We start from the raw sequence: 56897 nt of genomic DNA, 5'->3' as shown, positions 1-56897 counted from the left end.
ACCCTGCTGCTGTTCATGTCGCTGGGGATCAAGCTCGGCCTGCTGACGGTGATCGTCGCTCACATCGGCTTCTGCATTCCGTTCGCCTACCTGCCGATCCGCGCGCGGCTCAACGATCTGGACAAGAGCCTTCTGGAAGCGGCGAACGATCTGTACGCCAACCCCTGGCAGGTATTTCGCCGGGTGACGCTGCCGCTGCTGTGGCCGGCGGTGCTGTCCGGGTCGGTGCTGGCATTCGTGGTCAGCCTCGACGATTTCATCATGACCTTCTTCGTTGCCGGCCCCGGTTCCACGACCCTGCCGGTGTACATCTTCTCGGCCATCAAGGCCGGCGTGACACCCGAGATCAACGCGATCTCGACCCTGATGCTGGTGATTTCCATCGTGCTGGTCGTGCTGGCCTTCTGGCTGGGACAGCGCGGCAAACAACAATGAGCCCGGAGACTTGTTTGATGAGCAAAAAAGTGAAAAGCCCCCGTTTCGCCGCTGCACGTTTCGCCGTTGCCAGTCTGGCCTTGAGTTGCTTCACCGCGTTCAGCGCCCAGGCCGCCGAGCCCAAGGAGCTGTTCTTCTACAACTGGACCGACTACTACCCGGTCGACCTGCTGGCCAAGTTCGAAAAGGAGACCGGGATCAAGGTCACCATGGACGGCTACGACAGCAACGAGACCCTGCTGGCCAAGTTGCAGGCCGGGGGGGCGGCCTATGACGTGATCGTGCCGTCGCAGTCGATCATGCGCACCCTGATCAACCAGAACCTGCTGCTGGAAATCGACACGCCGACCCTGCCCAACTTCCAGTACGTGAAGCCTGCGTTCCGCGACCCGGCCTTCGACCCGGGCCGCAAGTTCTCGGCGCCGTACCTGTGGGGCACCACCGGCTTCTCCTATGACAGCGCCCGGGTGCCTGGCGGCAAGCTGGACGATTCCTGGAAAGAGTTCTTCGAACCGCGCAAGGAACTGCAAGGCCAGCTCGCCGCCCTGGATACCTCCAGCAGCGTGATCAATGCCGCCAGCCATTACCTGAACGTCGACGAGTGCACGGAAAACCCGCAGGACGCCAAGCGCATCCTGGAGCTGCTGCAAAAACAGAAACCCTTCCTGAAGATGTACAGCTCGGACAACACCGTCGACCGCATGGCCTCCGGTGAAGTGATCATGATGCAGAACTGGAACGGTTCCACGGCGCGGGCGACCTTGCAGAAAAACACCATCAAGTATGTGTATCCGAAGGAAGGCCTGGCGATGTTCCAGGACAACTTCGCCGTCCCGAAAAGCGCCCCGCACCCAGGCAACGCCAAGGTCTTCATCGACTGGATGATGAAGCCGGAAAACGCCGCCGCCGTGTCCAACGCCATCGCCTACGCCAACGGCGTGCAGAGCGACAAGCTGATCGATGCCAAATGGCAGGTGATGGACGCCATCAACATGCCCGACGAATTCGCCTCGCGCCTGCGCCCCGAGAAAGAGTGCAGCAACAAGGCGCGGGAACTGCAGGATCGGATCTGGGCGAAGCTCAAGGGCTAAGTAGTCGGCTATAGACCGAGTCGAGGCCTTCGCGAGCAAGCCCGCTCCCACAGGGATTGGTGCTGATCACAAAACTTGTGAACTCCCCGCCCCCCTGTGTGCGGGATTGCTCGCGAAGAGGCCCGCCCAGGCGCTACAAAATTCAAAGACCTGAATGAGGTATGTATGACCCACCCCCGCTGGCTACGCAACGTGCGCCCCTACGGCGCCCCCGCCGAAGACCTGCTGATTGAAAAAGGCCGCTTCACCCAACGTCGTCCGGCCTCGAGCAGCGACCTGCTGCCCACCGACATCGACGGCCAGAACCAGCTGCTCACCGGCAGTCTGGTGGAAAGCCACGTTCACCTGGACAAGACCCTGTGGGGCCAACCCTGGCGCCCGAACAGCGCCGGCCCGACCCTCAAGGACTACATCGCCAACGAGCGGCGCATCCTGCGCCAGGTCACCACGCCGATTGCCGACCGCGCCGGCGCCCTGCTGGAAAACTGCATCGCCCGCGGCTCGCTGACCATGCGCTGCCATGTCGACATCGACCCCGAGTTCGGCCTGCGCCACGTCGAGGCCATGCAACAACTGCAGGAACGCTACCGCGACCTGATCGACCTGCAACTGGTGGTGTTCCCGCAAACCGGCCTGATCAGCCGCCCCGGCACCGCCGAACTGATGCGCCAGGCCATGGCCATGGGCGTGGAGAACGTCGGCGGCCTCGACCCTTGCGGCATCGACAACGACCCCATCGCGCAACTGGACTTCGTCTTCGAACTGGCCAGCGAATTCGACCGCGGCGTGGACATCCACCTGCACGACAAGGGCGAGTTGGGCCTGTGGCAGATTAAGCTGATCGCCGACTACACCGAACGTTTCGGGCTGCAGAACCGCGTAATGATCAGCCACGCCTATTGCCTCGGCATGCTGCCGTGGAGCCAGGTCAAACCGGTGGCCGAGCGTCTGGCGGCGCTGGGCATTTCGCTGATGAGTTCGGCGCCGGCCGATACCGCCGTGCCGCCCTTCCTCGCCCTGCGCGAAACCGGGGTCAACGTCTGCCTGGGCTCCGACGGCATTCGCGATGCCTGGTCGCCCATGGGCAACGGCGACATGCTCGAACGAGCGATGCTGCTGGCCTTGCGTTTCGATCTGAACAAGGACGAGGAACTGGCGGCGGTGTTCGATGCAGCCTCGGTCAACGGCGCCAAGGCACTGGGTCGTGAAGGCCGCACCGTGGAGATCGGCCAGCCGGCGGACTTCCTGCTGATGCCGGTTCACACCCTGGGTGAAGCCGTGGTCGCGCGGCCTGTGCGCCAGGTGTATCGCGGCGGGCAACTGATCGCGTCCGGCGGCCGTTTGCTGGAAAGCCGTCTGTGAAGCGCATCGGCCTCAAGGCCAGTTGCGTGGTCGGCTACGACGGCACGCAACATGTGCTGTGGCGCGATGGCGAGGTGGTGTTCGAAGGCTCGCGGATCGTCTTCGTCGGCCGCGATTATGCGGGGCCGGTGGATCAATGGATCGACCATGGCAACGCGCTGATCGGCCCCGGCTTCATCGATCTGGATGCCCTGGGCGATCTCGATTCCACGGTGCTGACCCTGGACAACGGCGACGAGCGCCAGATGGGCCGGATGTGGTCCGCCGAGTACCTGGCCCGCGGGCCCCGTGAGAGCTACAACTTCGATGAAGAAGTGTTCAAATACCGCTACGCCTTCACGCAACTGATCCGCAACGGTATCACCACGGCGATGCCGATCACCTCGATGTACTACCGCGAGTGGGCGGAAAACTACGACGAATTTTCCGCGGTGGCGGGCATCGCTTCCGAGCTGGGGCTGCGGACCTACCTCGGCCCCTGCTACATGAGCGGCATGAGTTACTGGCAGGCCGACGGCACCCTCGCCCATCACTGGGATGAAGATCGGGGCCTGGCGGGGCTCGAGGCGGCCGAGCGGTTTTTCAAGGATTTCGATGGCGCCAGCGGCGGCCTGATTCGCGGCGCGCTGCTGCCCGACCGGATCCAGACCTGCACCCCGACGCTGCTGCAACGCACCGCCGCACTGAGCCGCGAACTCGACGCGCCGATGCGCCTGCATTGTTGCCAGGGTCTGGGTGAAGTGGCGATGGTCGAGCAGTTGCGCGGCGCCTCGCCCCTGGCCTGGTTGCAGCAACTGGAGCTGCTGACGCCGCGCAGCCTGCTGCCCCACGGCATCTACACCCGTGGCGAAGACGACTTGCAGCGAGTGGTGGACGGCGGCACCAGCCTGGTGCATTGCCCGGTGGTGTTCGCCCGCGATGGCGAGGCCCTGAATTCCTTCGGCCGTTATCGGGCCAAGGGCATCAATTTCGCCCTGGGCACCGACACCTGGCCGGCGGACTTGCTCGACAACATGCGCCAGGGCCTGAACATCGCCCGTTTGATGGAAGGCGGCAATTCGCTGACCAGCGCACTCGACCTGTACAACGCCGCCACCCTCGGCGGTGCCAGGGCACTGGGGCGTGACGACCTCGGCCGCCTGGCGCCCGGCTGCAAGGCCGACATCACCGTCTTCAGCCTGCGCGGCATGCACCTGGGGCCGTTGTTCGACCCCCTGAAAAACCTGGTGCTGGCCGGACGTGGCGACGACTGCATCGCCAGCTACATCGATGGCCGCTGCGTGATGCAGGACGGTCAGGTCAACGGCATCGACTACGCCAGCCTGCAGCGCCAGGCACAACAGCAATTCGAAACCCTGATGCGCAGTCACAGCGACCGGGCCTTCGGCCGACCGGACTGGAAAACCCTGTTCCAGCCGGCCATCCCGTTCGCCGACGACTACAGCGCACAGGCGCCCTTGAGCGCCATCGATCCACTTCTTTAGAGACTTCTGCCATGCAAAGCTTCGACTTCAGTCAACTGAAACCGCGGGAAAAATACAAAATCCTGATCGGCAGCGTGGTGCCCCGGCCGATTGCCCTGGTCACCACCGTCGATGGCGAAGGCCGGGTCAACGCTGCGCCCTTCAGCTTTTTCAACGCGCTGTCGGCAGACCCGCCCATTCTCGCCCTGGGCGTGGAGAACTACGGCGACCACAGCCCCAAGGACACCACGCGCAACATCCAGCTCAACCAGGAATTCACCGTCAACATTGTCAGCGATGCGCTGGTGGAGGCCATGAACGTCTGCGCCGTACCCTTCGCCCCCGGTTTCGACGAACTGACCGCCGCCGGCCTCACCGCCATCGCCGGCACCACGGTCAGATGCCCACGCATCGGCGAAGCCCCGGTGGCGCTGGAATGCCGACGGATGATGGCGCTGAACATCGGCCAGTCCCGGGAGATCATTTTCGGTGAAGTGCTGATGGCCCACGTGCGGGACGAACTGATCGACCCGCAAACCCTGTACATCGATCAACTGGGCCTGGACGCGATCGGCCGCATGGGCGGCCATGGCTATGCGCGTACGCGCGACTACTTCGACCTGCCGACCCGCTCATTACAAGCATGGACGGATGCGCCCGGAGGTGGTGAGCGGTTCTGGCCCAAATGACCTGCACCCATGACCTGTAGGAGCGAGGCTTGCTCGCTCCTACAGGGATTTCATCCAGCCAAGGGGCTTGTAGGAGCGAGGCTTGCCCGCGAAGGCGGTGTGCCAGGCAATTGAATGTTCCGGCTTCTTCGGGCAAGCCTTGCGCCTACAGGGCGTCCGGTCCGGGGTGATGATCAGTGGAAGTCACGACTACGCACGGTAATGCCGTCCAGCAGTGAACTCAGGTCACTCAAGCGTCCGGCGATCAGGTGGCGGACTTCGCCTTCCTTTTCCCAGCGCCCGTCGACCTTGAGCAGTTGCGAGCCCACCAGCACCCGGCGCTGGCGGTCGGCGAGGTCGCGCCAGACCACTACGTTGACGTTGCCGAACTCGTCTTCCAGGGTGACGAAGGTTACGCCGCTGGCGGTGCCCGGTCGTTGTCGGCCGGTCACCAGTCCGGCGATGCTCACCGGGCGACCGTGTTCGACCTCCAGCAATTCCCTGGAACTGCGGCAACGCCGGGCCTTCAATTCACCGCGCAACAAGGCCAGCGGATGCGGGCCGAGGGTGGTGCCGACGCTGGCGTAATCGGCGCGCAGGTCCTCGCCGACCGTGGGCTTTGGCAGCACGATGGCTTCCTCTTCGTGCCGGGGCAGGCCGGCGAACAGACCGAGTTGTTTCTCCACCCCCGCCACTTCCCAGCGCGCCCGATGGCGATCACCGGCCATGCCGCGCAACGCCCCGGCATCGGCCAGCAGCTCCCGGGCACGGGCATCCAGTTGCGCCCGCTCGCCAAGGTCGGCGATGTCGGCAAACGCGCCCTTGCCTCGCGCGGTCTCGATACGCCGCGCATCCTCTTCGCGAAAGCCCTTGATCATGCGCAGGCCCATGCGGATCGCCGGTTGCGCACCGGCCACCGGTTCCAGGCTGCAATCCCAGTCACTGGCGCGCACGTCCACCGGACGAATCTGCAAACGATGGCGGCGCGCGTCCTGCAGGATCTGGTCCGGGCTGTAGAAGCCCATCGGCCAGCTGTTGATCAGCGCACAGGCGAACGCCGCCGGCTCATGGCACTTGAGCCAGCAGCTGGCGTAGGTCAGCAAGGCGAAACTGGCGGCGTGGGACTCGGGAAAACCGTAGCTGCCGAAGCCTTTGATCTGCTCGAAGATCTGCGCGGCGAACTCGGCGCTGTAGCCGTTTTTCTTCATGCCGGCAGCCAGGCGTTCCTTGTGAGGTTCAAGCCCGCCGTGGCGTTTCCAGGCCGCCATGGAGCGCCGCAACTGATCCGCCTCGCCGGGGCTGTAGTCGGCGGCGACAATGGCGATCTGCATTACCTGCTCCTGGAACAGCGGCACGCCAAGGGTCCTTTCCAGCACCACCTTGAGCTCCGGTGACGGATAGGTCTCGGGCTCCTCCTTGTTCCGCCGTCGCAGGTACGGATGCACCATCCCGCCCTGAATCGGCCCCGGCCGCACGATGGCCACCTCGATCACCAGATCGTAGAAGGTCCTGGGCCTGAGGCGCGGCAGCATCGACATCTGCGCCCGGGACTCGATCTGGAATACGCCGATGGTGTCGGCGCGACTGATCATGTCGTAGGTCGGCCGGTCTTCGGACGGAATCGTCGCCAGGCTCAGATCCAGATTGCGGTGCCGACGCAGCAGGTCGAAACAGCGGCGGATCGCGCTGAGCATGCCCAACGCGAGGATATCGACCTTGAGCAGGCCGACCGCGTCGAGGTCGTCCTTGTCCCATTGAATGATCGTACGGTCGGCCATGGCGGCGTTTTCCACCGGCACCAGGGTGTCCAGCGGCTGTTCGGAAATCACGAAGCCGCCGGGGTGCTGCGACAGGTGCCGGGGAAAGCCGATCAGTTGCCCGGTCAGGCTCAGGACCCGGCGCAACACCGGGCTTTCGGGGTCGAAACCGCCCTCGAGCAGGCGCTCCACGGGCGGGGTTTCATCGCTCCAGTGACCGCAGCAGTCGGCCAGCGCGTTGATCTGGTCCGGCGGCAGGCCCAGGGCCTTGGCCACATCGCGCACGGCACCGGCGGCGTGATAAGTGCTGACCACCGCGGTCAAGGCCGCGCGGCCCCGGCCATAACGACGGAAAACGTATTGCAGGACTTCTTCACGCCGTTCGTGCTCGAAATCCACATCGATGTCCGGCGGCTCGTTGCGCTCCTTGGACATGAAGCGCTCGAACAGCAGCGTGGTTTTGTCCGGGTCGATCTCGGTAATGCCCAGGGCGTAGCAAACCGCCGAGTTGGCCGCCGAACCACGCCCCTGGCAGAGAATGTGCTGGTCACGGGCGAAGCGCACCACGTCATGCACGGTGAGGAAGTAGCTCTCGTAGCCAAGCTCGGCGATCAGTTCCAGTTCCTTGTCGATCTGCTCCAGCACCTTGGCGGACGCACCGTTTTTCCAGCGCCAGGCGATGCCTTCCTCGGTCAGTTTGCGCAGCCAGGCACTGGCGTTATATCCGTCGGGCACCAGCTCCTTAGGGTATTGATAACGCAACTGCTTCAGATCGAAGGTGCAGCGCCGGGCCACGTTCAGGGACTCCTCCAGCAGCGCCGGCGGATACAGCTCGCGCAAGACCTCGAGACTGCGCAAGTGGCGCTCGCCGTTGGGGTGCAGGCGCAGCCCGGCGTCGGCCACCGGCAGGTGATGGCGGATCGCGGTCATGGTGTCCTGCAAGGCGCGTCGACCACGGGCGTGCATGTGCACATCGCCGCTGGCCACGGCCGGGATGTCCAGCGCCCGGGCCAGCGCCAGCAAATCGTGCAGGCGCCGGGTGTCGTCCTGGCCGCAATGCAGTTGCACCGCCAGCCACAGGCGTCCGGCGAACACCTCTTTCAGCCAGCGCCCCTGCTCGACGTCATCCACCGCGTCCGGCACCCACAGCGCCAGCAACCCCGGTAACGACTCGCTGAAGTCGTCCTTGAGGATCTGGTACTGGCCTTTTTGCGTCCGCCGACGAGCCTGGGTGATCAGCCGACACAGGTTCTGGTAGCCCTCGAGGTTCTCCACCAGCAGCACCAGTTTTGGGCCGTTTTCGATGCGGATTTCGCTGCCGATGATCAGCGGCAACTCCACGGACTTTGCCGCCTGCCAGGCGCGGACGATGCCGGCCAGGGTGCATTCGTCGGTGATCGCCAGGGCCTGATAACCCTGCTTTTTTGCCCGTTGAAACAGCTCCAGGGCGCTGGAGGCACCGCGCTGGAAACTGAAGTTCGACAGGCAGTGCAGTTCGGCATAGTCGGCGCTCATGCGAACCAGCCCTGCAGCCACAACGGGCCGTCCTCGCCGACCGCGCGCCAGGCCCAGCCCTGCTGGCCGGTGCGGGTTTCGATCAGGTAGTAATCGCGGCGCACGTCGTCGCCATCCCACCAGCCGGTCTCGATCCGCTCCGGGCCCATCAGGATGCGCGTCGAGTGTTCGTGCAGCGCCTGCGGTTCGGTCAGCAGCCAGCCCGGGCGCTTTACGCTCGGCAGCGGCACACATGGCTGACTGTCGACACGGGCCTGCCAGGCGCATTCGGGGCGGTGATCGGCCTGAAAGCGCAGGCCGTGCACCGCGTCATCCCCCAGCCGCGCGCGCAGGCGTTCACGCAGTTGCTCCCAGGGCAAAGACTGCTGCGGACGGTCATCGAACAGTTCCTGACGTTGGGGCACGAAGGCCGGCAGGTCTTCGGCGCGCAGGCGAAAGCCGCGCACCGGAGCCTCGACCTGGACTTGCTCCAGCCGCCCGCGGGCCAGTTCGAATAGCATCGCCGCATCGCGTTCGGCGCTGAGCAGGCCGACCTTGATCACGCTGTCGGGCAATCCGGCGTGCTCCAGGTGCAGGTCGAAGCGCTGCACCCCGCTGTCGCGGCCGCAGAGGAACGCCGACAGATCGCCGGTCAGTCGACGTAATGGAAACAGCAGGGCCTGATGGGATTGCACATCGAAGTTGAGCTCGATGCGCACATCGAAACGATCCGGCGGCAGGTAGAACGCCAACGCCAGCCGCCGAGTGCCGAGCAAGGTGTCCAGATGCTTGAGTACCTGGGCCTCGAAACGCCGGGCCAGACTCTGCCGCGGCAACGCCTGCATCTGGTTCAAGGTACGCAGCCCCATGCGCGACAGGGCCGTGGCGACATTGACCTCCAACCCGATGCGGTCGACGGGCAATTGCCCCAGGTGATACTGCAGGGCCTGATCGTCGGGGACCACCAGGCCGTCATAGGCGTTGGCCAGGACCCGCGCGGCCACCGGGTTGGGCGCGGCGACGATGCGATGGCGAAAGCCCAGCTCGCCGAGCTCGGTGCGCAGCCGGGTTTCGAATTGAGCCCAGTCGCCGAACAGGCCCAGGCTGGATTCGATCTCGAACACCACCGCACGGGGGTAATGCACGCTGACCTGGGAGCTGAAGCGATAGGCCCAGGCCGCCAGAAACTGCTGCCAGTGTTCGATCTCGGCGGCGTCGTATTCGGCGGTGGCGAAACCTTTGCTCAGTGCCTGGGCGGCGGTCATCGACTGGCCGGGACGCAACCCCAGCTCCCGTGCCGAGGCATTGACCGCCTGCAAGACACGACGCTGCGCCGGGCCGGTCAGCAGCGCCAGCGGTTCGTCGGGGTCGCTGCGCTGACGCAGGACCGCGTCCAGCGCCAATTGCGGGAACAGAATGCACACCCAGCGCATGGCAACCTCAATGCCCCACGGGGAAGGCAATCGGCGCCGAACGGGCCAACCCGCCCCGGCACTTGAGCACGCGCAACTGCGCGGGCCTGGCATCGATGGCGATGCGCAGGGCCGCGGGCGACGGGTTGATCGCTTCATGGATCGAGCGGTAGGCAAAAGCCAGGGTCGAGCCGGTTTCCGCCGCCACCTGCAAGCGCCGCAACGCCCGGTCATCGGCCTTGTGCGGCCAGCACAGCACCGCGCCGCAGCTGCCTGAACGCAGGCATTGCTCCGCCGCCCACAGGGCATCGCGCTCGCTGGCTTCTATGATCGACAACTGGCGCAGATCGACCCCGGCGCTCTGCCAGGCCTGGGGATACGGCACGAACGGCGGCGCCACCAGCACGATGCGCTCGCCCGCCGCCGACAGCCGCGCCAGCGTCGGCCACACCAGTTGCAGCTCGCCCACGCCCTGCCCGGCCAGGAGGATTTCGCTCAGTGCCGCTTCCGGCCAGCCTCCGGTCGGCAGCGCCGCATCCAGCGCGGCATGCCCGGTGGGCTGCGGACTGGCGCTCGGCGGCGCAGGCCGGCCCTTCCAGACCTGACCGCCATTGAACAGCGTGTCCAACGCAACGACGGCACCCATCAGCCTTGCCTCACCAGGCCACAGAACACCCCTTCGATCGCGAGGTCCTGACCGGGCACGACGACGATCGGCTCATAGGCCGGGTTGCGTGGCAACAGCCGAACCGTGTCGCCTGTCCGTTCGAAGCGCTTGATGGTCACTTCACCGTCCAGGCGCGCCACGACGATCTGGCCGTTGACCGCCTCGGGGCTGCGGTGCACGCCCACCAGATCGCCATCGAGAATGCCGTCCTCGATCATCGAGTCGCCGCGAACCCGCAGCATGTAGTCCGGCGTTCGGGAGAAAATCGCGGGGTCGAGCAGCAGGCGGCTATGAACCTCGGCGTCGGCGCCAATCGGCGCACCCGCTGCTACCCGCCCCAGCACCGGGATGTCCAGCAGTTCGGGGCGCGCAGGTTGACCGAGCAGACGGATGCCTCGGGCCTGATGCGGATTGACCTCGATGAAACCGGCTTCGGTCAGCGCCAGCACATGCTTGCGCGCCACGCTGCGGGAGGCAAAACCAAAAGCCTCACTGATTTCAGCGAGGCTCGGGGACTGACCATGCTCGGCGATTCGCTCGCGGATGAAGGTCAGGATGGCGGTACGGCGGGGAGTTAGAGTCGTCATGGAGTACATTTGTACTCTTTTGCGATTTCTCTGACAAGATTTTGTGGACGACCTGTAGGCGCGAGCTCGCGATGGAGATTCAGACAGCGCGGGGTGTCAGGCAGCCAGCGTTATCGTTGACGACCATCGCGAGCGTGCTCGCTCCTACAGGGTTTGTGGCTGTACGCAAATTCTGTGAACAACCCAAAAACCTGTGGGAGCGGGCTTGCCCGCGAAGGGGCCGGCACATTCAGCATTGATGCGGCCTGACACACCGCCTTCGCGGGCAAGCCTCGCTCCTACAGGGGGCGGGGGTCGTCGGTCAAGCCGCGGGAGGCGAGGAACCGGGCGATGTAGTCGATGAACGCCAGGACCTTGGCCGTCGCCCGGCGGTGGCTGGGGTACACCGCGAGGATGTGCGCGCCGAAGCTGTCGGGGTCGATGTCGTAGTCGGCCATCACTCGTACCAGTCGCCCGTCGGCGATGTAGGGGGCGGCGCTCCACAGGGGCGTGTGCAGCAGGCCGCGGCCGGCCAGGGCGTTGGCCAGCAGCAGGTCGTAGTTGTCGCTGCGCAGGCGCGGCGATGAGGGTTGCGGCAGGCTCAGGCGCTGGCCGTCGCGCTCGACCCACCAGAATTCGCGGCTGAGCAGCGGGTGGCGGTATAACAGCCATTGGTGCTCGTCGAGGGTTTGCGGGGTGACCGGCAGCGCCTTGCGCGCCAGGTATTCAGGACTGGCGCACAGGGCCAGGCGATTGCTGCCGACGATGCGGGCGATCAGCCCCGGCAGATCGTCATGGCCTTCACGCAGGGCCAGGTCATAGCCGCTTTCCACCAAATTCACGAACTCATCGCACAGGTCCACCTGCAGATCGATTTGCGGGTACTGCTCCAGAAAACCGCCGCAGACCTGATCGAGAAACGCCTGGCCGTAAGCCAGCGGCGCGGTGATCTTCAGGGTGCCGCGCAAGCCATGCTGCAACTGCTCGATCTCCTCGCCCGCCTCGTCCAGCCGTTGCAACACCTGGCGCGCGGTTTCCAGATAAAGCCGCCCGGACTCCGTCAGCGAGATCCGTCGGGTGCTGCGCTCGAACAGCCGGGCACCGAGTTCGGTTTCCAGGTGATTGACCGCCTTGGTCAGGGCCGACGGGGTCTTGCCCATCTGCTCGGCGGCACGGCTGAAACTGCCCAGTTGCGCCGTCACCACGAACATTTTCAACGCACCCAACTTGTCCATATTTTTTCCATTCCGGCAAAAACGTTTTTCGTGAGCGAAGCGTTCTGCTGCGCCCTGACAGTCACTAATCTGGCCATCAGACGCAATAACAAGGAAACATTCAATGAAAAGATTCATCCCGAATCTACTGATGGCCGCTGTGAGTTTTGCCTCGTTGGAAGCCATGGCCGCCACGGATCTGGTCCTGCTCAATGGCAAGATTTTCACCGCCGACCGCGCCAATCCCAAGGTGCAGGCCCTGGCGGTGCAGGACGGCAAGGTGCAGCAAGTCGGCAGCGATGCGCAGATCAAGGCCTTGATCACGCCCAATACCAAAGTGGTGGACCTGGGCGGCAAGGCCCTGATGCCCGGCCTGATCGACACCCATTCCCACTCGATTTTCGGCGGCCTGGAAATGGTCTCGGCGAACATGGAAGACGAAGTCGTCGATGTCGACGAACTGGAAAAACGCCTGCGCGGTTGGCGCGACGACGGCAAGGCCAAACATGGCGATGTGCTGAGCGTGGCCGGCATGAGTTCGGCCTACTGGTCCCAGGCCGAAGCCCTGGGCAAGAAGTTCAACAACGGCGAATGGGCCAAGGTGCCGGTGGTGTTCACCGGCAGCGACCACCACACCGCCTGGGCCAACAGCGTCATGCTCGAACGCGCCGGCATCGATGCCGCGTTGCTGAAGAACCTGCCGGATGCCGAGAAAGGCACCATCGGCCAACTCGCCGACGGCAGCCCCAACGGTTTCGTGGTGGATGCCGGCTGGGATCGCGTGGCGACGAAGATGCCGGTGCCGACCGCCGCCGACATGCTCACAGCGGCGCAATCTGCCCTTCGCTACAACAACAGCCTGGGCATCACGGCCTGGATGGACCCCGCTGCCAACGCCGCCCCCGGCGAGCCGGTGTACGCGCTCAAGCCCACGGAGAAAACCGTCGGCGTGCTGCCGGCCTACAAGGCGCTGGCCGAAACCGGCGGCATGAGCGCCCACGTTGCCGCGCTGCTGGTGGCCAATCCGAAAAGCGTGCCGGCCGATCTCGATGTGCTGGACAAGGTCCGCCAGCAATTTCAGGGTGTTCCCAACCTGACCCTGCCTGGCATCAAGATCTTCGCCGACGGCGTGATCGAATACCCGGCGCAGAGCGCGGCGATGATCGATCCTTACAGCAACTCGCATAAACAAGGCGAACTGCTGATCGATCCGCAGCACTTCGGCGAGCTGGTCAGCGCCATCGATCAACGCGGCTGGCTGGTGCACATTCATGCCATCGGCGACCGCGCGGTGCGCGAGTCCCTGAACGGGATCGCCCAGGCGCGCAAGGATCGCCAGAGCGGCGTGACGCACTCGGTCACTCACCTGCAGATGGTCAATCCGAAGGAGTTCGCCCGCTTCAAACCGCTGAACGTGATCGCCTCGATGCAGTTGCTGTGGGCCTCGGCGGACGACTACACCACGGACATGATCAAGCCTTACGTCAGTGCTGCGGCCTTCCGTTATCAGTACCCGGCGCATTCGCTGCTCAAACAGGGTGCGACCATCGCCGGCGCCAGCGACTGGCCGGTGTCTTCGCCCAACCCGTTCAACGCCATGGCCCAGGCCATGACCCGCACCGGCCCGATGGGCGTGCTCAACGCCGACGAGCGCCTGGACCGCGAAACCATGTTCTACGCCTACACCCTCAACGCCGCGCGCACCATTGGCCTTGAGAAGCAGATCGGCTCGCTGAGTCCCGGCAAGCAAGCCGACTTCATCGTGCTGGACCGCGATGTGTTCAGCGTCGACGACAAGGCCCTGCACGACACCCAAGTGCTGCAAACCTGGTTCGCCGGGCGCGAAATCTACACCGCCACTCCTTGACCACCGCAAACCTGTAGCAACTGGCGCAGCCTGCGTCCGGCTGCGAAGCCGTCGTTAAACCTGAGTACCGGATCTTTCTGGCACACCCCGCCGCCTGGAATTGCGACTGCTTCGCAGCCGGACGCAGGCTGCGCCAGCTGCTACAGGGATCGTGGTCGCCATTGAGCCTTGCCCCGAAAAACTGCCCATAACAATCACAATAGCGGGACGCAACCCATGAAAGCCTTGACCCTGTTCGCCCTCGGATCCCTGAGCGTGCTGCCGCTGTGCAGCCAGGCGATACCCTTGAATGACGACTTCGCCGTACTGGTGGACCTGACCCTGGCCAGCGATTACCGCACCCGCGGCATCTCGCAAACCCAGAACGACCCGGCGATCCAGGCCGGCACCACCCTGACCCACAGCAGCGGCCTGTACCTGGGGGCCTGGAGTTCCAATGTCGATTTTGGTGGTGGTTTGAAGACCCGCCAGGAAATCGATTACTACGGCGGCTGGCTGTGGGAGGCGACTGAAGAGGTCAGCCTGGATCTGGGATATCTGAAGTATTCCTACCCGAAGGAAAGCCAGTTCAATCAGAGTGAGGTCTACGGGATTCTCAGTGTCTACGGGGTGAAACTCGGGGCCTACTACTCCGACGATGCACCGGGCGTCGACAGCAAGCAGAACTCGCTTTACAGCTATGTGGGCTACGAAACCCAACTGCCCTACGACACCGGTTTGAAGCTGCGATACGGCAACATGGACTTCAAGGACCCGCACCTGTACTCGGCCTCCGGCCACGCCGAGGATTCGTACCGCGAATGGGAGGTCAAGCTGAGCCATGAACTGGCGGGTGTGATGCTAGGGTTGAGCTACATCGACACCGATTTGTCGAAGAGCCAGTGCGCCAGTAACTGGGGGTTCGATGATGTGTGCAGCGCCACGGTGGTGGCGAGCGTCAGCAAAGTCTTCTGATACACATGGACCCATTGTGGGAACGAGCAGGCTCGCTCCCACGGTGTTTTGTGTCGAACACGCGATCCGTTGACGACTCAAATCCTGTGGGAGCGAGGCTTGCCCGCGAAAGCGTTGGGTCAGTCACTATTGATGTCGATTGACCTGACGCCTTCGCGGGCAAGCCTCGCTCCTACAAGGGCATTGCCCATCTCTGTTTTACGGCTTCCACTGGCATCCGTTCGACCAACCCACCCGCCAACTCCGCCACCCGCTGCGCCGCCGGCACGACGCTGTGGATCTTGCCCACCCCCTGCCCCGCATACAGCGACAACTTTTCGGCCATGCGCGGTTTGTCGATGGCTCGGGCGCCGCCGCCGATCAGGCGCAGCAAATTCCATTTGTCCCGATTCGGGATCACCCGATGCGGCGTGCCGTAGGTCCAGCCGAACGAATAACCGGTGCGGTACTCGGTGTCATCGGTGGTCGCTTCGACGATCTTCTGTTTGTACAGCGGATGCGCGTTCGACTCTTCGGTGGCGATGAACGCCGTGCCCACCACCACCCCGGACGCGCCGAGGGACATCAGCGCCCGCACATCGTCGCCGTTGGTCACGCCGCCGGCCGCCAGCACCGGCCGGCCTTCGGAGATGGCGAGGATCGAGGTCAGCAGCGGCATGATGCCGATGGTGCCGCGATTGAGGTGTCCGCCGCTTTCACTGCCCTGGGCGATGATGATATCTGCGCCTTGGGCCAAGGCGATGTGCGCCAGCTCCACCGAGCCTGCCTGGACCATCACCAGCAGCCCGGCGTCCTTGGCCCGGGGAATCATGTCGGCGGAGTACTTTTCGGCGTAAAACAGCGACAGCAGTTTGGGCTTTTCCTTGAGGATCACCTGGAACTGCGCCTCGAACACATCCGGGCCACCGAACTGCGGCACCAGGTTCACGCCAAATGGCCGGTCGGTCAGCTCGCGGGTCTCCTGGATCCAGCGGCGCAAGGCCAGCGGCGGCAGGCGCAGACCGCCGATCACCCCCATGCCTCCGGCATTGGCCACGGCAGCCACCAGTTGCGGACCGGAAATGGCCGCCATGCCGCCGAGGAAAATCGGATACTTCACACCGCACAATCGGGTGATGGCGTTCCCGGCAAAATCGAATCTGTCCTGGTTCATGCTCACAGCTCCACGTGTTTGCCCAGCATGCGCTTGAGCGTGTTGTTCTTCAGGAGAAAGTGATTCTTGACCGCGCCGAAAATATGCAGCCCAAGCCCGGCAAGGAACGCCGAGGCGCCGATGTTGAACAGCACATCGACCACGTGCTTGAGCGTCGCATTGACCGGCAGCAGGCTCGGGATCCACCCGCCGCCGGGCAGCTCCACCACTTCGCCGCCCGCGCAGCGCGAAGCCCAGACCGCGACGGGCAGCAGCACCATGGCCAGCGCCAGCGACACCGCCACCGAGCGGCTGATGATCACTTCGATGGGGTTGGGCGTGCCCACGGGCAGCGGATGGTAAGCCGTGACCCGCGCCCAGAAGCGGTAGATCGAGACGAGAAACAGCACCAGGCCGACCAGGTTCTGCACCCTTACCAGCTCGCTTCGCAGTGCCTCGACGGAGGCCTGGCCGATCATCAGTTGCAGGCCGAAAATCGCCAGCAGGGAAAACGCCACGACCCAATGCAGGGCGATGGTGATGGGGGAAAATCTCAAGCCATTGTCTTTGAGTTGCATGGCTGACTCCTTTTGCAGCGAATGCCAATCAGGAAAAGGAACACGCGATCAGTGATTGACCGCCTGCGCGGCGCCAAGCCCGGTCTGGGCGCGAATCAACTGGTCGTCAAAGCGCTCGCGTTCCAGCCCCGCGGAGCGACTTCTGTCAGTGACCGAGCCCAGCCAGGTGAAGAGGAACGCCACGTTCATCGAAATGATCGCCGGGTAGTCGTAGGGGAAGATCGCCTCGGCATTGCCCAGCACCTTGACCCAGACCGCCGGCGACAGGATCACCAGGCCCACCGCGCTGATCAGGCCGGCGACGCCGCCGATCAAGGCGCCGCGGGTGGTCAGGCCCTTCCAGTACATCGAGAGCACCAGGATCGGGAAATTCACCGACGCGGCCACACCAAAGGTCAGCGCCACGAGGAACGCGATGTTCTGGTCCTTGAACAGGATCCCCAGCACCACCGCGACGATGCCGATGCCCACCGAAGCGATACGGGAAACGCGGCGCTCGTCCTTTGCATCGGCCTTGCCCTTGCGCACCACCATCACGTACAGGTCATGGGAAATCGCCGAGGTGCCGGCCATGGTCAACCCGGACACCACCGCCAGAATCGTCGCGAACGCCACGGCGGAAATGAAACCGAGCAACAGGTCACCGCCCACGGCTTTCGCCAGGTGCATCACCGGCATGTTGCCGCCGCCGATCAACTTGCCGGCCAGATTGCCGGATTCGTAGAAGGCCGGGTCCTGCCCGACGATCACGATGGCGGCCAGCCCCAGCACCGCGACGATCAGGTAGAAAAAGCCGATGAAGCCGGTGGCGACGAACACCGATTTGCGCGCTTGCCTGGCGTCGGGCACGGTGAAGAAACGCATGAGGATGTGCGGCAATCCGGCGGTGCCGAACACCAGGCCCAGGGACAGCGAGATCAGCGACAGCGGATCGGCCACCAGTTTGCTCGGCAGCAGAATCCGCTCGCCATCGTGGTGCGCGGCCACGGCTTTTTCGAACATCAGATCGAAAGAGAATCCGAACTTGCTCAGCGCCAGAAACGCCAGCAGGGTTCCGCCCAGCAACAGCAGCCCGGCCTTGATGATCTGCACCCAGGTGGTTGCGACCATGCCGCCGAACGTCACGTAGACCGCCATCAGCAAGCCCACGGCAATCACCGCGTAGTTGTACGGCAGGCCGAACAGCAACTGGATCAACTGCCCGGCGCCGACCATCTGCACCACCAGGTAAAAGCACACCACCGTCAGCGAGCCGAAGGCGGTCATGGTGCGGATACGGTTCTGGTCGAGGCGGAACGAAGCGATGTCCGAGAGGGTGATGCGCCCCAGGTTGCGAATGCGTTCGGCAAACAGGAACAGCAGCAGCGGCCAGGCGACGAAGAAGCTGATGGAGTACAGCACGCCGTCGAAACCGTTGAAGAAGATCATGCTGGTGACACCCAGCAGCGCCGCCGCCGACATGTAGTCGCCGGCCAGCGCCAGGCCGTTCTGAAAACCGGTGATACCGCCGCCGGCGTTGTAGAAATCGTCCATGGAACGGGTCTTCGAAGCCGCCCAATAGGTGATGCCGAGGGTGGTCACGACGAAGACCAGGAACATGCTGATCGCAGTGAAGTTGATCGGCTGCTTTTCGACGGTCTGCAGCACGTCGCCGGCCAAGGCACGCGCCGCGGAGGCACTCAGCGCAAGCGCAAGGATGAGGTTTCGCGGGAGGCGCTTCATACGATCACCCCCGCGCGGATTTGCGCGGTCAGGGTGTCGAACTCACCGTTGGCCCGCAGGATGTAGAGCCCGGTGAACAACCAGGCGCCGACGATGAACACCAGGCCCAGGGGCCAGCCGATGTTGATGATGCTGGTGGCGGAAAGCTTCGTCGCTAGCAGCTGGGGCGCGAAGGCGGCGACGAGGATGAACGTGAAGTACGGAACAAGGGTGGCTGCGGTAAGCCCGGCGACGAATCTTCGTTGCCGTGAAACCAGTTCCCTGTAACGCGGATGATTGCGAATTCTGGCCGATTCAGTTGCATGGTTCACGTTGACTCCGTGTAGCAGTGGTTGCGTTATTGTTGTTCCACAGCCTCAGATTCAGACTCGATCCGCCACTGGCTGCGGTATCTGTGCCCCTTCAACCTATGCCCGCCAAACCATCAAGTAAAATGATCATTTGTGATTCAGTTGATCTGTTTTGGTGAAACTGAAATTTGCCGAACGGCCCTTTCGCTCATCTGCCAGAAGCATTAGATTCGCCAGCAGTTATGACTTTTGCAGATAGGTGATGGCGATGGAAGTTGCGGATCTGAAGGTGGTGGATGCAGTGGCGCGCCACGGCAGCATGAACAAGGCCGCCAATGAGCTGAACACCGTGCAATCCAACGTGTCGGCGAGGATTCGCGCGCTGGAGAGCGAGCTGGGGGTGGCGCTGTTTCAACGCAGCGCCAAGGGGGTTCAGGTGACGCCTGCGGGGCGGCGCATCCTGCCCTTCGCGGCCCGGCTGTCGAAGCTTTTGCTGGATGCTTCCAGCGCCGCGCGGGATGACGGTCAGCCCAGGGGCGTGCTGGAAATCGGTACCCTGGAAACCACCCTGGCCATGCGCCTGCCGCGCCTGATCGCGCAGTTCGCCAAGGCTTATCCCGATGTCCGCCCGGTGGTGCGCACCGGCACCACCTGCAGCCTGATCCAGGGCGTTATCGACTGCAAGCTGGAGGGCGCGTTCGTCGCCGGCCCCGTCCACCATCCGGAGCTGCACAGCGAAGAAGCCTTCCGCGAAGAGCTGGTGCTGGTGACGTCCCCTGCCCTGCACAGCCTGCAAGCGATCGCCGAGGTCGAGAACCTGAAGACCGTGGTGTTTCGCATCGGCTGCTCCTATCGCCAGCGCCTGGACACGCTGCTGACCAGCCTCGGCATCGTCGCCCCGGAGCCGCTGGAATTCGGCTCCATCGAAGCCATCATCGCCTGCGTCTCGGCCGGTGTCGGCATCAGCCTCTTGCCCCGAGGTGTCGCGGCCAATGCGGCCCGCGAAGGCCTGGTTGCGGTGCACGATCTGCCGGCGGACATGGCGCAGGTCGAGACCGTCTTCGTGCGCCGCATCGACGGCTACTTCTCCAGTGCCCTGGCGACTTTTCTGCAAAGCGTGCGCGAGGACGAAGTCCCTAGCGTGGCGCTGTAGACTGATCAAGACCTGCGGGCGCACCATCGAAACGGCTCTTTATCCAGCCATTGATACCGGCACACAGCACCAGCAGTGCGCCGGTCACCAGAAACACGTGATGCAGTCCTGAATGCGCGCCGATCTGGCCGCCGATCAAGGGCCCGATCACCTGCCCGGAGAACTGCGCCGATTGCAGGTAGCCCAGGATCTTGCCGGTGTTGTGCGCTTGCACGGCACCGCGAATCAGCTTGGCGATCGCCGGCAGCAGTCCCGCCAGGGTCATGCCCATCAGCCCGCGCAGCACCGCCAGTTGCCACCACTGCGTGACGTACGCCTGGGGCAGCATGAGGATGCCGGTCAGTACCAGACAACCGATGATCACGTTCCAGCCGCCGATACGATCGGCCAGTGCGCCCAGTCGCGCGGCGGTCAGGATGCTGCCCAGGGCCGAAGCGGCCATCACCACGCCGGCCACTCGCGCCTGATCATCGAAGGCCACACCCAGATGACCGATGTAGACGGTGATGATCGGTTCGATCGACATGTTCGCCAGCAGCACCATCATGGCGGTCACCAGCAGCGCGGCGATGATTGGCCAGCGGGTGCTGTCTTGTTTGTCCGCGCTGTTTTTTGTGCGTTGCGAGCCGTCCACGCCACGCTGAAAATCCTCGCGGACCAACAGGATGGTGGCCAGCGCCGCCACGGCGATCACCGCTGCGCCAACGAAAAAGGTCCCGCGAATGCCGACCCACTGCGGCAGGAAACCGCCGACCAGCGGCCCGATCAGGTTGCCGGACAAGGCGCCGGTCGACAGCACGCCCAGCGCCCATCCGGCTTTTTCTCGGGGCACTTGCGAGCCGATCATCACAATCGATGCCGAGGCATAGCCACCGATCAGACCGGCAATGAGGCGTAGCACCACCAAGTCAGTGACATCGCGGGCCAGCCCGATCAACGACATCACAATGGCCATACCGATGGCGGCGCGGATCAGCATCGGCTTGCGCCCGAATCGATCCGCCAGCCGGCCCCAGAGCGGCGCGGTGATCGCCGTGCCGAAGAACGTCGCGCCAAAGGCCACGGCGGACCACTGCACCACATCGGCCTGGGCCGTGAAGCCCAGTTGTTGCACATACAGCGGCAGGAACGGCAGCAGCATGGTCAGGCTCACCAGCGTGGTGAACGAGCCGAACACACAAACCGCCAGGTTGCGGCGCCAGTAAGGGAGATTGCGGTCTGCATAATTCACGTTGGAGTGTGCTCCGTAGATTCGGCGCTGCGGATTGCTGCCAATACATCGATGACAAAGGCGATCAACATGGCCACCGTGCCGATGCCGAACAGCAGACGATAGTGACCGCCGCTGTAGGAAAACAGGAACGACAGGCCATAGGCGGCGACAGCCTGGAACAGCGCGAAGCCCACGGTTGCGGTTTGCCACGCGGCGGCTTGTTGCGCGGGATGCCGGGCGAGCACTTCCTGCAGACGTCCCAGCACCAGCGGCACGGTGCCGGTGACGAAGGCGCCGACGATGACGCTGGAAGCCATGAGCCAGACCGTGCCCAATCCCAGGGCCGGTGCGGCGACGCTGATCGCCTCGATGATGAACGCGGCCCGCAGCGCCCGACCGAAGCCAATCCGGTCAGCCAGCGCTCCAGCCAGCAACGGGCCGACGGTGGCGCCAAGGCCGAACAGCACCCAGTATTGCGCGCCGGTTTGCAGGCCCTGGCCGAGGCCCCGGGCGACGAAGTCCACCAGGAAAATCATGTGCGGCACCCAGCCTGCGGCGTTGAGTGCGTATTCGACATACAGCGCCTTGAGGGTGCCGCTGGAGGGTGCGCGGCGGTGGTGGACCGTGTTGGCTGCGCTGGTGTTTTCACTCGGCCAGCCATGCCAGGCGATGGCGGTGAGCAACAGCGCGATCAGGCCCAAGCCGAGCCAGGTCTGCGCCAGGCCTTGTTGCAATAAGAGCGGCACCAACGTGCCGGACGCCGCGATCCCGACTCCGACGCCCATGAAAATCACCCCGCCGGCCAGGCCTCGACGGGAGGCTGGCACATGAGCCAGAACGGTTGGCGCGGCCAGCACCATCAGCGCCCCGCCGGCGACACCGGAGAGCAGGCGCCAGGCGAAAAACCAGGCGAAGGACACGGGATAGGCACAGGCGAAAAACGCGATGCTCGCCAGCAGCATCATTGCCCTGAGGGTGAAGCGGGTTGAGGTTTTCGCCGCCAGCGAACGCCCGAACAGCGCCCCGGCCAGATACCCCGCCAGATTCGCCGCCCCCAGGTAAGCCGCCCTGGACGCATCGAACCAGTGAGCACCGACAATCGCCGGCAGCAACGGCGTATAGGCAAACCGCGCCAGCCCGATCCCCACAAGACTCGCCGAAAACCCCGCCACCGTGCCTCGCCATGGGCTGGCCGGTTGCTGGGCCGTTGTTGCTTTCACGCTGTTCATCATCTGCCCTTCCTTACTTCAGTCGGGCCGACTCTACGCGCAAAGGCGATATCTCAAATAACGATTTAATCAGGCAGCAGCTATCTTCGATTTAGATACCACACCATTTCCCCTGTGGGAGCGAGCCTGCTCGCACAATGATTTTGCATATACCCGCAAAGCCTGTGGGGGTTGATTACATGATGTATCAACAGTAATTACCCGGCAGTGCTATATCTTCCCCCGTGCGCTTTTTACAGTGGCCGATCCACAGCTCTCTTCCCTCCAAGAAGGCGATCCTTCATGCCCCACGACTTGAGTCATCTTGATGCCGCGCTGGCCACCTACCCACGGGTGGCGTTGCTCGAAGGCCCGACACCGATTCAGAAACTGCACCGTCTGAGCCGTCTGCCTGAGTTGAACGGCTGCAACCTCTACGTCAAACGCGACGACCTGACCGGCCTCGGCGGTGGTGGCAACAAGCTGCGCAAACTGGAGTTTCTGCTGGGCGAAGCACTGGCTGCCGGTGCCGACACCCTGGTGACCTGGGGCGGTTTTCAATCCAACCATGCCCGCCTGACCGCGGCGGTCGCCGCCCAGCAAGGGCTGGCCTGCGAGCTGATACTGACCCCGTCGGCGGTGCGCAGCGACGACGATTTCTGCCACAACGGCAACGTCATTCTCGACGCGCTGTTCGGCGCAAAAATCCATCGCCTGCCCCGGGGTGTCGTGCCCGACACCTTCGCTGCCGAACGGGTCGACAGGCTCAAACAGCAAGGCCGCAATCCCTTCGTCATGCCCCTGGGCGGTTCCAGCCCGAGAGGCAGCCTGGGTTACGCCGCCTGCGCCGCCGAAATCCTGCGTCAGGCCGATGCGCTGGGCATCCACTTCGAACAAATCACCGTGCCCAACGGCAGCGCCGGCACCCAGTCTGGATTGCTGGCCGGCGTCACCCTGGCCCGTTCCTCCAGCAAAGTTCTCGGTTACTCGGTGCTGGCCACCGAAGAACAGGCAGCGGCGCTGGCCCTGGAAAAAACCACGCAAGTCCTGCAACTGCTCTCCCCGTCCACTTCGTTGGCTGAAACGTCGGTCCACGTCGATGGCAGCCAGCGCGGCGAAGCCTATGGCGCACCGACCGAAGCCATGCTCGAAGCCGTACGCCTGCTCGCCTCCCACGAAGGCCTGCTCACCGATCCGGTCTACGGCGGCAAAGCCTTCGCCGGTCTGCTGGCTGCGGTACGCCGGGGCGACTATCCGGCGGGCAGTAATCTGCTGTTCGTCATGACCGGCGGATTGCCGGGAATCTTTGCCTATCGCAACGCCTTCGACTGACACAGGTCGTCAGGTCAACGCAAACTCTGTAGCAGCTGGCGAAGCCTGCGTCCGGCTGCGAAGCAGTCGTAAATTCAGGCGCTGCGGCAGCTAGATCCGGTGCACAGGTTTTACGACTGCTGCGCAGCCGGACGCAGGCTTCGCCAGCTGCTACAAGGAGCGCGGTCTGCATTCACTACCGCCTTGCAACAAAAAAACCTCCCCGGCCACAACACCGGGGAGGTTTTTTATCGCCGCATCAAACCATCAGTTCTGCGCTTTGCTCATCTTGGTGTACAGCTCGGTCGGGACTTTCTTGCCGTTGGAGGTGAATTGGTTGGTGCGGAATTTGTACACCTCGGCTTCGGACAGGTAACCGTCGCCATTGGTGTCCATGGCCTTGAATTCCTCACCGCCCTGTGGCGCCACGGCCAGCAGTTCCTTCAGGGAAACTCGGCCGTCGTGGTCGGTGTCGGTGCGGGCGAAGGAGGCGTCGCCGCATTTGCCTTCACCGCATTTGCCTTCACCAGCCTTGGTCGCTTTGGCACCGGCTTCGCTGGCGCCGCACTTGCCTTCGCCACATTTGCCTTCGCTGGTTTTTTCCGCCGAGGCCAGTTGGTAGCCCTGTGGCAGTGCGTCGGCGGCGAAGGCGGTCGAAGCCAGGTTCAAGCTGCCGGCCAGTGCAACTGCGATCAGGCCAATGCGGGATTTGTTCGACATACGGGACATGGTTGTTTCTCCGGTTCAGTGTGCGGTCAGTCCGCTTGGGTCAGGCGTTAAGCCGTGGTGCGAGTGCGTTTGCTTTCTCGCTGAGGCAGGGCTATTTGACTGCATGCGTGTATCCCGGATGTATCGAGATCGAGGGGCATTTGTATGCCAGTCTACGAAGCGTGGGGTTGGATACATGGCGATACACAGACACCGAACTTTCACTCCCTGTGGCGAGGGGGCTCGCCACAGGTGTGCTCGGCTTAGCTGGCTGGAATTGGAGCCTTCGCCGCAGGCTGCGATCTTTTAAGAACCGCCACCATCAAACCGAAGCGATCCCTCCATCGATCAAGTAAATCGCCGCCGAGAACGTCACGATCGACAACACGGTACTGACCAGAATCGAAGTCGCCGCTTCGCTCTGATAGGCGCCGGTCTGGTTGGCGAACATGGCGGGAATCGTCGCCGACGGCAGCGCACAGAGCAGGATCATCTGCTGCGCGTAGATCCCGTGGGTGCCCAGCAAAATAGTCGCGGCGAACATCAGCACCGGATGAATGAACAGCTTGAGCCCGAGGTTGGTCCAGACCTCGCCCGACATCTGCAACTTCTCCGACGACATGATCAAGCCCAGGCACAACAGGGAGACGCCTGGCGTGGCCTTGCCGAGCAGATTGAACGACTCCGCGGCCAGCGGCGGCAGCTTGACCTGCAGCAGCGAGAGCAGAATGCCCAGGGCCGGCGCCCACATCAGCGGACGGCGTACCGCACCCGAGAGGCTGGAGACGAAAGCCTCCCGGCCACTGCCCTTGCCATCGGCGATGGTCAGCAACATGGTGGTCAGCGGAATCATCACCAGGCTCGCCACCAGGTTGAGCACCAGCACCGAATAGATACTGCCCGCTCCGTACATCGCGCCAAGGATCGGAATGCCCATGAAGGCGGCATCCGGGTAACCGTTGACGAACCCCTTGAGGGTCGCCACTTTCAGATCGCGAGTGCTGTACCAGCCGATCGCCAGTGCGATCAGGTACATGCCCATGATGCCGATGAAGGTGGCAACGACGAATTTGAAGTCGAACAGCTGCTCACGGGGTGTGCTCGCCATCCCGACAAACAGCAGCGCCGGGAAGATCCAGCCGAGCACCAACCGGCTGATCAGCAGGCTGTCGGAGTGGCTGAGTCGCCCGCGTTTGCCGGCGATGTAGCCAAGCGCAATCACAAAGGCGACGGGCAGGATGGGTCCTACGATTCTGTCTAGCATTTGCTCAATCCTCGTATTTGTTTTTATCAAGAATGCGGCCATGACTGATCGAGGCCGACGCCCTGGTTGTGGCGTCGGCTGCAATCGAAGGGGTCAGGGTTTGAAGCGGTAATCGCGGATGACGTCCTGGTTCGGCTCGATGCCGAGCCCCGGCCCTTGCGGCACGTCGATGCGACCGTTGCGCGGAATGATCGCGTCGCCATACAGCTGTGCTTCGAGGTCGAAGTAGCGCCATTCCACCAGGGACTTCGCGCCGCCAAGCGCCGCACTGCCATGGACCGCGGCCAGCAGGCCGGGACCGTCGTAGAAGGCGTGGACCATCACGGTGACGCCATGGGCGTTGGCCAGCGCATAGACCTTTTGCAGCTCGGTGATGCCACCCATTTTTGCCGGGCTTGGCTGCACGAAATCCACCGCACCGGCTTGCAGCAGGTGTTGGAAATCCATCAGGGTCGAGGCGTTCTCGCCAGCCGCGACGGGAATCCCGCCCTGCTGCCGAACCCGCGCCAGCCCCGCATAGTCTTCCGGCGGCCATACCGGTTCTTCGATCCAGCGCAGGTTCAGTGGACGCAGCTTGTCAGTCATGTCCAGGGCTTCGCGCACTGACCACGGCGCATTCACGTCGAGGGTGATTTCCACGCCCGGACCTGCGGCTTCGCACGCAGCGCGAATCACGTCGGGATCGACTTCATGCAGCTTGAGATGGCGGAAACCGTCGTTGACCGCGCGCTGCACATTGACGCGGATGAGTTCCGGGTCGGCATAACGAATGAGGCTGGCATAGGCCGCGAGCGACGTCGCCTCACTGCCACCGAGCAATTGATAGACCGGTTGCCCGGCCGCCTTGCCGGCGATATCCCACAGTGCGATATCGATGGCCGACAGCCCGTAGATGAACGCGCCGCTGCGACCGAACACGTGGAATTTCCTTTGCAGATCGCCCTGCAGTTTCTGCCGGCGCGTGACGTCACTGCCGAGCAATTCAGGCGCGAGAATCGTGTCGATCACAATCTTCACCGCTGGAATCGCGGTGAAACCAAAGGTTTCGCCATAACCGACGATGCCGTCATCGGTGGTGATCTTGACCACCAGGGAGTCGACCATCTGCAGGTCTTTCGGTCCCCAGACCCCGCCGGCTGACTTGCCTCCCGTGGTGAAGGGAATGCGGAGCGGAATGGTTTCAATGCTGGCAATTTTCATAAGGCCGGGCCTCGGGCAGGTTGCGAAAACGGCGCGGTGATTTGGATTTTTTGCCGCGCCGGGTTGAGAACAACCTACCTGACGTCCTGTTGTCCTTCAACTGAACAACTTGTACTTTTTTGCTCATCTTGCGATGAAAACTCATAACTGTTTGTTTTTACTGGTTTTATTTTCTATGACTGCGGTGAACTTTAGTTTTGACTGTCTGGAACAAGTCTTCTGATGTAGATTAAGTAGACAAGTGAGAGGGATGAACATGAGTGAAATGAACCTGCAACCCGTGGCGCGCCGACCGCATCTGGCGGAGCACATCGCCCGTTCGTTGAGTGAAGAGATTGCCTCCGGCCGGCTACGGCCAGGCGACCGTTTGCCGACCGAACAATTTCTCTCGCAGAACTTCGGTGTCAGCAGGAACGTTGTCCGGGAAGGGATCGCAACGCTTCGGGCGCAGGGGCTGATCCAGTCGCGCCAGGGTGTGGGCGTATTCGTCGCCGCCCCTTCTCCCTCCGCGCAACCGGTATCGGCATCGCCGCGTGCCAGCGAGCCGATGCTCGACGGCGACAACACGGTGCGCAACATGTTCGAAGTACGAGCCGTGCTGGAAAGCCAGGCCGCTGCCCTCGCGGCCTCGCACATGACGCCGCGCAAACTGAAAATGATTCAGGCGGCGGTCCTGCGCATGCAGTACGAAGGCGAGCCGACACTGGAAACGGTGAATGCCGACCTCGACTTTCACCGGGCCGTGGCCGCCGCATCAGGCAATGATTATCTGGAGACGATGATTCGCACGGTGCTCGAACCGATGCGTGCCCTGATCACCATGAACTTCGCCCGGCGTGGCCCGATGTTCAGCAATATTCCGCACGCGGCGCGTGGCGAACATGAAGAACTGGTGCAAGCACTGGTTGATCGCAATGCCACGGCGGCACGGCAAATCATGGGACAACACATCGTTGCCGCGGCCTCTCGATTCGGTTACGAGATCAATTTCTACTGACACCGCCTGCCGACGGCGGTTGTCTCATTGTTGAACAAGCGGATCACCAGACTCCGCTTATTCCCTGTCCTTCGTCGAGCGAATCAGATTGGTGCGCAGTTTCACGATCGCCTTCTGCATTTGCTCGAAGTCATCGGGATCCAGCCCGGTTTGCGGGAAGCCGTCTTCCGATATTTCTTCACGCAATTTGCGCCCTTCGGTTGTCAGGCTGATGCGGACCTGGCGTTCGTCTTCCGGGTCGCGCTGGCGCAGCAGATAGCCCATCCCTTCCAGTTTCTTCAGGATCGGCGTGAGGGTGTTGGATTCCAGAAACAGCTTTTCGCCAAGGCTGCCGACGGTCTGGTTGTCTTGCTCCCAGAGCGCGACGAGGGTGATGTATTGCGTGTAGGTCAGGCCGAGCCGTTCGAGCATGGGCTTGTATGCTTTGCCGAAGGCCAGGTTGGAGGAATAGACCGCAAAGCAGAGGAATTCAGAGAGCTTGAGGTCGAGGGCGGCGGGCTTCTTGGTCGATTTCATGAGCGTTCTCTGGGGCATGAGACGAAGGGTTGCGAGGGCCGACTATACATCGCATGCGATGGTATCGGTAGTGCGCGCTGTCCTGCGTTCGTGAAAGAAAAGCTGCCGGTTCACCAGGGATGCCCTGTTGAACCGGCAGTGTGTCGCGTCAAGCGGTGATGACGTTGATCGCGACGTCGATGTTGCCGCGGGTGGCCTTGGAGTACGGGCAGATCGCATCAGCCGTGTGGGCCAGTTCAGTGGCGACCTCGTGGGTCAGGCCCGGTACACGCAGGGTCAGTCGGGCCTGGAGGAAGTACTCCGCACCGGTCTGGCCCAGGTCCACTTCGATGTCGACCGCAGTATCCGCCGGCAGTGTCACTTTCGCCTGTTGGGCGGCCAGCCCCACTGCGGCGATGTAGCAGGCCGACCAGGCCCCTGCGAACAGTTGCTCGGCTTGAGGGTGCGGCTGGACGCCGGTGAAGACGTGCGCCGCAGTGGCGCTGCCGGGCGACGACAGTTCGATGTCGAGGCTGCCATTGTGGCCGCGCGAGGTGTTGCCTGTGCTGCTGCGGGTGGTGTGGGTTTTGCCGCTGGCCAGTACTTTTTCGATCTTGCTCATGATGGTTTCCTCAGGTTTACAGGGCTGTTATTCGCATACGCTTGTATCGCATGCGTTATATTTGTCAGGCGGTGAGTACGTTCAGGGCCACGTCGATGTTGCCGCGTGTGGCTTTGGAGTAAGGGCAGATGGAATCGGCGATGTGTGCCAGTTCAGTCGCCACGTCATGTGCCAGCCCCGGTACGCTCAGGGTCAATCGAGCCTGAAGGAAGTAGTCCGGCCCCGTCTGACCCAGGTCCACCTCGATGTCGACGGCCATGTTCGCCGGCAACACGATGTTGCGCTCTTGAGCGACCAGCCCTACCGCTGCGGTGTAGCAGGCCGACCAGGCCCCGGCGAACAGTTGCTCGGCTTTCGGGTGTGGCTGGGTGGCGGCGAACACGTGGGCTGGCTGGGCAGCACCGGGCGAAGACAGCGCGATGTCGAGGTTGCCGTTGTGGCCGCGCGAGGGGGTGCCGGTAGCGCTGTGGGTGGTGTGGGTTTTGCCGGTGGCCAGGACTTTTTCGATCTTGCTCATGGGGGCTTCCTCTCGGGTCAGTTTCTTATGCGATTTGATCGCATGCGATGATCGTGGTGTTGAAACCTGCTTATCAGGCGGCGTAGATCCAGTTGTTGCCGTTGTGGCCATCGAAAGCGTGATGGGTGGAACGGGACATGTTGCGGCTGCTTTCGGTTTTCATGGCTGGATCTCCAAACGGCATAGGTTGAGTTTTATTTATCGCTTTCGATTAGATCGCATGCGATGTACAGATAGTCATCCAAACACCTGGTGGTGTCAAAGGAAATTTTTCGAGAGGACGACGAACGGTAGATGAGCGCCTACAAAACCCCGTAGGAGCGAGGCTTGCCCGCGAAGGCATCAGGTCAGTCGACACCGATTGGCCTGATACACCGCCTTCGCGGGCAAGCCTGGCTCCTACAAGGGTTAGTTGCGTGCCTCGACTACGTCCATATCCGGCGCATCTGGAGCGTCCGGATCCCTGGCTACGTTGGCCTGTGCCTTGGCTGCGTCCCGGGTGGCGTCCGCAGCAGCCCTGGCTGCATCGCGGGTCGCATCCGCATCGCGTCGGGCCGCGTCACGGGTTGCATCCGCTGCGGCCCTGGCAGCATCGCGAGTAGCGTCGGCGTTTGGATCGCCAGCCCTTCTTGCAGCGTCACGGGCTGCGTCCGCGTTGGCCCTGGCCGTGTCTCTCGCCCTGTCTGCCGCAGCCTTGGCGGCATCACGAGCAGCGTCTGCATCGGCGCGGGCTGCGTCTCGGGCTGCATCGGCATCGTTGCGGGCAGCATTGTTGTCGTTACGAGCCGCATCCCGGGCGCGATCGTTGTCGTCGTTGGCGTCGTGGTTGCGGGCATTGTCCCGGCCTCTGTTGCCCGTGTTGCCAGCGACGCCGCCATGACCGTTGCCGTCATGGCCTGAAGCGCCATGACCACCCCCGTCTCCATGGCCGCCATTGCCAGCGCCACCGCCGCCGTTACCGCCGCCACCGTTACCGGATCCGCCGTGACCACCGCCATTGCCACCACCGCCGTTACCGGACCCGCCGCCACCGCCGTGGCCACTACCGCCACCACCACCGCTGCCGCCGTGTCCGCCTCCACCACCGCCTCCTCCGCCGCTACCACCATCCCGGGCGTATGCGCTGGAGAAACCACTGATGTAATCCGGTACCAGAACAGTCGAAGCCGACAGAACTCCGCCTATGGCCAGGGCCAATAAACATTTGTTGATATGCATGTTGCACCTCCGCCTGGAGCTGCGTAGTCATGTCCTTATCGAACGCAATCCCGTGAGTTTCCAGCCGCCAGAAAGCGACCAGCCAACCGGCACGGACATAAATCTGCAGCATCGACAGCCACTGCGCTTTCCGCGCGATCCTTCAACGCCAGTTAGCACCTTTGCGTGGGAAATTTTCCCACATTTTCTTTAGAGAGATACCTTCAACCCAAGCTCAACGGACAAACGGCACAACCCGCCCATCAGCAGAAAACCCAAAAATCGCCTCCTGCCCTTCTCCCGCCTTTCGCAACTGTGCGGCCTCTACTACGGTGGTTACATCACTTTCCAACCCCCAGGGGCACAGAGCATGTTCAGACTCCTCGTTTTGCTGTTCTCCGGCCTGATTCTGTGCGCCGGACAGGCTGCGGCGGACAGCCTCAAGATCAGCGTGATCGGCGCCGGCAAGGTCGGCGGTACGCTCGGCACGCTTTGGGTCAAGGCCGGGCATTCGGTGATGTTCTCCTCGCGCCATCCCGAGGAGCTGAGTGAACTGGTCAAGACCGCCGGCGCCAACGCCCAGGCAGGCTCGGTCGACGATGCCGCGAAATGGGGCGACGTGATCGTGTTGAGCGTTCCCTACGGCGCCATGCCGGTGGTGGCGGAACAGCTCAAGGGCCACCTGAACGGCAAGGTGGTGTTCAGTACCAGCAACCCATTCAGCGGGCGTGACGGCGATACCGGGCGCAAGGCGCTGGAAACCGGCGTTTCAGTGGCCGACCAGCAATACCTGCCCGGCGCCCATCTGGTGCGAGGGTTCAATGCCATCGGCTACATGGCGATGAAAGATCAGTCCGGAGACGGCAAGGCGATTCCGGTCTTCGCCGACGATGCCAAGGCCAGGGAAATGGGAGAACGGCTGGTACGCGACGCCGGCTTCGTGCCGGTGCCCTTCCCACTGGCCCGAGCCGCTGAAGGCTTGCCGGGAGGCCCGCTCGCCGGCGTCTGGACCGAGGCGGATCTCAAGCAAAAACAGAACAGCAAGTGAGTATCACTGGAGCGCAAAAATGGAGCTTGCAGCATGACCGAAGAGGCAAAAGTAAAAGGACCTGCGTCGTACTTTCCTTCGATTGAAAAAAAGTATGGGCAACCGGTCTCTCACTGGCTGGACGTTCTCAAGACCCTGGATGGCAAGAAGCACATGGAAATGGTGGCCGTGCTCAAGAACGATCACGGCATGGGCCACGGACATGCCAATGCTTTGGTTGCGTACCACCTGGCCTCTGCCAGGGGCGGCTGACGTTCGGGAACTCAGCGCATTCACAACCAACGGTTGAAGCTGTAACAAAGGCACGGGGGGTACAGACCGTGGATGGCGCGGACTACATTAGCGCCATTCATCCCTTTCCCTCCGGGAGCATCCCATGAAAAAAATCGGCTTTCTCTCCTTCGGGCACTGGACCCCGTCCCCGCATTCGCAAACCCGTTCGGCCTCCGACGTGCTGCTGCAATCGATCGATCTGGCCGTGGCGGCAGAGGAGCTGGGCGCGGACGGCGCGTATTTCCGCGTCCATCATTTCGCCCGGCAACTGGCGTCCCCCTTCCCTCTGCTGGCGGCTGTCGGCGCCAAAACCAGCCGGATCGAAATCGGCACCGGCGTCATCGACATGCGCTACGAGAATCCGTACTACATGGTCGAAGACGCCAGCGCCGCGGACCTGATTGCCGACGGTCGCCTGCAACTGGGCATCAGCCGTGGCTCGGGCGAGCAGGTCATGGATGGCTGGCGGCACTTCGGCTACGAGCCCCGTGAAGGCGAGACCCATGCCGACCTGGCGCGGCGCCACACCGAGGTGTTTTACGAACTGCTGCGCGGCAAGGGCTTCGCCGAGCCGAATCCGCGACCCATGTTTGCCAATCCACCGGGATTGCTGCGCCTCGAACCTCACTCCGAAGGCCTTCGTGACAGGATCTGGTGGGGTTCGGGCTCCGAGGCGACCGCGGTGTGGGCGGCGAAGATGGGCATGAACCTGCAGACCTCCACCCTGAAAAACGACGAGAACGGACAGCCCCTGCACATCCAGCAGGCCGAACAGATCCGCCTCTACCACGAAGCCTGGAAACAGGCCGGGCACAGCCGCCAGCCGCGCACGTCGGTGAGCCGCAGCATTTTTGCGATCACCAACGACATGGACCGCATGTACTTTGGCCGCAATGACCAGACCGAGGACACCATCGGTTTTCTCGAGGACGACACCCAAAGGATCTTCGGTCGCAATTACGCCGCCGAGCCGGATGTATTGATCGAAGAGCTTGCCAAGGACGAGGCCATCGCAGCGGCGGACACCCTGCTGCTGACCATCCCCAATCAACTGGGCGTGGACTATTGCGCGCATGTCATCGAGAACATCCTCAAGCACGTCGCCCCTGCCCTCGGCTGGCGTTGAAGTGTTCCCTTACTGCACAGGAGACTGAACATGAGCACACTGGATGAAGTCGGCTTTCTGGGCTTCGATGTCTTTGGCACCGTGGTCGACTGGCGAACCAGCGTCGCTCGGGAATCCGCGCGGTATTTGCAGCGTCTCGGCATGCAGATCGACCCGCTGGCCTTCGCCGATCAATGGCGGTCGTTGTACCAGCCGTCGATGCAACGCGTGCGCTCGGGTGAGCGGGCCTTTGTCACGCTGGACGTTTTGAACCGCGAGAATCTGCAGACGTTGATGGCCCGGCATGGCGTCGAAACCGGACGCCTCGAAGAAGCCGATTTCGCGGCCTGGAACACAGCGTGGCAGAAACTCGACCCATGGCCGGACTCCGTCGAAGGCCTCACGCGCCTGAAGCGACGTTTCGCCATCGGCCCGATCTCCAACGGCCATATTGCCGGAATGATGAACCTCGCCCGCTACGGCGGCCTGCCCTGGGACGTCATCACCGGCGCCGAACTCGCCCGCGCCTACAAACCTCAGCCGGAAGTTTATTTCAGGTCGGCAGAAGCCGTGGGTCTGCCACCCAATCGCGTGGCCATGGTGGCGGCGCACAACAGCGATCTTGTCGCGGCACGGGCTTGCGGGTTTCGCACGGTGTTCGTCACACGGCCCGTGGAGCATGGGCCTGGGCAGACAATCGATTTGCAGCCGGAACAGGAGTGGGATGTAGTCGCGGAGTCGATGACCGAGCTTGCTGCGCTACTCGACTGCTGAAGCAGCAGGGTAAGTCGCTGGAGGAAATTGTCGCGGCGAAGCCTTCGGCGGCGTTTGACGGGAAATGGGGGCATTTCGTGATCAAGCCGGATTTCTTTGTGAAGCTGGTGTATGCCGGTTTGAAGTGATTCCAGCGATCTCAGCCGAACACGCTCTTTGTAGCAGCTGGCGCAGCCTGCGTCCGGCTGCGCCAGCTGCTACAGGGTCAGTGGTGTGTTCAGTTCATCGCTGTAACCTGTTTGCCACCGGCATCCCACCCGCCGCCCAGCGCCTTGTAAATCGCGACGATCCCCCGGTACTGATCGATCTCGCCCTGGGCCTGGGCATCTTCGGCGTTCAGGCGCTCACGCTCGGCGTCGAGCAGCACCAGATAATCCACCGAACCTTCCTTGTACTGGATGCCCGCCAGGTCCGCCGCCTTGCGGCTCGACTCGCTTTGCCTGATCAGCGACAACAACCGTTGCTGACGCTTGCCGTAATCGCTAAAGGCGTTTTCCGATTCTTCCAGCGCCAGCAACACCTGTTGTTCATAGGTGGCCAAGGCGCCCTCGGCATCGGCGTTGGCACCACGGATGCGCGCTCGCACGCTGCCCAGATCGAAAGCTGCCCAGGTGATGCTCGGGCCCAGGCTCCAGGCTCGGGCGGCGCTGGAGCCGATCTGCGAACCGCGCCCGGCGGTGAAGCCCAGGAAACCGCTCAGGCTGACCCGTGGAAACAGGTCGGCGGTGGCCACGCCGACATCCGCCGTTGCCGACGCCAGGCGACGTTCCGCCGCCATCACATCCGGACGACGGCGCAGCAGCTCGGCGGGATCACCGATCGGCAGTGCCTTGGCGATCGCCGGAATATCTTTGGGGCTCAGCAAGACACTCATCTGCTCCGGCCGCTCACCGAGCAAGGTGGCGATGCGGTTTTTCTGCCGCACCTGCTCCGCCTGCAATTGCGGCACGCTGGCTTCGACAGCCGCCAAACGCGCGTCGGCGCGCACCACATCCAGCTCGTTGCCGACACCGGCATCGCGCAGGCTGACCGTGACGCTGCGCGAGTCGTTCTGGTTCTTCAGGTTGGCCAGGGCGATTTTCTCGCGCAGTTGCGCACCGCGCAGTTGTCCGTAGGCATCCACCAGCTCGGCAATCATCGTCACCCGCAGCTGATACAGATCCGCCGCCGCGGCATCTTCCAGGGCATCGCTCGACTCGAGCTGACGCTGGATGCGCCCGAACAAGTCGATCTCCCAGGCCATGTCCAGACCCAGGTCGTAGCGTTCGGTGTTCACCCGGCTCTCGGTCTGCCCCGGCACCTGCGAGCGACCCTGCACGCTGCTCACGCGGCTGGTGACCACCGGCAGATTGTCGTTGCTGATGTCGTCGCGAATCGCCCGGGCCGCTTTCCAGCGGGCGAAGGCCACGCGCAGGTCGCGGTTGCCTTGCACGGATTGGCTCACCAGCTGGTTGAGCGTCGGATCGTCGAACTGCTGCCACCACACCGATTCGAATCGCGACTGATCGTAGTTGGCCGCTTTCGCATAAGTGCTCAAAGCCGGTGGCGTGTCGGGGGTCTTGTAATCCGGGCCGACCGTGCACGCTGCCAGGGCGCTCACCAGAAGGCTGGGCAAAAACAACTTCAGAGCTTTCATGGTTGTACCTCCAGGTTCAGCGCGCGGGCTTGTTTACGTGCTTGTTTGCGTTCGATGTAGCGACGGATGAGGACGAAGAACACCGGTGTCAGCAGCAGGCCGAAGAAGGTCACGCCGAGCATTCCGGAGAACACCGCAACGCCCATGGCCCGACGCATTTCCGAGCCTGCGCCACTGGAAGTCACCAGCGGGACCACGCCCATCACGAAAGCGAACGAGGTCATCAGGATCGGCCGCAGACGCATGCGGCAGGCCTCCAGCACGGCGTCCAGCGGCGACAGGCCCTGGTCCTGTCGGTCCTTGGCGAACTCGACGATCAGGATCGCGTTCTTGCAGGCCAGGCCCACCAGTACGATCAGGCCGATCTGGGTGAAGATGTTGTTGTCGCCCTTGGAGATGATCACCCCGGCAATCGCCGACAGCAGCGTCATGGGCACGATCAGGATCACCGCCAGCGGCAGGCTCCAGCTTTCGTACAACGCCGCCAGCACCAGGAACGCCAGCAACACGCAGAGCGGGAACACCAGCAGCGCGGTGTTGCCGGAGAGGATCTGCTGGTAGGTCAGGTCGGTCCATTCGTAGGTCATGCCGTTGGGCAATTGCTCCTTGAGCAGCTTCTCGATGGCGGCCTGGGCCTGGCCGGAGCTGTAGCCAGGGGCGGCGGCACCGTTGATTTCCGCGGTGAGAAAACCGTTGTAGTGCGAAACCCGGTCCGGCCCCGACGTCGGGCTGACCTTGACGAAGGTGGCCAGCGGAATCATCTCGCCGCGATCGTTGCGCACCTTCAACTGGCCGATCTGCTCCGGCTCCTGGCGGAACTGCTGCTCGGCCTGCACGTTGACCTGATAGGTGCGGCCAAAGCGGTTGAAGTCGTTGGCGTACAGCGAACCGAGGTAGACCTGCAGAGTGTCGAAAATATCGTTGATCTTCACCCCGTGGTTCTTGGCCTTTTCCCGGTCGATGGCGGCTTCGACTTGCGGCACGTTGACGGTGTAGCTGGTGAACACCCGGGCCAGTTCCGGCACGTTGCGGCTCTTGGCAATGATGTTCATGGTCTCCTTGTAAAGCTCGTCGTAACCCAGGTTGCCACGGTCCTCGATCTGCAGGCGGAAGCCGCCGATGGTGCCCAGGCCCTGGACCGGCGGTGGCGGGAACACGGCGGTGTAAGCGTCCTGGATCTCGCCGAACTTGGCGTTGAGCGAGGCGGAAATCGCCCCGGCGGACAGGCTCGGGTCCTTGCGCTCATCGAACGGACGCAGGCCGATGAAGGCGATGCCGGCGTTCGGGCTGTTGGTGAAGCCGTTGATCGACAGCCCCGGGAATGCCACGGCACTGTCAAAGCCCGGCTCGTTCATAGCGATGGTGCTCATGCGCCGGATCACCGACTCGGTGCGATCCAGGCTCGCGGCATCCGGCAGCTGCGCGAAGGTCACCAGGTACTTCTTGTCCTGGGTCGGCACGAAACCGGTCGGCGTGGTGCTGAAGCCCATGTAGGTCAAGGCGATCAGCCCGGCGTAGAGCAACAGGGCAATGCCGCTGCCGCGGATGATCTTGCCCACCCCGACCACGTAGCCATGGCTGGCCTTCTCAAAAACCCGGTTGAACGGCTTGAACAGCCAGCCGCCGAGCATCCGGTCCAGCACCTTGGAGAAACGGTCTTTCGGCGCGTCATGGGCCTTGAGCAACACTGCTGCCAACGCTGGCGACAGGGTCAGGGAGTTGAAGGCCGAGATCACCGTCGAGATGGCGATGGTCAAAGCGAACTGCTTGTAGAACTGCCCGGTGAGCCCGGAGATGAACGCCGCCGGCACGAACACGGCGCAGAGCACCAGCGCGGTGGCGATGATCGGCCCGGTCACTTCGCCCATGGCTTTCTGGGTCGCCTGCGCCGGCTCCAGTCCCGCCTCGATGTTTCGCTCGACGTTCTCCACCACCACGATGGCGTCGTCGACCACGATGCCGATGGCCAGCACCAGGCCGAACAGCGACAGCGCGTTGAGCGAAAACCCGAGCAGATGCATCACCGCAAAGGTACCGATCAGCGAGACCGGCACCGCCACCAGCGGAATGATCGAAGCACGCCAGGTTTGCAGGAACAGGATCACCACCAGCACCACGAGGATCAGCGCCTCGAACAGCGTGTGCACCACCGCTTCAATGGAACTGCGCACGAAGATGGTCGGGTCGTAGACGATTTCGTAGTCCATGCCTTCGGGGAAGCTTTTCTTCAGCTGCGCCATCTTCGCCCGCACCTGATCGGACACGTCGATGGCATTGGCGCCGGGGCGCTGGAAGATCGGCATGGCCACCGCTTCCTGGTTGTTGAGCATGGCGCGCAAGGCGTATTGGTTGGAACCCAGTTCGATCCGGGCAATGTCCTTCAGGCGGGTGATTTCGCCGTTCGGGCCACTGCGGATGATCACGTTTTCAAACTCTTCCTCGGTGACCAAACGGCCCTGGGAGTTGATCGACATCTGGAAGCTGGTGGCATTCGGCGCCGGCGGCGAGCCCAGCTGGCCCGCGGCAACCTGACGGTTCTGTTCACGCACCGCGTTGACCACATCGGTGGCGGTCAGGTTGCGCGAGGCGGTTTTGTCCGGGTCGAGCCAGATGCGCAGCGAGTAGTCGCCGATACCGAACATCTTCACGGTGCCGATGCCTTCCAGACGCGCCAGCTCATCCTTCACATTGAGGATCGCGTAGTTGGACAGGTAGAGCATGTCGTAGCGCTTGTCCGGCGAGATCAGGTGCACCAGCAACGTCAGTTCCGGCGAAGCCTTGTCGACGGTGATGCCGATGCGCGTCACCTCCTCCGGCAGCTTCGGTTCGGTGCGGGTCACGCGGTTCTGCACCTGGACCTGGGCGTTATCCAGATCGGTGCCCAGGGCGAAGGTCACGGTGAGGGTCAGGCGGCCATCGGCGGTCGACTGCGAGGACATGTAGAGCATGTTCTCGACGCCGGTGATCGCCTGCTCCAAAGGCGCGGCCACGGTTTCGCCGATGACCTTGGGGTTGGCCCCCGGATAGCTGGCCTGGACCACCACGGTCGGTGGCACGACTTCCGGGTATTCGCTGATCGGCAGCTGGAACAGCGAGATGGCGCCGGCGATCAGGATCAGGAGCGAAAGCACCGCGGCGAAGATCGGCCGGGTGATAAAGAACTGGGAAAATTTCATGTCGGTGGGCCCTTATCCGCGAGGTGTCAGAGCCGCATCCGTCTTCACCAGGGCGGGTGATTTGACGGCTGCGGACGATGGGCTTGCAGGCTGGTTGCTCGCTTCGACGGCCTGACGCTGACGGGTCAGGGCCGCGACGGTTTCCGGATCGGCCATCGGCGCATCCTGCGGCGCGACCGCGGCGCCCGGGCGGACCCGTTGCAGGCCGTTGATGACGATGCGGTCTTCTTTCTGCAGGCCGCTGCGCACGATGCGCAGGCCTTCAAGCTTTGGCCCCAGTTCGACGTTGCGGTACAGGGTCTTGTTGTCCTGATCGACCACCAGCACGAACTTCTTGCCAAGGTCGGTGCCCACCGCTTCGTCCTTGATCAACAGGCCTGCGTAGGCAGCGCTGCCCACCAGTTTCAGGCGTGCATAGAGGCCTGGGGTGTACTGGCCGTCGGCGTTATCGAACACCGCGCGACCGCGGATGGTGCCGGTCTTGGGATTGACCTGGTTGTCGACGAAGTTCATCTGCCCCAGGTGCGTGTTGCCCTCCTCGTTCGACAGGCCCATATACACGGGGGTGGTCTGGCTGCGCTGGCCCTGGCGGGCGAGTTGGCCGTACTTGAGAAACAGGCGCTCGTCGGCGTCGAAATAGGCGTAGACCTTGTCGGTGGAGACCACGCTGGTCAGCGCCGTGGTGTCGGCGGTGACGATGTTGCCGGCGGTGATTTGCGCGCGGCTGACGCGACCGCTGATCGGCGCGGTGACGCGGGTGAAGCTCAGGTTCAGGCGCGCCAGATCGAGCTGGGCCTGGATCGCATCGACGCCGGCCTTGGCCTCCTGGGCGGTGGTGTTGCGGGTGTCGGCCAGCTCCGCGGAAATCGCGTTGCTGCCCAGCAGGCGCTGCCCACGCTGGGCTTCGTTGGCGGTGCGCACCAGGGTGGCCCGGGCTTGTTGCAGCTGGGCTTCGAAGCGATGCACTTCGTGTTCGAACGGCCGTGGATCGATCTGGAACAGCAGGTCACCCTTCTTCACCAGCTCGCCATCGGTGAAGGCCACCCGTTCAATCTGGCCCGATACCCGTGGGCGGATCTCGACGGTTTCCGGCGCCTCCAGGCGAGCGGTGACTTCATCCCACTCGGTGATGGGCTGCTCGATCACCTTGGCGACCGTGACATGGGGCGCCCCAGGTGCGTTGGCGGCCACCGGTGCGCGATCGCAGGCGCTGAGCAGAGTGAGCGCCAATGCGGCAAACGGGTATCGAAGAGCTTTGAGTGATTGATCCATGGGGGTGTCCGCCAGAGGTTGTGAAGGTTCACCGGCATTTTTATTGATGATGAACGTCATTTATAAGGTCAAAAAAAAACCAAAGGGTTTCACTCAGTCTCGCCCAGAGGCTTTGGCCTCTGGGTTTGACATGTGCGCTGACAATATATTATGAGCATAATCAATACAAGCCCGAAGCCGACGACATGCACCCCATCGCCGCCCAACACCACGCTCCTACAGGTGCACGCGATGTCCGCCCCGTCGGAAGGCCGAGCCCAATGAGAAAGCCTTCGCAGGCGGTCAGGCCGGCGATTGCGCCGCCACCGGTTGCCGTCCCTTGAACGCCAGGGAGAAGCAAAAAAAGATCGCCAGGGCAAAACCCGCCGGGAACAGCCAGATGCTCTTCCAGTCATGCCCGCCCGCGGTCGCGGCGTAGTGATCGGTCACCTGCCCCGCCACCCAGAAACCGATCAGCATGCCCAGGCCGTAAGTCGCCAACGTAATCAAACCCTGCGCGGAACTTCTGAAACGCTCCGAGGCTTTGGCGTCGGTATAAATTTGTCCGCAAACGAAGAAGAAGTCATAGCAGATGCCATGCAAGGCGATGCCGGTGAACAGCATGAAGGCCAGCTCGCCATTGTTGCCGTAGGCGAACAGCAGGTAGCGCAGCGCCCATGCCAGCATGCCCACCAACAGCGCCAGCTTGATCCCGAAACGGTGAATGAACAGCGGCAACAGCAGCATGAACAGCACTTCGGAAACCTGCCCTATGGCCATTTTTGCCGTAGGGTTGGTCACGCCGATTTCCGCCAGGAACGGGTTGGCATTCTGGTAGTAGAACGCCAAGGGAATGCAGATCAGGATCGAGGCGATGAAGAACACCAGGTAGCTGCGATCCTTGAGCAGGCCCAGCGCGTCCAGGCCGAGCATCTGCTTGAGGCCGCCGTTTCCCGATTCGTTTTTCAGCGCAGCGGTAGACGGCAAGGTGAAGCTGTAGAGGCCCAACAACAGCGAAGCCACGGCGGACATCAGGAAGGTGTTGCGCAAGGCACCGGTGGCGATCGAACCCTGGGAGTCCCAGGCGAACACGAAACTGATCACCAGTCCGGCGACGATCCAGCCCACCGTGCCCCAGACGCGGATGCGGGAAAACTCCAGCGCCGGGTCGCGCATCTGCCGGAAAGCCACGGAATTGACCAGCGCCAGAGTCGGCATGTAGATCATCATGTAGGCCAGCACGAACGGATAGAAGGTGCTGAAATCCGGCGCCCGATACAACTGGAACAGCAACACCGCGCCCAGCAGGTGCAAGACCGCAAGAATGCGCTCGGCATTGAAGAAACGGTCGGCGATCAGGCCAATCACGAAGGGCGCGATGATCGCGCCCCAGGACTGCGTCGAGAAAGCCATGCCGATCTGCCCGCCACTGGCCCCCAGATTGCTGGTCAGAAAGGTCCCGAGGGTGACGAACCAGCCACCCCAGATGAAGAACTGCAAAAACATCATTGCGCTCAGCCGCGCGGTCATCATCGTCATATCAGTCACCGTCTTATTGTTGTTGTGTTCTGCATCGAATCGGCAAACAGGTTCAGGCGTCGGGCAGGCCCAGCAATCGTCGATTGAAGGTGGCGTCGGACGACACGCTGGCGAAATCGTCGAAAGCCTTGCCAGTCTTTTCGATCATGTGCCGCTCGATGAACGCCGCACCTTCGGCCGCGCCCTGCGCCGAATCCTTCAGGCAGCATTCCCATTCCAGCACCGCCCAGCCCTGGAAGTCGTACTGGGTCAATTTGCTGAAAATCGATTTGAAATCGATCTGGCCATCGCCCAGGGAACGGAAACGCCCCGGCCGCTCGACCCAGCCCTGATAACCGCCGTAGACACCCGAACGGGCATCGGGCCGGAATTCGGCGTCCTTGACGTGGAACATGCGGATTCGTGCGTGATAGCGATCAATGAAGCCCAGGTAATCCATTTGCTGCAGCAGCAGGTGGCTGGGGTCGTAGAGAATCGCCGCGCGCGGATGGTGATCGACCGCTTCGAGAAAACGCTCGAACGAGGCACCGTCGTGCAGGTCTTCGCCGGGGTGGATTTCGTAGCACAGATCGACACCGGCTTGTTCGAAGCAGTCCAGAATCGGCAGCCAGCGCCGGGCGAGTTCCTCGAAACCCTGCTCGACCAGTCCACTCGGGCGCTGCGGCCAAGGGTAGACGTAGGGCCAGAGCAAGGCCCCGGAAAAGGTCGCATGCGCCTTCAGGCCCAGACGCTGGCTGGCCCGGGCGGCGAGTTTCAATTGCTCGATGGCCCAGGCGGTGCGTGCTTCAGGCTGTCCGCGCAGGTGAGCGGGTGCGAAGTCGTCGAACAGCGCGTCGAACGCCGGATGCACGGCCACCAGTTGCCCTTGCAGGTGAGTCGACAGTTCGCTGATCTGCACGCCGGCTTCGGCGCAGACGGCCTTCAACTCGTCGCAGTAACTCTGGCTTTCGGCGGCACGCGCAAGGTCGATGAACTGCGTGCCCAGGGTCGGCAGCTGAATGGCTTTGTAGCCTTGGGAGGCCGCCCAGCGGGCGATGTTGGCCAGGGTGTCGAACGGCGCCTGGTCGGACATGAACTGCGCGAGAAAAATGCCCGGGCCGCGCAGGCCCGTGGGTGGTGTCGGGGAATCGGTCACGGAAGTCTCCAGGTTCATGGGTTGCACGCCAGTTCGGTCCACTTGGCGTCGCCGCGATGGTTGGCGATGGCCGCCTCGATGAACGCCATGCCCCGCAGGCCGATCTCGATGCCGGGCACACCGGGAGCGTCCGGCCCCGCCACTTCGCCACGAATGGCCGTGGCGAAATCGCCGTACAGATTGGTCATGGCTTCGAGGTAGCCTTCCGGATGCCCGGCGGGCAGACGCATGCGTCGGCTCGCGGCGTCGCACAACCACGGCTGGCCGACACCGGAACGCAGGATGCGCAGGGGTTGATCGAGGGCGCGGTGGATCAGGCTGGCGGGTTCTTCCTGGCGCCATTCAAGGCCGCCCTTGTCGCCATAGACGCGAATCTTCAGCGGGTTCTCTTCACCGGCGCAGACCTGGCTGGCAATCAGCACGCCGCTGACACCATCGGCCATCTTGAACAGCATCGAGGCATCATCATCCAGTTGCCGGCCTTCGATGTGGACGTTCAGCATCGCGCAGATCTGCTTGATCGGCTGATCGGCAACGAACTCGGCCAGCGAGAAGGCGTGGGTGCCGATATCGCCGATGCAACCGCCCAGCCCGGACTGCTCCGGCAGATCGCGCCAGGCTGCCTGCTTGTTGCCCTGCCCGGCCACGTCCTGGCTGAGCCAGCCTTGGGGGTATTCGACGATCACCTTGCGCACGCTGCCGATCACGCCGTTGCGCACCATGTCCCGGGCCTGCCAGACCATCGGATAACCCAGATAGGTGTGAGCCAGACCGTAGAGGCGGTTGCTGCGCTCGACCACGTCTTTGAGTGCGAGCAATTCGCCGAGATTCAGCGCCGCCGGTTTTTCGCTGAACACATGGAAACCCGCGCTCAGCGCCTCACTGGCCACCGGTGCGTGCAGATGATTGGGGGTGACGATGATCAGCAATTCCATGCGTTGTTCGGCGGGCAACGCGCGCTCGGCTTCGAGCATGTGGCGCCAGTCGCTGTAGCAACGGGAATCCGGCAAGCCCAGGGCAACGCCGGTTCGCTGGTTGTTAAGGGGATCGCGGCTGAACGCACCGCACACCAGTTCGAAGCGTCCGTCGAGCCCGGCAGCCTGGCGGTGGGCCGTGGCAATGAACGCGCCCTCGCCGCCCCCGACAAAACCCATTCTGATTTTTGGTACAGCGTTCATCGCAAGGACTCTCTTGTTTTGGGTAACCGGCGAATGATGTAACCGGTTACATCGTGGCGGAAATGTAGGCTCAGTCAGCAGAGGTGTCAAACCCCGAATGCAACCTGTGAGCATTTCAGCCAATAGCCATCCTGCGGTAAGCTCCCCGGCCGCGCGGTTCGAAAGTGAGGTGATTTTGTCCAATATCCGTGAAGTGGCCCGCCTGGCCGGTGTCTCGGTGGCCACAGTGTCCCGGACCCTGAAGTCACCGGAGCGCGTGCTCCCCGAGACTCGCGACAAGGTCAACGCTGCCGTGGAACAGGCCGGTTACAGGCCGAACCTGATGGCGGTGCAGTTTCGTTCGCGGCGCACCGGCAACCTGGTGATTCTGGTGCCGACCATCGCCAATACCTTCTTCGCCCGGGTCATCAGCGGCGCCCAGCAGGCGGCGCAGGCTGCCCGCTATCGGCTGTTGCTGTGCGACACCCAGGGCCGCGAGGACATCGAACGGGAATTCGCCGAGCTGGTGCATAACCACCAGGCCGATGGCGTGATCCAGTTGCGGGCCTTCGACCCGTTTGCCGAGCCCTGCCACAACCTGGAACCTGCACCGATCGTCAATGCGTGCGAGGTTATCCAGGGCGGTCGGCATCCGACCATCAGCCTCGATAATCGCGCCGCGGCCAGGGCCATGACCGAACATTTGATCGGCTTGGGGCACCGTCGCATCGGCTTGATCAAAGGCCCGAAAAGCAGTCCGCTGACCCGCGACCGAGTGGCCGGTTATCAGGATGCCCTGCAGGCGGCGGGCATCACCAGTGACCCGGCCCTGATCTGCCACGGCGACTTCACCCTGCAAGCCGGCCACGACGGTGCCGCCGCGCTGCTGGCGCTTTCGGAACGCCCGACGGCGCTGTTTTGCGAGAACGATGAAATGGCCATCGGTGCGTTGAAACGCATCAGGCAGCAAGGTTTGCGAGTGCCGCAGGACATTTCCCTGGTGGGCTTCGACGACATCCCCTTCGCCGCCTACTGCGACCCGCCACTGACCACCATCGCCCAGCCGGCTGAAGTGTTCGGACACAAAGCGGTGGAAATGCTGATCGCGCTGATCGAGAAAAAACCGCTGGCCGAGCGGCATGTGGTGCTGCCGTTTGAACTGGCATTGCGCGGGAGTACGGCGGCGGTGAAACATGAGAAATAGTGGCGCCCGACACACCGATCCACCGTAGGAGCGAGGCTTGCCCGCGAAGGCGTCGGGTCAGCCAATATCATCGTTTGATGTCCCGGCCTCTTCGCGGGCAAGCCCGCTCCCACACTGGTCATGTGTGAACCACGAATTCGGGACATACCCCAATCCCTGTAGGAGCGAGGCTTGCCCGCGAAGGCGTCGGGTCAGCCAACATCATTGTTGGATGTGCCGGCCTCTTCGCGGGCAAGCCCGCTCCCACACTGGTCATGTGTGAACCACGAATTCGGGACATACCCCAATCCCTGTAGGAGCGAGGCTTGCCCGCGAAGGCGTCGGGTCAGCCAACATCATTGTTGGATGTGCCGGCCTCTTCGCGGGCAAGCCTTGCTCCTACGGGGTTAATCGCGGAATTGGGTCAACTGCTGGCTGAGCGAGCCGGCCTGATCGCGCAGTTTTACCGACTGGTCGAGCAGGCTGCGGATTGCCTGGTCGTTCTGTTCGGAGATTCGGCTGACGCCCTGGATCGCCACCGACAGTTGCTCGCCGGTCGCGGCCTGGCTCTGGGTCTGGCGTGCGACTTCGCTGATGCGCGTGAGGATGTCCTGGGCATGCTGGCGGATCTGATCCACGCCTTGGGACGAAGTGGTCAGTTGCACCACGCCCTGGCGCACCGCTTCGCCAACCTGCTGCACGTTAGCCACAGTGTTGCGCACATCCGAGCCGATGGCGCCGATCATCTCGCCGATTTCACCGGTAGAACGGCTGGTGCGCTCCGCCAGTTGTCGCACTTCATCGGCCACCACGGCAAAACCACGGCCCTGCTCCCCTGCCCGCGCGGCTTCGATCGCCGCGTTGAGGGCCAGCAGGTTTGTCTGGTCGGCGATGCTGCGAATGACCGCGATGATCCCGGCGATCTGCTGCGAACGCTTCTCCAGATCCCCCACCGCACCGGCCACCACGTCCATGGTCTGGTCGATGTGGGTGATGCCGGCCAGGGTCTGGCTCATGTCGCTGGAGATATTGGTGGTCAGCGCCTCGGTGTTGCGCGCCAGTTGTTCTACGTCTTCGGCTTGCTGTGACATCTCGGTCACCGAGTGCGCCAGGGCCGTGACGCCGCTGGCCATTTCCTCGGTGGCGGTGTGTTGCGAGGTAGCGCGTTCGGCCACAGCCTGGGTGGTGTCGCCCAGGTGATTGGAGATCTGCATCAGCGTGGTGCTGCTCTGGCGAATCGAGCCGACGAGGTTGCCAAGACGCTGGATGAACTGGTTGAACGCCCCGGCCAATTTGCCGGTTTCATCACCACTGCGCTGTTCGAAACGCAGCCCCAGCTCGCCTTCCCAGGCCTGGATACCCACGGTCAGGCCCGACAACGGACGAATCTGCCACGCCAGCAAATGCCACAGCACGACAGCCAATACCAGCAATGCCACCAGGCCGATGATCACCGCGGTGTAGAGGAAATGATTGATGCCCGCCATGGCCTCGGCCAGCGGATAGGCAACCATCAATGCCCAATTGTTCGGTGCCTTGCCGATGCGCACCGGCTGCAGTACATAACCCCAACCATCGAGTTCGAAACTGTAGGCCTTGCCCGCCTTGATCGCGTCCTTGGCGGCAGCCGGCAACTCGTCGGCCGGTTTGCTCAGGCGCTTGGTGTCCGGATGGCTGGCGTACAGTCCGTCACTGGAAACCAGCGCGCCGTAGCCCTTGTAGGCATCGATTTTCGCCAGTTGGCGGTTGATGTTTTCCAGCGGAATATCCACCCCCGCCACACCCACGGCTTTGCCACCCTGCAGCAGCGGCAACATGATCGACACCAGCATCGCCTGCTGACCGTTGCCGAGGCTGTAGGCATAGGGTTCGGACGCCCATGGCTGGCGCGTATGCAGCGGACGGTAGTAATACTGGTTGTCGGCGTTTTCCGGGGCGTAGCCGCTCAGTGCTTCGGATTTCACCGAGCCGCCGGCGCGGTTCCACCAGGTCAGGTAACGACCCGTGGCGTCGTGGTTGGGCTGGTTGACGAACTCACTGTCCTTGCCATCGAAAGCGTTGGGCTCCCAGTACTGACCCAGGCCGAGGAAATTCGGATTGGCTTCGAACAACTGGCGGGTCAGCGCGTCGGCGGTCTTGCGGTCGACCTGCTGTTGCTGCATCGCCGTGGCGACACTGGCCAGGGATTGGGCCACGGTGTAACCGGCGCCGAGTTCGACTTCCACTTCCTTGGCGTTGGCCTTGACGATGCTGTCGACCAAGGCAAAGGTTTCTTTGACGGAATTGCCATAGGCAATGTAAGCGATGGAGCCCAGCAACAGCGCCATGACGACGACGGTGCCAATCAGCGCCGTCCAGAACAGCTTGAAGTGCAGTGAGCGATTAGGCATGAACATTCTCGAATGGTCGATATGTCAGCCAGCACAGCCCGCGCAAAAGTGTGAGTGCAGCAGCCCTGCTGGCAAGTTATTTATAATTGATATTATTAAGCCACTATCCCAGACGCCCTTCCTCGATGCAACTTAATTGAAGGCTTGTTCAATCAAAAAAATGACAGGAAAAAACGCCTCGCGAACACGCCTGATTCAAGCGTGTTCGCGAGGGTGGGAAAGGGATCTTTCAGTGCGGATTTACAGGCATTCCTGAGCTGCACGCTCAAGTCGCGACGGCCCGAAAGTCGAGGCCAGCAGCGCGCGTTCGTAGAGGAACACCTTGCCGCCGTTCGATGCCTTGTAGGCTTCAAGCACGTCGTTGGCGGCGACTTTGCTCGACACCGTGATGCGGTAGCTGCGCTGAGTTTCCGAGACGGTCGCGTGCAGTGAATCTTCCTGCAGTTTTGGCAGCACGCAATGTGCGTAGTCGGCCGGTGCCTTGCTGGTTTGCAGGGTCAGCGTCGGGTCGTTGGGCGTCGAGGCGCAACCGGACAAGAGCAGTGAGGCGGCAATCGTCAGCCGGGTGTAGAAGTTCATCGCGCCGATTCCTGGGTAAGCGTTCTGGATGGGCGCGATTTTCCTTGTTTGGTGCAGGCAACAGAACTTGTGATCAGTGATTGTGACTATTACGTGAAGCAATAGTAGGAGCTGGCGCAGGCTGCGATCTTTTGATTTTGTTTTTGAAAGCAAGATCAAAGGATCGCAGCCTGCGGCAGCTCCTACAGGGGGCGATGGTTCATGGTTTGGATTTGAAGGCTTCGCGCCGTGCGGTCCGCTCTTCGACGTAGGCCTCGGTGGGTTCGCTGATCAGCGCCTCTCGACGCAACACTTCCCCGCAGTGATCACACAGCGGCCCAAGTCCGGCCTGGTGCCCACAAGTCCGATGGGTATAGCTCACCGCCAGACCCTCCCCCTCCTCCTTGCACCAGGTCTCTCCCCACGCGCGCAGCGCCAGCACCACCGAGTAGAACGCCTCGCCCTTGGCGGTGAGGTGGTACTCGTAGCGCGTCGGGCGCTCCTGATAGGCGCGGCGTTCGACCATGCCATCCGCCTCCAGGCTTTTCAGACGCGCCGCGACCATCTGCGGCGTGCCGCCGGTCTGCGCCTGAATCTCGTCATAGCGATGGTTGCGCATGAACAATTCGCGCAAGACCAACACCGTCCATCGGTCCCCGACGACGTCCTCGGCCCGTGCAATCGGGCACAGGGTTTGAGGACTAATCTTTTTTACGGCCATGCAGGCTTGCCTCTTTCACTGTAACTATGATTATCATATCTACACCATGCCGGGGCAAGCCCATGGCACAGGTCAGCCATCCATACTGGAGAATTCGTCATGTCCAACGCTACCTACCCGCTGGATCGCACCGCCTACCTGCTGGTCGATCCCTACAACGATTTTCTCTCCGAGGGCGGCCGGGTCTTCCCGCTGATCAAGCCGATCGCCGAACAAGTCGGCCTGCTCGACAACCTGCGCGCACTGGATCGCGCCGTGCGCGCCGCAGACATTCAGGTGGTCATCGTACCGCACCGTCGTTGGGAACAAGGCGATTACGAAAACTGGGATCACCCGAGCCCTTCGCAATGCAAGATTCAGCACATGCACCACTTCGCCCGCGGCGAATGGGGTGGCGAATGGCATCCCGATTTCGCACCGCAGGAAGGCGACATCATTGCCTCCGAGCACTGGGGTTCGAGCGGTTTTGCCAACACCGACCTGGATTTCCGTCTCAAGCAGAAAGGCATCACCCACGTGATCATCACCGGGCTGTTGGCCAATACCTGCATCGAGGCCACCGCCCGTTACGCCCAGGAATTGGGCTACCACGTGACCCTGGTGCGCGATGCCACCGCCGCCTTCAAGCCGGAAATGATGCACTCCGCCCATGAACTGAACGGCCCGACCTACGCCCATTCGATCGTGACGACCGAACAACTCATCGCCACCCTGAAGCAGTGATCAAGCCCATGAAACTGACTGGAAATATCCTGATCGGCGCCCACGAAGCGCCCGCCTCCGCGGGCACGATGAAAGCGCTCAACCCCGCGACCAACCAGGCCATCGAGCCGGACTTCGCCTTGGGCGGCGCGGTCGAAGTGGATCGGGCGGCGAATCTTGCCGATGAAGCTTTCGACACCTACAGCCATACCTCACTGGCCGAGCGCTCGGCGTTCCTGGAGCGCATTGCCGACAACCTCGACGCCGTCGCCCCGGAACTCGCCGCCCGCGCCGCGCTGGAAACCGGCTTGCCCGAAGCCCAACTGCTGGGTGAAGCGGCCAAGGCTGCGACCCAGTTCCGTCAGTTCGCCGATGTGGTGCGCAAGGGGCGCTTCCTGCATCTGGCCATCGACCCGGCACAACCCGATCGTCAGCCTCGACCGCGCATGGATCATCGCCTGCAGAAAATCGCCATCGGCCCGGTGGCGGTGTTCGGTGCGAGCAATTTCCCGATCAGCTATTCCGTGGCCGGTGGCGACACCGCTTCGGCGCTGGCGGCGGGCGCTACGGTCATCGTCAAGGCCCACAACGCCCACCCTGGTGCTTCGGAAATCCAGGCGCGGGCGATCCTCAAGGCGGTGCAGGACAGCGGCTTGCCCGAAGGTGTGTTCTCGATGGTGCGCGGTGCCGGCAATGCCATCGGCGAAGCGCTGGTCGATCATCCGCTGATCAAGGCCGTGACCTTCACCGGTTCCGAACAGGGCGGCATGGCCCTGTATCGCCGCGCGCAATTGCGCCCCGATCCGATCCCGGTATTCACCGAAATGACCAGCGTCAACCCCACCTTCATCCTGCCTCAGGCGTTGGCCGTGCGGGGCGCGCAGATCGGTGACGGCTTCGTCGAGCGGATGCTGGTCAACGTCGGCCAGGCATGTTTGAAGCCGGCGATTTTGATTGCGGTCGAAGGGGACGGTTTTGCGGCATTGCGCGCGGCCATGGTCAAGCGCGTGACCGACGCACCGGCGCGACCGATGCTGACGCCGGGGATTCATGGTGCGTACCTGAACAACCTTGATCACCTGCAAAGCGCCGGTGCGGGCCTGGTGGCTGTGGGCGCGGTGGCCCATGCCGAGCTGGATGGTCGTTCGGCGTTGCTGGAAGTTGATGGCGAGCGTTTCTTGAGCGAGCAGGCACTGGCCGATGAGGTTTTCGGTCCGGCGGCATTGCTGGTGAAGGTCAGGGATGAGGCAGAGATGCTGGCGATTGCCCGCGCGTTTCGTGGTCAGCTCAGTGCAACTCTGCACCTGGAAGACACAGACCTGGATCTGGCCCGGCGTTTGTTGCCGATACTGGAGCGGCGGACCGGGCGTATCGTGGTCAACGCCTTCGCCCACCCGCAGGAAGTGTCTTTCGCGACCATCCACGGCGGCCCGTTCCCGGCCTCTTCGGATAGCCGCTTCACCTCGGTGGGCATGACCTCCATCGAACGCTTCCTGCGTCCGATTACCTACCAGGGTTTTCCGGATGGGTTGTTGCCTGAGGCGTTGCGCGAGCTGAACCCGCTCGGGTTGCCGCGTAGCGTGGACGGTCAATAAAGGCAACCCCGCCCCACGGGTGAATGCGATCAACTGTGGGAACGAGCCTGCTCGCGATGAGTCCAGGAACACCGCGGGGCATCAGGTGCCGCGCGTTATCGTTGACGACCATCGCGAGCAGGCTCGCTCCCACAGGTTTCAGGCTTCAAGCGCCTGGGCTTTCTGCAATGCAAACACCCGATTGCGCCCATTGCGCTTGGCTTCGTACAGCCCGTCATCGGCGCGGGTCAGCAGGGTTTCCAGGTTGTCGCCCGGCTCGACGAAGGCGACACCGAAGGATGCGGTGATGGTGTCCAGCACGGTGTCCGTCCCCCGTGCCTTGATCCGCAACGACTGCACCGTAAGCCGCAGTTGCTCGGCAAAGGCACAGGCCCCTTCCAGACCCGCGCAGTTTTCCAGCACCACACAGAACTCTTCACCACCATATCGCCCGGCGAACGCTTCGCCCGCCAGCGCACCGCGCAAGACCTGGGCGACATGTTGCAACACCCGATCCCCCAAGGGATGACCGTACTGATCGTTGAATTGCTTGAAGTGATCGATATCCAGCATCAACAGTGCGACCTGGCCGGTGTCCTTGGCCAGCGTTTTCTCCAGCTGCCGGGTGAATGCCGTGCGGTTGAGCAGCTCGGTCAGGCCATCCAGAGTCGCCGCCTGCTGGGCGCGCTCCAGCTTGTCGCGCAGGGTCTTGATTTCGCTTTGCGCCGATTGCAGCTGGGCCAGGAAGTGTTCCTGCTGACTCTGCATCAACCGGGTGCTTTGCTGAAGCTCGCTCAAGATGCCCGGCAGACGGTCGCTGGACGGTTCCTCCAGCATTTCCAGGCACTGCCCGAGGCGGTTCTGGAAATTGACACTGCCCTTCACGCTGCGCGAAACATCCCGTTCCATGCCGTCGACCAGGCTGATCACCTGCTGCTGTTCCGCACGGGCGCCCTCCAGTTCGTCACGGATGATGAATTCGCGAAACAGCCGGGTCGCGGACTCCGGCGGGCAGCCGTCGAAGTCCCGGACCACGCAGTCCAGACGGCGATTGAGTTCAGGTTCCTGGCCTTTGCTGTAGGTGTACCACAGCGCGTAATGCACCGGATTTGGCGGGATATTGTGGCGAACCATCAGGGGAACGGCTTGCTTGAGTAACGCCGCCGCCTCGCGGGAGTCTTCAGGATAAAGCGCTAGAACATTCGCACGCGTGTCTGATGGGCTCATGGAATCACTGTGGTTGTTAATCATTGGCGTTTGGCAGTGCGCTGAGCATACCGATACGCCCGACAAACGGCTATCCCGGTTTGATTGGCATCGCAATTTAATCCCGGCGTGAACAGTGAAAATACGGTTCGATAAACCACTCCAACACCGCTTGCCAGCATCGGTGGATGTCGCCGCAGCTGGCAAAAGCGCTCTGGCATTGGGCAAAGCGAAGCGTCTGCTCGGTGTGGTTCAGGTAACGATGGATTTGCGGCGGCGACCACGGATGCAACGCTTCTTCGAGCATGCCCCGGGCCGTTTGCACCAGTACCTGCATCGACGGCATATCGATCATGCGCAGAATTTCGCCAGCATAAATACGCTGATGAAACCGCCGCGCGTCACCTGATCCTTGCAATGAGCTATACATCAACAGACGCTCCCTGAAGCCAAGCCCCTGACTCTAGAAGCGGGCCCTTGCCCGCGCAAAGGGTCAGATGCGGGAAAAAACAGCGAATCACAACAATTTCAGGGAGGGCGACGACAAACGGCGGCACAGTGCCACTAATGCATGGCATAATGATGCCATATTGCCGTCGAACTGTTTTCCGGCGCTCGTGAAGAAATATTCCTGCCTGAGGAAATGCCATGCTCCTGAATGTCCTGATCTGCTGGTTCGCACTCGCCATCGCCCTGGCAACGATCCTGTGCCGACAGATTCACAAGGCGAAGATCGCTGATCAGGCCATGGGCATCCAGCATCCGGAAGATCATTCGGGCATCTATCTGGCGTAAAACCCCGGCGTCTCCCCGCTTGTCCCACCCGTAGCATTCTGCTGCCGAGTCCCCTCTTCCCTATTTATTGCTCCCGCCACCGCAAACACGGTGCGCGGGTGTGCCTTCATGCGCCTCATGCTGAGCATTCGAGTGAACCGGTCGAACCACTGGTCAGACCGGTAAAGCCAATTTATTGATTTCCCCTTGTAACAATGAAAAAAACCAGCCTAAACTGAGCCTGCACTGGACATACCGGTAAGACCACAATAATTAAGTCCGAGGCCTGATGTGCGCCATGCACACGACAGCCGGGACACCGACCAGGATTCCTCCCATGCTCAGATGGTGCTCGCGTTCAATTTTCCTCCAAGTGGTTCTCGGACTGATGCTCGGCATCATCTGCGGGCTGACCCTTCCCGAATATTCCTCCCAGCTCAAACCGCTGGGCGACGGTTTCATCAAACTGATCAAGATGCTCATCGGCCTGATCGTGTTCTGCGTTGTCGTCAGCGGCATCAGCGGCGCGGGCGATCTGAAGAAAGTCGGCCGCATCGGGCTCAAATCGGTGATCTACTTCGAAGTGCTGACCACCATCGCCCTCGTCATAGGCCTGGTGTTCGCCTTCAGCACCGGCATCGGCAGCGGTGCCAACATTCATCTGGAGCAGCTGTCCGCCGCCGACATGGGCGATATCGCCCAGCGTGGCCAGCACATGCACACCACCACGCAGTTCCTGATGGACCTGATTCCCACCTCGGTCATCGGTGCATTCGCCGACAACAACATCCTGCAAGTGCTGCTGTTCTCGGTGCTGTTCGGCAGCGCCCTGAATCTGGTGGGCGAAGCGGCGTCGGGGATTTCCCGGCTGATCAATGAGCTGAGCCATGTGATCTTCCGCATCATGGGCATGATCGTGCGCCTGGCGCCGATCGGTGTCTTTGGCGCGATTGCCTTCACCACCAGCAAATATGGCCTGGACTCGCTGCAGCACCTGGGCAGCCTGGTCGGCCTGTTCTACCTGACCTGCGTGGCCTTCGTGGCGTTGATTCTCGGCCTGGTGATGCGCCTGTCCGGCTTGCGGATGTGGCCCTTGCTCAAATACCTGCGCGAAGAATTGCTGATCGTGCTGGGCACCGCCTCCTCCGACGCCGTGTTGCCGCAGATCATGCGCAAGCTCGAACACCTGGGCATCGGCAGTTCGACGGTAGGCCTGGTGATTCCGACCGGTTACTCATTCAACCTCGATGGCTTTTCGATCTACCTGACACTGGCCATCGTCTTCATCGCCAATGCCACCGGCACGCCGCTGGCCATGACCGATCTGCTGACCATTCTGCTGGTGTCGCTGATTACCTCCAAAGGCGCCCACGGTATTCCCGGTTCCGCCTTGGTGATCCTGGCCGCGACGCTGACAGCCATCCCGGCGATTCCGGTGGTCGGCCTGGTGCTGGTGCTGGCGGTGGACTGGTTCATGGGCATCGGTCGGGCGCTGACGAATCTGATCGGCAACTGCGTCGCCACCGTGGCCATCGCGCGCTGGGAAAGAGACATCGATATCCAGCGCGCCAATAAAGTGCTTTCCGGCCAGTTGGGGTATACCTTCCAGCCGAGAAAGCCGACTGCCGCGGCGCATCAGCAAGAATTCTGAACAACCTGTGCCCACTGTAACGGTGGGCACTTTATCGCTTGGAGCGAACAGTGATTACCTCCTCAACCGTCGTCAATTCAGTGGTAGAAAAACTTCGGGCCGCGCTGGCCCGTGGTCAGTGGCGCTCCGGCGATATGTTGCCGGGCCAGCGCGAACTGGCCGAACAACTGGGCATCAGCCGGCCGAGTCTGCGCGAAGCGGTGACCGTGCTGGAAACCCTCGGGCTGGTGCGCTCGATGCCCGGCAAAGGCGTGGTGGTACTGGACGCCAGTGCGATCGACCTGGACGACTCGCGCCAGGACAGCGCGGTGGCCGGGGCGAGTCTCGAGGACGTGCTGCAACTGCGCTACACCCTCGAGCCTTTCATTGTCGGGCTGGTGGCGCAATCGATCAGCAGCAAGGAAGTCGGGCAACTGCGCCTGACCCTGATGGACATGCGCGAAGCCCTGGAAGCCAACGACAGCGAAGCCGGCGTCAACGCCTACATCGCGTTCCACGAAGAGCTGTTCACCCTGACCTCGAATCCGATATTCCAGAGCGTGGTGCAACAGACCAGCAACGCCCTCAAGCAAAGCGCCGAAGTGTTGCGCAATTCGCCTGAACACCTGGCCGAACGCCTGGAAGAAAACGAAGCCGTGGTCCGTGCGATCCGCAGCAAGAACAGCGCCCAGGCCAGTGCCGAAATGCGTCGGCACATCCTTCGCGAAGGCCAGCGCATGGGCATCGAACTGAACATTCCGGAAGACAACCTCAGCGTTTGATTCCTTCTACTCTGGAGACAGGCCATGAACAGCGTCGCCTCACCGCAAACTCTTGTTGACCTGCCCTTGCACCTGGCGGCGGACGATCTCTATTCGCAGGTGTTCGACGCCATTCTCGACCTGCGTCTTCTGCCCGGCAGCCGCTTCACCGAGGACAGCCTGGGCCAGATGTTCGGCGTTCGCCGCAGTGAAATCCGCAGCGTCCTGACGCGCCTGTCCCATCAGCACATCATCATCCTGCGCGCCAACCACCGTCCGCGCGTGGCGGCACCTGATGCCGAACAGACCCGGCAGGCGCTGCATGCCCGGCGATTGACCGAGACCACGTTGCTGCGGCTGGTGTGTCAGCAGCCGTTGTCGCAGGACTTGAGTCGCCTGCGCGCGATCATCGAGGGCGAACGCCTCTGCACCGAGCGCGGCCAGGCCCTTCGTCTGTCGGGAGAGTTTCATCTGGAGCTGGCGGCGCTGGCGGGGAATGCACCGTTGGCGCATTTTCTCGACAGTCTGGTGCCGCTGATGTCATTGGCGATTGCGCAGTTCGAGGCGCGAATCGATGGCTATTGCGATTGGCGGGCGCATGAAGGGATTTTGAAAGCGGTTGAAGGCGGGGATGCGGCGAGCGCGGCTTGCCTGCTCAACCGGCATCTGGATCATCTTGAGGGGTTGCTGCTCAGCCCACGCCGGCAGCGCGTGGCCTGCTGATCATCAAATCCTGAAAACCTCAAAACTGCAGGAGCCGAGCTTGCTCGCGATGGAGGCCCAGACACCACGGGGCGTCTGGCACCCAGCGTCATCGTTGACGACCATCGCGAGCAAGCTCGGCTCCTACAGGGATTCGATGATTACGGGATATCGCGGGCAGTCAGACAGCCCGCGTCATCGTTACATGATCCAGGTCAGCAGCACTTCGGCCCGGCCTTGCCCCCATAACGGGCTTCCTGGCGTTCCCGGAAGAACGCCTCGTAGTCCATCACCGGCTGGTCCGGATGCTTGTTCTGCATGTGCTCGACGTAGTTGTCGTAGTCGGGCATCCCCACCATCAGGCGCGCGGCCTGACCGAGGTATTTTCCGAGGCGACTCAGGTCATTGAACATGCGGCAGATCCTCAATCAAACTTCCGGCAGTGCCTGGTATGGCGCTTCTTTATCCGTACGTTCCTTGCTGCCCCAGGCGGCGACGCCGACCTTGAGCGCGAAGAACAGGATGCTGAAGACCACGAACAGGAACAGCGCCGTCAGCGTGGCGTTGGTGTAGGCGTTGAAGATTACGTGCTGCATCTGGTCGATGTTCTTGGCCGGAGCCAGCACCTGACCGTTGGCCAGTGCATCGCTGTATTTCTTCGCCAGGGACAGGAAGCCGATCGCCGGGTTGGCATCGAACAGTTTGATGAAGCCGGCCGTGGTGGTGCAGATCAGCAGCCAGACCGCTGGCAGCAGGGTCACCCACACGTATTTCTGGCGCTTCATTTTGATCAGCACCACGGTGCCGAGCATCAGCGCGATACCGGCCAGCATCTGGTTGGAGATGCCGAACAGCGGCCACAGGGTGTTGATGCCACCCAGTGGATCGATCACGCCCTGGTACAGCAGATAACCCCACATGGCCACACAACCGGCGGTGGCGATCAGGTTGGCGGTCCAGGATTCGGTACGGCGCAGCGCCGGCACGAAAGAGCCCAGCAGGTCCTGCAGCATGAAACGACCGGCACGGGTACCGGCGTCGACCG

General features: G+C 62.6%; 51 protein-coding genes and 2 pseudogenes (1 of these 53 running past the window's edge). 21 read left to right on the top strand and 32 right to left on the bottom strand.

Annotated features, from left to right (window positions below; translation table 11 throughout):
- The 5 genes from HNO86_RS18940 to HNO86_RS18920 form a co-directional block, all read left to right on the top strand.
- Window positions 1-435, top strand: partial view of an ABC transporter permease gene (locus HNO86_RS18940; RefSeq protein ID WP_175378464.1) — the 3' portion only. 354 nt of this gene lie to the left of the window's left edge; 435 of the gene's 789 nt are visible here — the last part of the coding sequence; the start codon falls outside the window, past its left edge; the stop codon is at window positions 433-435.
- A 17-nt stretch (window positions 436-452) separates the two neighbouring features.
- Window positions 453-1526, top strand: coding sequence for an extracellular solute-binding protein (locus HNO86_RS18935; RefSeq protein ID WP_175378463.1), 1074 nt, complete (start codon window positions 453-455; stop codon window positions 1524-1526).
- A 165-nt stretch (window positions 1527-1691) separates the two neighbouring features.
- Window positions 1692-2888 (top strand): amidohydrolase family protein, encoded by a 1197-nt coding sequence (locus tag HNO86_RS18930; protein WP_175378462.1) that lies wholly within the window; start codon window positions 1692-1694, stop codon window positions 2886-2888.
- Window positions 2885-4372 (top strand): chlorohydrolase family protein, encoded by a 1488-nt coding sequence (locus HNO86_RS18925; protein ID WP_175378461.1) that lies wholly within the window; start codon window positions 2885-2887, stop codon window positions 4370-4372. Before HNO86_RS18930 ends, HNO86_RS18925 begins: the two co-directional genes overlap by 4 nt.
- 11 nt (window positions 4373-4383) lie before the next feature.
- Entirely contained in the window at window positions 4384-5040 is a 657-nt protein-coding gene (locus HNO86_RS18920; RefSeq protein WP_175378460.1) for a flavin reductase family protein, read from the top strand.
- 173 nt (window positions 5041-5213) lie between these two features.
- Here HNO86_RS18920 and HNO86_RS18915 read toward each other — a convergent pair whose 3' ends face one another.
- From HNO86_RS18915 to HNO86_RS18895, 5 genes are all read right to left on the bottom strand, one after another.
- Window positions 5214-8312: an error-prone DNA polymerase gene (locus HNO86_RS18915; protein WP_372242542.1), complete on the bottom strand. Its 3099-nt coding sequence runs from the start codon at window positions 8310-8312 to the stop codon at window positions 5214-5216.
- Window positions 8288-9703, bottom strand: a complete 1416-nt coding sequence (locus tag HNO86_RS18910; protein WP_175378458.1) for a DNA polymerase Y family protein — start codon at window positions 9701-9703, stop codon at window positions 8288-8290. The genes HNO86_RS18915 and HNO86_RS18910 overlap by 25 nt, the downstream gene beginning before the upstream one ends.
- Window positions 9704-9710: 7 nt before the next feature.
- Window positions 9711-10328: a translesion DNA synthesis-associated protein ImuA gene (gene imuA / locus HNO86_RS18905; RefSeq protein ID WP_175378457.1), complete on the bottom strand. Its 618-nt coding sequence runs from the start codon at window positions 10326-10328 to the stop codon at window positions 9711-9713.
- Window positions 10328-10945, bottom strand: a complete 618-nt coding sequence (gene lexA / locus HNO86_RS18900) for a transcriptional repressor LexA (RefSeq protein ID WP_175378456.1) — start codon at window positions 10943-10945, stop codon at window positions 10328-10330. The genes imuA and lexA overlap by 1 nt, the downstream gene beginning before the upstream one ends.
- Window positions 10946-11214: 269 nt before the next feature.
- The gene (locus tag HNO86_RS18895) at window positions 11215-12150 is read right to left on the bottom strand and encodes a LysR family transcriptional regulator (RefSeq protein ID WP_175378455.1); all 936 of its coding nucleotides are present in this window, start codon (window positions 12148-12150) and stop codon (window positions 11215-11217) included.
- 103 nt (window positions 12151-12253) lie between these two features.
- Between HNO86_RS18895 and HNO86_RS18890 the strand changes: the two genes are divergently transcribed.
- Complete coding sequence (locus tag HNO86_RS18890; RefSeq protein WP_175378454.1) at window positions 12254-13996, top strand: amidohydrolase; 1743 nt, start codon at window positions 12254-12256, stop codon at window positions 13994-13996.
- A gap of 216 nt (window positions 13997-14212) precedes the next feature.
- Window positions 14213-14950, top strand: coding sequence for a TorF family putative porin (locus tag HNO86_RS18885; protein WP_175378453.1), 738 nt, complete (start codon window positions 14213-14215; stop codon window positions 14948-14950).
- 172 nt (window positions 14951-15122) lie between these two features.
- Here the strand turns inward: HNO86_RS18885 and HNO86_RS18880 are convergent, their stop codons facing one another.
- The 4 genes from HNO86_RS18880 to HNO86_RS18865 are packed head-to-tail and all read right to left on the bottom strand — an operon-like array spanning window position 15123 to window position 18693.
- Window positions 15123-16103 carry a nitronate monooxygenase family protein gene (locus HNO86_RS18880; protein ID WP_175378452.1) on the bottom strand — a complete coding sequence of 327 codons (981 nt, stop codon included), beginning with the start codon at window positions 16101-16103 and terminating at the stop codon, window positions 15123-15125.
- 2 nt (window positions 16104-16105) lie between these two features.
- Complete coding sequence (locus HNO86_RS18875; RefSeq protein WP_175378451.1) at window positions 16106-16660, bottom strand: cytochrome b; 555 nt, start codon at window positions 16658-16660, stop codon at window positions 16106-16108.
- A 48-nt stretch (window positions 16661-16708) separates the two neighbouring features.
- Complete coding sequence (locus HNO86_RS18870; protein ID WP_175378450.1) at window positions 16709-18382, bottom strand: cation acetate symporter; 1674 nt, start codon at window positions 18380-18382, stop codon at window positions 16709-16711.
- Complete coding sequence (locus HNO86_RS18865) at window positions 18379-18693, bottom strand: DUF485 domain-containing protein (RefSeq protein WP_175378449.1); 315 nt, start codon at window positions 18691-18693, stop codon at window positions 18379-18381. Before HNO86_RS18865 ends, HNO86_RS18870 begins: the two co-directional genes overlap by 4 nt.
- 247 nt (window positions 18694-18940) lie before the next feature.
- On the opposite strand from HNO86_RS18865, the gene HNO86_RS18860 reads away from it, so the two are divergent.
- Complete coding sequence (locus HNO86_RS18860; protein WP_175378448.1) at window positions 18941-19825, top strand: LysR substrate-binding domain-containing protein; 885 nt, start codon at window positions 18941-18943, stop codon at window positions 19823-19825.
- On the opposite strand, the gene HNO86_RS18855 is transcribed toward HNO86_RS18860, so the two are convergent.
- Both HNO86_RS18855 and HNO86_RS18850 read right to left on the bottom strand, forming a co-directional pair.
- Window positions 19809-21056: an MFS transporter gene (locus HNO86_RS18855; protein WP_175378447.1), complete on the bottom strand. Its 1248-nt coding sequence runs from the start codon at window positions 21054-21056 to the stop codon at window positions 19809-19811. The genes HNO86_RS18860 and HNO86_RS18855 overlap by 17 nt on opposite strands.
- A complete protein-coding gene (locus HNO86_RS18850) occupies window positions 21053-22267 on the bottom strand; it encodes a YbfB/YjiJ family MFS transporter (protein WP_218583526.1) in 1215 nt (404 codons plus the stop codon). The genes HNO86_RS18855 and HNO86_RS18850 overlap by 4 nt, the downstream gene beginning before the upstream one ends.
- Window positions 22268-22549: 282 nt before the next feature.
- On the opposite strand from HNO86_RS18850, the gene HNO86_RS18845 reads away from it, so the two are divergent.
- Complete coding sequence (locus HNO86_RS18845) at window positions 22550-23578, top strand: D-cysteine desulfhydrase family protein (protein ID WP_175378445.1); 1029 nt, start codon at window positions 22550-22552, stop codon at window positions 23576-23578.
- A 246-nt stretch (window positions 23579-23824) separates the two neighbouring features.
- On the opposite strand, the gene HNO86_RS18840 is transcribed toward HNO86_RS18845, so the two are convergent.
- The 3 genes from HNO86_RS18840 to HNO86_RS18830 all read right to left on the bottom strand — a co-directional run bounded on the left by HNO86_RS18840 (window position 23825) and on the right by HNO86_RS18830 (window position 26729).
- A complete protein-coding gene (locus tag HNO86_RS18840; protein WP_175378444.1) occupies window positions 23825-24286 on the bottom strand; it encodes an EF-hand domain-containing protein in 462 nt (153 codons plus the stop codon).
- A 301-nt stretch (window positions 24287-24587) separates the two neighbouring features.
- Window positions 24588-25529 carry an AEC family transporter gene (locus tag HNO86_RS18835; RefSeq protein ID WP_175378443.1) on the bottom strand — a complete coding sequence of 314 codons (942 nt, stop codon included), beginning with the start codon at window positions 25527-25529 and terminating at the stop codon, window positions 24588-24590.
- A 93-nt stretch (window positions 25530-25622) separates the two neighbouring features.
- On the bottom strand, window positions 25623-26729 hold the full coding sequence (locus tag HNO86_RS18830) for a mandelate racemase/muconate lactonizing enzyme family protein (protein ID WP_175378442.1): 1107 nt from the start codon (window positions 26727-26729) through the stop codon (window positions 25623-25625).
- A gap of 256 nt (window positions 26730-26985) precedes the next feature.
- Between HNO86_RS18830 and HNO86_RS18825 the strand changes: the two genes are divergently transcribed.
- On the top strand, window positions 26986-27726 hold the full coding sequence (locus tag HNO86_RS18825) for a FadR/GntR family transcriptional regulator (RefSeq protein WP_175378441.1): 741 nt from the start codon (window positions 26986-26988) through the stop codon (window positions 27724-27726).
- Window positions 27727-27783: 57 nt separating this feature from the next.
- Here HNO86_RS18825 and HNO86_RS18820 read toward each other — a convergent pair whose 3' ends face one another.
- From HNO86_RS18820 to HNO86_RS18805, 4 genes are all read right to left on the bottom strand, one after another.
- Entirely contained in the window at window positions 27784-28242 is a 459-nt protein-coding gene (locus HNO86_RS18820; RefSeq protein WP_175378440.1) for a MarR family winged helix-turn-helix transcriptional regulator, read from the bottom strand.
- Window positions 28243-28390: 148 nt separating this feature from the next.
- Window positions 28391-28843 (bottom strand): Ohr family peroxiredoxin, encoded by a 453-nt coding sequence (locus tag HNO86_RS18815; protein WP_175378439.1) that lies wholly within the window; start codon window positions 28841-28843, stop codon window positions 28391-28393.
- A 64-nt stretch (window positions 28844-28907) separates the two neighbouring features.
- Window positions 28908-29360, bottom strand: a complete 453-nt coding sequence (locus HNO86_RS18810; RefSeq protein ID WP_175378438.1) for an Ohr family peroxiredoxin — start codon at window positions 29358-29360, stop codon at window positions 28908-28910.
- Window positions 29361-29768: 408 nt separating this feature from the next.
- Window positions 29769-30578 carry a hypothetical protein gene (locus tag HNO86_RS18805; RefSeq protein WP_175378437.1) on the bottom strand — a complete coding sequence of 270 codons (810 nt, stop codon included), beginning with the start codon at window positions 30576-30578 and terminating at the stop codon, window positions 29769-29771.
- A 349-nt stretch (window positions 30579-30927) separates the two neighbouring features.
- On the opposite strand from HNO86_RS18805, the gene HNO86_RS18800 reads away from it, so the two are divergent.
- The 4 genes from HNO86_RS18800 to HNO86_RS18785 all read left to right on the top strand — a co-directional run bounded on the left by HNO86_RS18800 (window position 30928) and on the right by HNO86_RS18785 (window position 33757).
- A complete protein-coding gene (locus HNO86_RS18800) occupies window positions 30928-31605 on the top strand; it encodes an NADPH-dependent F420 reductase (RefSeq protein WP_175378436.1) in 678 nt (225 codons plus the stop codon).
- 33 nt (window positions 31606-31638) lie between these two features.
- Complete coding sequence (locus HNO86_RS18795) at window positions 31639-31857, top strand: DUF4287 domain-containing protein (protein WP_175378435.1); 219 nt, start codon at window positions 31639-31641, stop codon at window positions 31855-31857.
- A 124-nt stretch (window positions 31858-31981) separates the two neighbouring features.
- The gene (locus HNO86_RS18790; protein WP_175378434.1) at window positions 31982-33004 is read left to right on the top strand and encodes an LLM class flavin-dependent oxidoreductase; all 1023 of its coding nucleotides are present in this window, start codon (window positions 31982-31984) and stop codon (window positions 33002-33004) included.
- A gap of 30 nt (window positions 33005-33034) precedes the next feature.
- Window positions 33035-33757, top strand: coding sequence for a haloacid dehalogenase type II (locus tag HNO86_RS18785; RefSeq protein ID WP_175378433.1), 723 nt, complete (start codon window positions 33035-33037; stop codon window positions 33755-33757).
- A 217-nt stretch (window positions 33758-33974) separates the two neighbouring features.
- On the opposite strand, the gene HNO86_RS18780 is transcribed toward HNO86_RS18785, so the two are convergent.
- From HNO86_RS18780 to HNO86_RS18755, 6 genes are all read right to left on the bottom strand, one after another.
- Complete coding sequence (locus HNO86_RS18780) at window positions 33975-35393, bottom strand: efflux transporter outer membrane subunit (protein ID WP_175378432.1); 1419 nt, start codon at window positions 35391-35393, stop codon at window positions 33975-33977.
- On the bottom strand, window positions 35390-38569 hold the full coding sequence (locus HNO86_RS18775) for an efflux RND transporter permease subunit (protein ID WP_175378431.1): 3180 nt from the start codon (window positions 38567-38569) through the stop codon (window positions 35390-35392). The genes HNO86_RS18780 and HNO86_RS18775 overlap by 4 nt, the downstream gene beginning before the upstream one ends.
- A gap of 12 nt (window positions 38570-38581) precedes the next feature.
- On the bottom strand, window positions 38582-39841 hold the full coding sequence (mexE, locus tag HNO86_RS18770) for a multidrug efflux RND transporter periplasmic adaptor subunit MexE (protein ID WP_175378430.1): 1260 nt from the start codon (window positions 39839-39841) through the stop codon (window positions 38582-38584).
- Window positions 39842-40123: 282 nt separating this feature from the next.
- A complete protein-coding gene (locus HNO86_RS18765; RefSeq protein WP_175378429.1) occupies window positions 40124-41359 on the bottom strand; it encodes a nucleoside permease in 1236 nt (411 codons plus the stop codon).
- Between the two features lie 52 nt (window positions 41360-41411).
- On the bottom strand, window positions 41412-42512 hold the full coding sequence (locus HNO86_RS18760) for a sugar phosphate isomerase/epimerase (protein ID WP_175378428.1): 1101 nt from the start codon (window positions 42510-42512) through the stop codon (window positions 41412-41414).
- Entirely contained in the window at window positions 42509-43672 is a 1164-nt protein-coding gene (locus HNO86_RS18755) for a Gfo/Idh/MocA family protein (protein ID WP_175378427.1), read from the bottom strand. Before HNO86_RS18755 ends, HNO86_RS18760 begins: the two co-directional genes overlap by 4 nt.
- Window positions 43673-43847: 175 nt before the next feature.
- Here HNO86_RS18755 and HNO86_RS18750 point away from each other — a divergent pair, with 175 nt between their 5' ends.
- Window positions 43848-44855: a LacI family DNA-binding transcriptional regulator gene (locus HNO86_RS18750; RefSeq protein ID WP_175378426.1), complete on the top strand. Its 1008-nt coding sequence runs from the start codon at window positions 43848-43850 to the stop codon at window positions 44853-44855.
- A gap of 386 nt (window positions 44856-45241) precedes the next feature.
- Here HNO86_RS18750 and HNO86_RS30635 read toward each other — a convergent pair.
- From HNO86_RS30635 to HNO86_RS18735, 4 genes and pseudogenes are all read right to left on the bottom strand, one after another.
- Window positions 45242-45778: pseudogene (locus HNO86_RS30635) on the bottom strand (methyl-accepting chemotaxis protein); the annotation flags it as partial.
- A 324-nt stretch (window positions 45779-46102) separates the two neighbouring features.
- A pseudogene (locus tag HNO86_RS30630) lies at window positions 46103-46996 on the bottom strand (cache domain-containing protein); the annotation flags it as partial.
- 468 nt (window positions 46997-47464) lie between these two features.
- Entirely contained in the window at window positions 47465-47803 is a 339-nt protein-coding gene (locus HNO86_RS18740; protein WP_175378424.1) for a hypothetical protein, read from the bottom strand.
- 199 nt (window positions 47804-48002) lie between these two features.
- The gene (locus tag HNO86_RS18735; RefSeq protein WP_175378423.1) at window positions 48003-48503 is read right to left on the bottom strand and encodes a helix-turn-helix domain-containing protein; all 501 of its coding nucleotides are present in this window, start codon (window positions 48501-48503) and stop codon (window positions 48003-48005) included.
- A 99-nt stretch (window positions 48504-48602) separates the two neighbouring features.
- Here HNO86_RS18735 and HNO86_RS18730 point away from each other — a divergent pair, with 99 nt between their 5' ends.
- Both HNO86_RS18730 and HNO86_RS18725 read left to right on the top strand, forming a co-directional pair.
- A complete protein-coding gene (locus HNO86_RS18730) occupies window positions 48603-49226 on the top strand; it encodes an isochorismatase family cysteine hydrolase (protein ID WP_175378422.1) in 624 nt (207 codons plus the stop codon).
- Window positions 49227-49234: 8 nt separating this feature from the next.
- Entirely contained in the window at window positions 49235-50800 is a 1566-nt protein-coding gene (locus HNO86_RS18725) for an aldehyde dehydrogenase (NADP(+)) (protein ID WP_175378421.1), read from the top strand.
- 138 nt (window positions 50801-50938) lie between these two features.
- On the opposite strand, the gene HNO86_RS18720 is transcribed toward HNO86_RS18725, so the two are convergent.
- Entirely contained in the window at window positions 50939-52006 is a 1068-nt protein-coding gene (locus tag HNO86_RS18720; protein WP_175378420.1) for a GGDEF domain-containing protein, read from the bottom strand.
- Between the two features lie 97 nt (window positions 52007-52103).
- Complete coding sequence (locus tag HNO86_RS18715) at window positions 52104-52415, bottom strand: hypothetical protein (RefSeq protein WP_175378419.1); 312 nt, start codon at window positions 52413-52415, stop codon at window positions 52104-52106.
- A 218-nt stretch (window positions 52416-52633) separates the two neighbouring features.
- On the opposite strand from HNO86_RS18715, the gene HNO86_RS18710 reads away from it, so the two are divergent.
- The 4 genes from HNO86_RS18710 to HNO86_RS18695 all read left to right on the top strand — a co-directional run bounded on the left by HNO86_RS18710 (window position 52634) and on the right by HNO86_RS18695 (window position 55873).
- Complete coding sequence (locus HNO86_RS18710) at window positions 52634-52780, top strand: hypothetical protein (RefSeq protein WP_175378418.1); 147 nt, start codon at window positions 52634-52636, stop codon at window positions 52778-52780.
- A 316-nt stretch (window positions 52781-53096) separates the two neighbouring features.
- The gene (locus tag HNO86_RS18705; RefSeq protein ID WP_175378417.1) at window positions 53097-54410 is read left to right on the top strand and encodes a C4-dicarboxylate transporter DctA; all 1314 of its coding nucleotides are present in this window, start codon (window positions 53097-53099) and stop codon (window positions 54408-54410) included.
- A gap of 50 nt (window positions 54411-54460) precedes the next feature.
- Window positions 54461-55171 carry an FCD domain-containing protein gene (locus tag HNO86_RS18700; RefSeq protein WP_175378416.1) on the top strand — a complete coding sequence of 237 codons (711 nt, stop codon included), beginning with the start codon at window positions 54461-54463 and terminating at the stop codon, window positions 55169-55171.
- Window positions 55172-55195: 24 nt separating this feature from the next.
- A complete protein-coding gene (locus HNO86_RS18695) occupies window positions 55196-55873 on the top strand; it encodes a GntR family transcriptional regulator (protein ID WP_175378415.1) in 678 nt (225 codons plus the stop codon).
- A 194-nt stretch (window positions 55874-56067) separates the two neighbouring features.
- Here the strand turns inward: HNO86_RS18695 and HNO86_RS18690 are convergent, their stop codons facing one another.
- Window positions 56068-56265, bottom strand: coding sequence for a YbdD/YjiX family protein (locus HNO86_RS18690; protein ID WP_175378414.1), 198 nt, complete (start codon window positions 56263-56265; stop codon window positions 56068-56070).
- 15 nt (window positions 56266-56280) lie between these two features.
- Window positions 56281-56897: carbon starvation CstA family protein (locus HNO86_RS18685; RefSeq protein ID WP_306167729.1), on the bottom strand; the 617-nt coding region annotated here is incomplete at its 5' end.

The organism is Pseudomonas sp. C1C7, from assembly GCF_013359595.1.
Lineage (GTDB): Bacteria > Pseudomonadota > Gammaproteobacteria > Pseudomonadales > Pseudomonadaceae > Aquipseudomonas.
The sequence above is the reverse complement of the archived record's forward strand: the minus strand, read 5'-3'. Positions and strand labels throughout refer to the sequence as shown.

Excerpts from the sequence above, each read along its gene's own strand:
- HNO86_RS18740 (WP_175378424.1), bottom strand. The coding sequence starts at position 47,803 with ATGAACTTCTACACCCGGCTGACGATTGCCGCCTCACTGCTCTTGTCC.
- HNO86_RS18695 (WP_175378415.1), top strand. The coding sequence starts at position 55,196 with ATGAACAGCGTCGCCTCACCGCAAACTCTTGTTGACCTGCCCTTGCAC.
- HNO86_RS18830 (WP_175378442.1), bottom strand. The coding sequence starts at position 26,729 with ATGAAAATTGCCAGCATTGAAACCATTCCGCTCCGCATTCCCTTCACC.
- HNO86_RS18720 (WP_175378420.1), bottom strand. The coding sequence starts at position 52,006 with ATGAGCCCATCAGACACGCGTGCGAATGTTCTAGCGCTTTATCCTGAA.
- HNO86_RS18895 (WP_175378455.1), bottom strand. The coding sequence starts at position 12,150 with ATGGACAAGTTGGGTGCGTTGAAAATGTTCGTGGTGACGGCGCAACTG.
- HNO86_RS18825 (WP_175378441.1), top strand. The coding sequence starts at position 26,986 with ATGAGTGAAATGAACCTGCAACCCGTGGCGCGCCGACCGCATCTGGCG.
- HNO86_RS18800 (WP_175378436.1), top strand. The coding sequence starts at position 30,928 with ATGTTCAGACTCCTCGTTTTGCTGTTCTCCGGCCTGATTCTGTGCGCC.
- HNO86_RS18790 (WP_175378434.1), top strand. The coding sequence starts at position 31,982 with ATGAAAAAAATCGGCTTTCTCTCCTTCGGGCACTGGACCCCGTCCCCG.
- HNO86_RS18890 (WP_175378454.1), top strand. The coding sequence starts at position 12,254 with ATGAAAAGATTCATCCCGAATCTACTGATGGCCGCTGTGAGTTTTGCC.
- HNO86_RS18860 (WP_175378448.1), top strand. The coding sequence starts at position 18,941 with ATGGAAGTTGCGGATCTGAAGGTGGTGGATGCAGTGGCGCGCCACGGC.
- HNO86_RS18835 (WP_175378443.1), bottom strand. The coding sequence starts at position 25,529 with ATGCTAGACAGAATCGTAGGACCCATCCTGCCCGTCGCCTTTGTGATT.
- HNO86_RS18920 (WP_175378460.1), top strand. The coding sequence starts at position 4,384 with ATGCAAAGCTTCGACTTCAGTCAACTGAAACCGCGGGAAAAATACAAA.
- HNO86_RS18870 (WP_175378450.1), bottom strand. The coding sequence starts at position 18,382 with ATGAAGCGCCTCCCGCGAAACCTCATCCTTGCGCTTGCGCTGAGTGCC.
- HNO86_RS18715 (WP_175378419.1), bottom strand. The coding sequence starts at position 52,415 with ATGTATAGCTCATTGCAAGGATCAGGTGACGCGCGGCGGTTTCATCAG.
- HNO86_RS18805 (WP_175378437.1), bottom strand. The coding sequence starts at position 30,578 with ATGCATATCAACAAATGTTTATTGGCCCTGGCCATAGGCGGAGTTCTG.
- HNO86_RS18930 (WP_175378462.1), top strand. The coding sequence starts at position 1,692 with ATGACCCACCCCCGCTGGCTACGCAACGTGCGCCCCTACGGCGCCCCC.
- imuA (WP_175378457.1), bottom strand. The coding sequence starts at position 10,328 with ATGGGTGCCGTCGTTGCGTTGGACACGCTGTTCAATGGCGGTCAGGTC.
- HNO86_RS18755 (WP_175378427.1), bottom strand. The coding sequence starts at position 43,672 with ATGAACGCTGTACCAAAAATCAGAATGGGTTTTGTCGGGGGCGGCGAG.
- lexA (WP_175378456.1), bottom strand. The coding sequence starts at position 10,945 with ATGTACTCCATGACGACTCTAACTCCCCGCCGTACCGCCATCCTGACC.
- HNO86_RS18810 (WP_175378438.1), bottom strand. The coding sequence starts at position 29,360 with ATGAGCAAGATCGAAAAAGTCCTGGCCACCGGCAAAACCCACACCACC.
- HNO86_RS18765 (WP_175378429.1), bottom strand. The coding sequence starts at position 41,359 with ATGACGATGATGACCGCGCGGCTGAGCGCAATGATGTTTTTGCAGTTC.
- HNO86_RS18885 (WP_175378453.1), top strand. The coding sequence starts at position 14,213 with ATGAAAGCCTTGACCCTGTTCGCCCTCGGATCCCTGAGCGTGCTGCCG.
- HNO86_RS18725 (WP_175378421.1), top strand. The coding sequence starts at position 49,235 with ATGAAACTGACTGGAAATATCCTGATCGGCGCCCACGAAGCGCCCGCC.
- HNO86_RS18735 (WP_175378423.1), bottom strand. The coding sequence starts at position 48,503 with ATGGCCGTAAAAAAGATTAGTCCTCAAACCCTGTGCCCGATTGCACGG.
- HNO86_RS18780 (WP_175378432.1), bottom strand. The coding sequence starts at position 35,393 with ATGAAAGCTCTGAAGTTGTTTTTGCCCAGCCTTCTGGTGAGCGCCCTG.
- HNO86_RS18880 (WP_175378452.1), bottom strand. The coding sequence starts at position 16,103 with ATGAACCAGGACAGATTCGATTTTGCCGGGAACGCCATCACCCGATTG.
- HNO86_RS18690 (WP_175378414.1), bottom strand. The coding sequence starts at position 56,265 with ATGTTCAATGACCTGAGTCGCCTCGGAAAATACCTCGGTCAGGCCGCG.
- HNO86_RS18935 (WP_175378463.1), top strand. The coding sequence starts at position 453 with ATGAGCAAAAAAGTGAAAAGCCCCCGTTTCGCCGCTGCACGTTTCGCC.
- HNO86_RS18875 (WP_175378451.1), bottom strand. The coding sequence starts at position 16,660 with ATGCAACTCAAAGACAATGGCTTGAGATTTTCCCCCATCACCATCGCC.
- HNO86_RS18785 (WP_175378433.1), top strand. The coding sequence starts at position 33,035 with ATGAGCACACTGGATGAAGTCGGCTTTCTGGGCTTCGATGTCTTTGGC.
- HNO86_RS18760 (WP_175378428.1), bottom strand. The coding sequence starts at position 42,512 with ATGAACCTGGAGACTTCCGTGACCGATTCCCCGACACCACCCACGGGC.
- HNO86_RS18710 (WP_175378418.1), top strand. The coding sequence starts at position 52,634 with ATGCTCCTGAATGTCCTGATCTGCTGGTTCGCACTCGCCATCGCCCTG.
- HNO86_RS18815 (WP_175378439.1), bottom strand. The coding sequence starts at position 28,843 with ATGAGCAAGATCGAAAAAGTACTGGCCAGCGGCAAAACCCACACCACC.
- HNO86_RS18730 (WP_175378422.1), top strand. The coding sequence starts at position 48,603 with ATGTCCAACGCTACCTACCCGCTGGATCGCACCGCCTACCTGCTGGTC.
- HNO86_RS18820 (WP_175378440.1), bottom strand. The coding sequence starts at position 28,242 with ATGAAATCGACCAAGAAGCCCGCCGCCCTCGACCTCAAGCTCTCTGAA.
- HNO86_RS18795 (WP_175378435.1), top strand. The coding sequence starts at position 31,639 with ATGACCGAAGAGGCAAAAGTAAAAGGACCTGCGTCGTACTTTCCTTCG.
- mexE (WP_175378430.1), bottom strand. The coding sequence starts at position 39,841 with ATGGATCAATCACTCAAAGCTCTTCGATACCCGTTTGCCGCATTGGCG.
- HNO86_RS18845 (WP_175378445.1), top strand. The coding sequence starts at position 22,550 with ATGCCCCACGACTTGAGTCATCTTGATGCCGCGCTGGCCACCTACCCA.
- HNO86_RS18910 (WP_175378458.1), bottom strand. The coding sequence starts at position 9,703 with ATGCGCTGGGTGTGCATTCTGTTCCCGCAATTGGCGCTGGACGCGGTC.
- HNO86_RS18840 (WP_175378444.1), bottom strand. The coding sequence starts at position 24,286 with ATGTCCCGTATGTCGAACAAATCCCGCATTGGCCTGATCGCAGTTGCA.
- HNO86_RS18850 (WP_218583526.1), bottom strand. The coding sequence starts at position 22,267 with ATGAACAGCGTGAAAGCAACAACGGCCCAGCAACCGGCCAGCCCATGG.
- HNO86_RS18705 (WP_175378417.1), top strand. The coding sequence starts at position 53,097 with ATGCTCAGATGGTGCTCGCGTTCAATTTTCCTCCAAGTGGTTCTCGGA.
- HNO86_RS18775 (WP_175378431.1), bottom strand. The coding sequence starts at position 38,569 with ATGAAATTTTCCCAGTTCTTTATCACCCGGCCGATCTTCGCCGCGGTG.